Here is a 56,743-nt window from a genome sequence, read left to right as displayed (position 1 = left end):
ACCTTAACGCCCGGGGGCCGCGTCTCAGGAAGCCATTTCCCTGGCGCCCTTGCTGGGCAGGCGGGGCAGCCGGCATCCCTTGGCTCGCCCGTGCTGGGCAGGCGGGGAACCTTGCGTCCCTCGGCCCGCCCATGCCGGGCACGCAAGGCACCGGCATTCCCTGGCCGGCCCGCATGGCAACGTGTGGAGCTTGGCTCGCCGACTGGGCAATGTGGGGCAGCCTGGCTCGCACCGATAGACACCCCCATCCCCTGGCTTGCCCGTGGGGGCCGGGTCGGTGTCGGCCGGCTCTTGCCGCTGCGCGGACCTCGCGGCAGGGGGCCGGTTTCCGGGGCATACGGTGGCGGTATGGACGACAGCAGTGGGCTCGCCCGGCTCGACCGGCGCGTCGCCGACTGCCGGGCCTGCCCCCGGCTGGTCGACTGGCGTGAGGAGGTGGCCCGTACGAAACGGGCCGCGTTCGCCGACTGGACGTACTGGGGGCGGCCGGTGCCCGGCTTCGGGCCGGCCGACGCCCGGCTGGTGATCATCGGGCTGGCCCCGGCCGCGCACGGCGGCAACCGCACCGGCCGCATGTTCACCGGCGACCGTTCGGGAGACGTGCTGTACCAGGCGCTGTACGACGTGGGGCTCGCCTCGCAGCCCACCTCCGTCAGCGCCGATGACGGACTTCAGCTGTACGGCGTGCGGGTCACCGCGCCCGTGCACTGTGCCCCGCCCGCGAACAAGCCGACCCCGGGTGAGCGGGACACCTGCCGGCCCTGGCTGGTCCAGGAGCTGACGCTGCTCCGGCCGACGCTGCGGGCCGCGGTCGTGCTCGGCGCCTTCGGCTGGCAGGCCGCGCTGCCCGCGTTCGCGGAGGCGGGCTGGACCGTGCCCCGCCCCCGCCCGGCCTTCGCCCACGGCGCCCGGGTCGCGCTCGACGGCCTGGATCTCTTCGGCTGCTTCCACGTCAGCCAGCGCAACACCTTCACCGGCCGGCTCACCACCGACATGCTCCGCGAGGTGCTGCGCAGGGCGGCGGACGCGGCCGGGCTGCCGTAGAGCCTGCGAGCACAGGCGTTCCTCAACAGGTGTCCGTCCCGGTTCACGAGGTGTCCGTCCCGGTTCACCGTCACCGGGCGGATCGGGTTCGCCGTCACCGGGCAGGTCGGGTTCGCCGTCAGCGGGCCGACCGGCCCACCTTCACCTGCCCGACGGCCCGGCGGAATTTCAGGAGCGGGCCTCGGTGGGACTGAGCCAGGGTGGACGCATGCCTTCCTCCTCCGACGCCGGCTTCCTCGCCGGTACCGCCGACCGGCTGGCCGCCCTTCCCGCCGTCCGGGCCGTCGCCCTCGGCGGCTCCCGTGCCGAGGGCACCCACCGCCCGGACAGCGACTGGGACCTGGCCGTCTACTACCGCGGCCCGTTCGATCCGGACGACCTGCGCGCCCTCGGCTGGCCCGGTGAGGTCTCCGATCTCGGCGGCTGGGGCGGCGGTGTCTTCAACGGCGGTGCCTGGCTGACGATCGAGGGGCGCCGGGTCGACGTGCACTACCGGGACCTGGACGTCGTCGAGCACGAGCTGGCCGAGGCGGAGGAGGGCCGCTTCCGGGTGGAGCCGCTGCTGTTCCACCTGGCCGGGATCCCCACCTACCTGGTCGTCGCCGAGCTGGCACTGAACCGGGTGCTGCGCGGTGATCTCCCGCGCCCCGCCGCCTACCCGCCGAAGCTGCGCCGCACCGCTTTCGACCGCTGGTCCGGCACCGCCCGCGCCACCCTCTCCTACGCCGAGGCCCACCACGCCCCGCACGGCCGCCTCACCGAGACCGCCGGTGCCCTCGCCACGGCCGCCGCGCAGGCCGCCCACGCCGTGCTCGCGGCCCGCGGCGAGTGGGTGACGAACGAGAAGCGGCTGCTGGAGCGGGCCGGGCTGCGGGAGGTCGACGCGGTCGTGGGCGCCCTGCGGGCCGAGCCGGCCGCCCTCACCACCGCGGTGACCGACGCCGGGAAGATCATCGCCGGGGCATTGCGTTCATAAAGAAATCGGCTGTCCCGGCACCTTTCACACGGGTGAAACGTGATCGGCCCGTTTGCCGGGGGAACGCGCTCTACCGTGGAAGCACTCCACCGGCCACCGTCGTCCGAAGGCCCACCCCCGCCCTCGTATGAACAGGAGCCCTGTGTCCCGGCCCGCCGTACCCCTCTGGCTCGCCCATGCCTTCCGTGCCCAGCGCGGACCCGTCCCCTGGAGCGCGGTGTGCCGGGGCGCTCTCGCCGCTGGGCCGTTGCTGGCGGCGGGGGTGCTCGCCGGGCAGACGGCCCTCGGTGTGATCGCCGCCATCGCCGCGATGCTGGCCGGCATCAACGACCGGCCCGGCAGCCGGCGGGCGTCGGTCAAGCGTCTCGGGGTGCCCGCGCTGGCCGGTGCGCTGGGGCTCCTCCTGGGGACGTACGCCGGGCAGGGGCTGGCCGCCGTACCGCTGACCCTGGCGCTCACCGTGCTCGGACTGGTCGCCGGCGGCGTCAGTGCCGCCGGGCCCGTCGCCTCCGCCGCCGGTACGCACCTGCTCGTCGCCGCGGCCATCGGCGCCGGGATGCCGGCCGCCGAGAGCGGCTGGCTGCGCGCCCTGGCCTTCCTGGCAGGCGCCTGCTGGCTGCTGGTGCTGCGGCTCGTCCTGCCCACCCCCGGTTCGCTCGCCGGAGACTTCCGCTTCGACGGCGAGCGGCAGGCGGTCGCCGACGTGTACGACGCGATCGCCGCGCTCGTCGCCGCCGTGGGCGATGAGCACGCCACCGCCCGGCGGGCCGCGCTCACCGCCGCGCTCGACCACGCCCAGGACGCCCTCGCCGGGCCCCGGCTGCGCCGGTACGCGAGCTCGGCCGCCGAGCGCCGGCTGCATGCGCAGTTCGCGGCGGCCCTGCCCCTCGCCGAGGCCGCCACCGCCCTGTACTGGGCGGGGGAGCCCGTGCCGGCGCGGGCGGCGGAGGGGCCCGGGCGGCTCGCCGCCGCCGTCCGCGGCAACACCGGCACCGGCCCGCTGCCCGCCCCGCACCGGTCGGCGCCCGCCCTGCGCGCCCTGGACGACGCCCTGCTGCGTGCCGCCGACACCTTCGACCGGGGCGAGGGCGCCCACCGCGGACTGCTGGGCCGGCGCCGGGGTGTCCGGCATGCGCTGCGGGCCGCGTTCGGGGCCGGTGGCCGCGAGTACGGGCTGCGCGTCGCCCTCTGCTTCGGCGCCAGCGCCGCCATCGCCCAGGCCCTGCACCACAGCCGCTGGTACGGGCCGCACACGCACTGGTACTGGCTGCCCGTCACCGCCGTCTTCCTCGTCAAGCCCGACCTCGGCCCGCTCGCCTCCCGGGTGCTGTGCCGGGCCGCCGGAACCGTGCTCGGTGCCGTGGTGTTCGCCGGCTTCGCCGCGCTGCTGCCGCGCCCGGTGGGGCTGATCGCGCTGGTGGCGGTCTGTGGTGCCGCTATACCGGTCGCCACCCGGAACTTCGCGGCGCTCACCGCCGTCATCACCGTCCTCGTCCTCGCCCTGGTCATGGCCGGCGGGGAGCCGCAGGCCTCGATCAGCCGGATCGGCGAGACCCTGCTGGCCTGCGTGCTCGTGCTGGTCGTGGGGCACCTGCCGATGCCGGGGGAGCGGGGCGGCGGGGTGCGGGCCCGGCTCGCGGCGGCCGGCGGCGCCGCGCACGCCTATCTCCTGCACGTCCTCGGCGAGTCCGGCGACCGCGCCGAGCGGTGGGCGCTGCGCCGGGAGGCCTACCGGACCCTCGCCGAGGCCCGGACCGCCATCGCGCTCGCCGCCGCCGAACTGCCCGCCCTGGCCCGGCACACCGAGGGCACGGATGCCGTCGCCGAGGTGCTGGAACGGCTCGTGGACACCACCACGGCCTGCGCCGTCCACCTCGACGACACCGGACGGCTGACCCCCCGCCACCTGCGCCAACTGCGCGAGGCACTGGGTGAGCTGGAGCAGCGGGGCGTGCGGGTACCGCTGCCCGCCGCCGCGTAGCCGTCTCCACCGGTCCCGGCGCGCCTGCCCACCAGGGCGTGCGATGGTCCGTGACCGGATGCGCGGTTCGGCTCACGTCAGCGGGCGGGAGGGCCGTACGTTGGGCTCATGAGTGCCGTGGGGCCTGCGAGCGCCTCTCCCGCCGACCTGGTCGTCACCGGCTGCCCAGGGAGACCGCCTTCGCGTGGAAGGTGCCGTCGGCTGATGCGGAGGGTCCGCTTCGTGTCACAAGGTGAACGGATCCTCACGGTCAGCGCCGACCCGGTGTCGCCATTGTCTCAGTCCCGTCACCGAGCGAGCCGATTCCCCTCTCCGGAGCGTTAACTCCTATACGTACGACGCTTTCTGGAGGTGCGAGATGGTGAACGGGCGAACGGTGCTCGAACGCTTTCCCGCCGGCGGTCCGAGGGGATCCCGGCCCGCCGAGGAGTTCGCGCACGCGCGGCGTCTCGAAGGCCTGCCCGCCGAGGTCGTGATGGACCTCGCGACGGACACGTTCCTGGTGATCGTCCGCGGGGCGGAGGCCGCCGACTGAGGTCGGCCCGGGCGGGTCAGCCCGGCCTCGGCGCCGGTACCCGCGCCGTGAACTGCTGCGCCTGGAGCGTGTACAGGTCGGCGTAGACCCCACCCCTGTTTAGCAGTTCCTGCGGAGTGCCGGACTCCACGAGGCGCCCGTGCTCCAGCACGTGCACCAGGTCGGCGTGCCGGACGGAGGCCAGCCGGTGGGTGATCAGGACGACGGTCTGCCCGCCCCGGGCCAGCGCCCGGATCTTTTCGAACACCTCCAGCTCGGCCCGCGCGTCCAGCGCCGCCGTCGGCTCGTCCACGATCAGGATGCTCCCGCGCCGGTAGGCCGCCCGGGCGATGCCGAGCCGCTGCCACTGACCGCCGGACAGCTCGTGCCCGCCGCTGAAGTTCCTGGCCAGCAGCGTGTCCAGGCCGCGCGGCAGATCCGCGACCAGGCCCTCGGCCCCCGCCTCGGCGATCGACGCGGCCAGCCGCTCGTCGGTCATCGGGGCGGCGGAGCGGCCGATCGCCACGTTGACCCGGGCGGTGAACGGCCAGCGCTTGAAGTCCTGGGCCACCATCGCGATACGGTCGGCGAGCAGCCGCCGGTCGGCCCGCGCGGCGTCGACGCCGTCCCACAGGATCCGGCCCCGGTCGGGCGTGTACAGCCCCGCGAGCAGCTTGACCAGCGTGGTCTTGCCCGAGCCGTTCTCCCCGACGAGCGCGATGATCCGGCCGAGGGGCAGGGTGAGACTGACGTCGTCGAGGGCGGGGCGGGGCGGGATGCCCGTGGACCCGTCGCCGGGGCCCGCGTCGTGGGGGTAAGTGAAGGTGACGTTCTCGAAGCGGACCTCCTTCGGGTCCTCCGGCAGCGGCTCCCCACCCGCCGGGATGGCCCGCTCGGCCGCCGCGACGTACATCCGCTGCAGGTCGCCCACGAACAGGGCCTCCTCGTGCAGCTGGTTGATCTCCAGCACCAGCGTGTCCAGGCTCGCCGCGCCCGTGCGGATCGCGATCACCGCCGTACCGGCCACCGACAGGGCCATCGCACCGGCCAGCAGCAGCGCACCCAGCGTCGCGTACGTGGCGAGGGTCGCGAGGCCCGTCCAGCCCGCGGCGATCAGACCGGTCCGCGCGGCCAGCCGGGACAGCCGGGCCTGCTCCGCCTCCGCGGTCTCCGACATGGACCGGAAGTGGCGCAGCAGGAACGGGCCCACCCCGTGCACCCGGATCTCGGGAGCGGCGGCCGGCTCGGTGAGCAGGCTGCCGATCAGCTGGCCGGCCCGGGCGTGCTGCACCCAGGTGTGGAAGGACTCGTAGCGGCGCCGGGCGTTGGTCAGCGCGCTCCAGGCGCTGGGCAGGGTCATGGTGACCAGGAGGGGCAGCAGCGCGGGATGCAGCACGGTGAGCACGCCCGCCGCGGCGATCAGCGAGATCATCGCGTTGATCACCCGGGCGCTGTAACTGATCATGTGCTGGGCGGACCGGACGCCGTACTGGGCCGTGTCCAGCAGCTTGTGGAAGGCGTGGTCCTCGATCGCGGCCAGTTCCACGTTCGCCGCCCGCTCCAGGTACAGCTCGGTCGCCACCCGCTCCACCTTGGGTTCGAGCCGTCCGGTGGCGTAGGTGGAGGCGGCCCGCAGCAGCGCGGCGACCAGCATCACGGCGGCCATCACCCCGAGGGCAGGGGCGGCCGAGCGCAGCCGCTGCCCGATGTCGGGACCGGTGAGCAGTTCGCCGAGCGCGCTGTTCACCGCCAGCAGGCTCACCGCCTGGGCCGCGCCCCGGCCCAGCTCGGCGGCCAGCACCACCCGGGCGGCCCGCGCGTCGGCCTGCCGGGCCAGCCGGAGACTGGACGCCAGCATGCCGGGCAGCCGGGTCAGCATCGCCCGGAAGCCGAGCGTCAGGAACGCGTCGGCGTGCTGGTTCCAGCCCATGTCGTAGCGCAGCGGCCCGCCGAACAGCAGCCGCTCCGACGCCGACACCACGGGCTCGGCCGCCTCCCGCCTCTTGCTCACCGTGACCTCCCGGACCCCGACGGAACGGCCACTATCCCGGCCGGAGCCGCCGCCCGGCAGGGCGCGAGGGGACGTACGCAGGGGCGCGGAAGGAGTGCAACGGGTGCGGGGCGCGCGACGTGGGGCGGGAAGGCCGGGAGGTGGGGGCGGGGCGTGACGGCGAGACGGTCCGGAACTCACGGCCGGTTCGGCGGGGTGTGCTGGGCTGTGCCCTGTGGGGTGCGGTGTGGTGACGCCGAGACGCTCCGGAACTCACGGCAGGTTCGGCGGGGTGCGCGGGGCCGTGCCCTGCGGGGCGCGGTGGGCGGGGGTGTCAGGCCGAGACGGCCTGGGACCAGTCCGGGGCCGTCCCCGTCACCCGGCACAGGGCCAGGTAGAGCGGGATCGGCGGGGTGTACGGGGCTGTGCCCTCTGGACGGTGGATCAGCCGGACGGTGCCGCTGACCAGGGCGCCGGTGACGTAGCGGGCAGGGGACGGCCAGGGCAGGGCGTAGTCGGAGTCCGACGGCACGATCCACCACCAGCGGGAGCCGTCGGCGTACACGCACCCCACCCGCGGCAGCCGGGGTACGACGAGCGGGCCGAGGCGATCGGGCACGGCCACCGCGTCGAAGCCGAGCGGGGCCGTCATACCGTCCGGCAGCGACAGCGGGCGGTCCGGTTCCGGGACCGCCCGCAGACGCTGCAGCCGCACCAGGGTGTTCAGGCCGATGACCTGCTCCTGACCGGCCCCGGCGCAACGGGCCCGACCGGCGCCGGTCACGGCCGCTCTCCGGGGCGAGGCTGCTCGGGGATGCGGTACGAGGGTGCGGTGGGCCGGGGCTGATCCGGGTGCGCGGTGGGCCGGTACCGGTCCGGATGCGCCGTGGGCCGGTGCTGTGCCGGATGTGTGGCGTGCTGGTCCACGGTCCCGTGCCGGGGCTGCTCGGGCGTCCGGCGCTGCCGGTGGGCGGCGGGGAGGTGCCGTTGGTGCTCCGCGTCGCCCTGCCCGTGCTGCGCCGATCCCCCGTGCTGTCCCGTCTCCACCCGTCCGCGCTCCTCCGGAGCCCGTCCGCTGGCCTGGGCCGGCCGGTCCTCGTCGGAGTCGTCCGGGCGGCCCGGCCTGGGCCGGGCTCCCCAGCCCAGGTCGGCGCGCGGTTCCGCGGTGTCCTGGGCGGCGTCGGCCCGGCGGGACAGCTCCGCCCAGACCAACAGCCCGGGGCCGTGCTCCTGGGCACCCCAGGCCCGGCACAGCGCGTCAACGAGAAGCAACCCCCTCCCGTGCTCCTCATCGGCTCGCTGCGGGGACGGGTGGGGTTCACCAGGAGCACAGCCCTGATCGTGTACGGCTATGCGCACCATGTCGTCGTGGTCGAGCAACTCGCACACGACCCGGCTGCTCGCGGTGTGCACGATCGCGTTCGTGACCAGCTCGGACATGACCAGAGCCGCGTTGTCGCACGTGTCCGCGCCGACCGACCAACCGGCCAGCCGGGCGTGCGTCAGGCGTCTGGCCTGGGCGACGGAACCCGGATGTGCGGCCAGCTCGAAGCGGAACCTGTGCTCGGCAGCGCCCCGCTGGGGGGTTGCTCCCGCCGCGGCACCCAGACCGGAAGGGTCTGCGGCCGCGTCTGTTCCTAAGGGCGCGGACGGAATCACGCCTGCCACTATCTCCCTGCCGCGGACACTTGGCAAGAGTCACTCTGAAAATTGCAGAGTGCAGTGTGACTCGGTCAGAGGCCGTGGCACACTGCTCGCAACAGCACCTTGCGCGGCGCCAATTGAAGTCGTCGGAGATCCGATCCGGTCTTCGAATGAATCTTCGAACGGCGCCGCAGGTCTGTCAGGAATCTTCAGGCAAGAGGCTTCGGAAGGGGCTTCGACGAGAGGCTCCGGCCGTACGGTTCGGCACAAAGCCTCGATGAGAGGCGTTCGGTGGAGGTGGGAGCGTGAGCGAACCGCGGTCCGCGCCGACGGTGGGCCAGGTGGTCCTCGGCCGGCGCCTGCTGGACCTGCGGGAACGCGCCGGACTCAAGCGCGAGGAGGCCGCCCGTGTGCTCCGCGTCGCCCCCGCCACCGTCCGCCGCATGGAGATGGCCGAGGTCGCCCTCAAAATCCCGTACCTGCAACTGCTGCTGAAGGCCTACGGCGTTCCCGACGACGAAGCCGAGGTCTTCGTCCAGCTGGCCGAGGAGGCGAACAGACCCGGCTGGTGGCAGCGGTTCCACGACATCCTGCCGGGCTGGTTCTCGATGTACGTCAGCCTGGAGGGTGCGGCCAGCCTCATCCGCTCCTACGAGCCGCACTTCGTCCCCGGCCTGCTGCAGACCGAGGACTACGCGCGCGGGGTGCTCAAGTCCGGCGCCATCGGCCAGACGAGCCCGGAGGACATCGAGCGGCACGTCGCGTTGCGCATGCAACGCCAGCAGTTGCTCGCCCGTCCCGACGCGCCCCGCTTCTGGGTGGTGATGGACGAGACCGCCCTGCGTCGCCCGGTCGGCGGACCGGAGGTGATGCGTGCGCAGATCGACAAGTTGCTCGAGGCCACGAAGCTGCCCCATGTGACGCTCCAGGTCGCTCCGTTCGCCAACGGGCCGCATCCCGGCACGTACGGGCCCTTCGTGCTGTTCCGATTTGCCATGTCAGAACTGCCGGACATGGTCTACAGCGAGTACCTGACCGGCGCCGTCTACCTGGACGCGCGCACCGAGGTGTCGACCCACCTGGAGGTCATGGACCGCATGGCGGCGCAGGCCGCTACGGCACAACGCACGAAGGAGATCCTCCGGGATCTCCGCAAGGAGCTGTGAATGGATGGCATCAAGCCGCGCGGACGCGTCTACAACGGCATGCCCGCGCGGGAGTTGGGCAGCGAGGGGTGGCACAAGCCCTGGAGCGGCGGCAACGGCGGAAACTGCCTGGAGGCGATGAAGCTGGCCGACGGCCGGATCGCGGTACGCCAGTCGACCGATCCGGACGGGCCGGCGCTGATCTACACCATGGACGAGATGACCGCGTTCATAGAGGGCGCCAAGGCGGGGGAGGCCGACTTCCTGCTGTCCTGACCTCGGCGTGTGTGGTTTCTACGCAACTTCCTTGTTGGTGCTGACGAGTTGATCACAGACGGTGGCCCGCGATCCGTAGCCGGGGAGGCCGGGCGGTAGTCCGGGAGGCGGGCGGTGGTAGGGGAGCCGGGCCGGAGTCCGGGAAGTCCCGCCGTAGTCCGGGAAGGCGCACCGGAGTTCCGGGTGCCGAACCGTGGTGCCGGGAGCCGGTGGGACGGACCGGGGAGCTGTGGTCCGGGGATTCCGCCGGCTCTCCGTACCGGCGGCCGGCACGTGTCACTCCGGCGGCAGCACCGCGCACAGCGCCTCCACTGCCGCCCCGTAGGCATGCTCGGCCGGGGCCGCGTACCCCACCACCAGGCCGTCGCCGGCCGCCGTCGGACTCTGCGGATGCCGGAACCCGGCCAGTCCGTCGAGGGCGATGCCCTGCCACGCGGCGGCCTTCACCGTCGACCGCTCCGTGCCGGGCGGCAGCCGCAGCACCGCGTGCAGCCCGGCCGCGATACCCGTCACCTCGATGTGCGGCGCCTGCGCGGCGAGCGCGGCGACGAGCCGGTCACGCCGGCGCCGGTACCGCTGCCGCATACGCCGCACATGCCGGTCGTACGACCCGCAGGTCACGAAGTCCGCGAGTGCGAGCTGGTCCAGCACACTCGCCCACCCCTCCCGGTCGCCCTTCACCGCCAGCACCGGCTCCACGAACCGCTCGGGCAGGACCATCCAGCCCAGCCGCAGCGCCGGTGACAGGCTCTTGCTGACCGAACCGATGTGGATCACGCGCTCGGGATCGAGACCCTGGAGCGCGCCGACGGGCCGCCGGTCGTACCGGAACTCGCCGTCGTAGTCGTCCTCCAGCACCACCGCATCCCGCACGCGGGCCCAGTCGATCACCGCCGCCCGGCGCTCCGGGTGCAGCGGGCCGCCGGTCGGGAACTGGTGCGCGGGCGTCAGCAGCACGGCCCGCTCGCGTCCCAGCGCGTCCACGCGAGCGCCGTGCTCGTCCAGCGGCAGCGGTACGGTGCGCACGCCGGCCGCGGCGAGCAGCTCCCGGTGGAAGCCGAGACCGTACGCCTCCACGCCCAGTGGGCCGCGCAGCACCCCGCCCGCCGTCGGACCCTCCCGGGTGCCCCTGCCGAAGAGGAGCCGCAGCGCGTGCGCGAAGCCCGAGCAGATCACGATCCGGTCCGGCTCGGTACGCACCCCACGCGCGCGTGCCAGGTACTCCGTCAGCGTCTCCCGCAGCTCACGGCGCCCACCGGGATCCCCGGGCCCGAACGCCTCGCTCGGCGCCGCCTGCACCGCCCGGCGGTACGCGGCCGTCCAGGCCGCGCGCGGAAAGGCCGACGCGTCCGGCGTGCCCTGTCGCAGATCGTGCCGGGGCCCACCCGTGCGCGGCGGCTTGACCGGCGTTCGTACGGCACGGCGCAGCGGCTCGGCCCGCTCGGCGACCCGGGTCCCGGACCCCTGCCGGGCGGTCAGCCAGCCCTCCGCGACCAGCTCCGCGTACGCGTCGGCCACCGTGTTGCGGGCCACGCCCAGGTCCGCGGCGAGCGACCGGTACGGCGGCAGCCGGGTACCCGGCGCCAGCCGGCCGCTGCGCACCGCCTCCCGCAGCGCCCGGGTCAGCGCCGCCCGCCGGCCGCCCGGCCCGGACAGTTCGAGATGCAGATCCGCGCCGATCCGCTCCGCGGAATTGACCCACGATTTCGTCATGGAAATGCACCCTACAGCCGGTCTTTCGGGCCCATAGGTTGAAGCACATGACGACGCACACGACTGCCACCCCCGCCACCGCCACCGCCACCGTGGACCTCACCACGGGGATCGCCGCGGCCGACGCCGCCCGCACCCGCCTGGACTTCGCGAAGGCCGCGCCGAAGGTCTTCCGCGCGATCGTCGGCTTCGACGCCGCCGCCCGTGAGGGCCTCGACCCCGCCCTGGTCGAACTGATCCAGATCCGCGCCTCCCATCTCAACCACTGCGCCTACTGCCTGCACATGCACACCAACGACGCCCGCAAGGCCGGCGAGAACGAGGACCGGCTCCACATGGTCGCCGTCTGGCGCGAGGCCCGGCACTTCTTCACCCCGAAGGAACAGGCCGCCCTCGCCCTGACGGAGGCGGTGACCCTGGTCGCCGACGGCGGCGTGCCCGACGCCGTCTACGCGGAGGCCGCCGCCCACTTCGACGACCGGGAACTGGCCCACGTCCTCTCGCTGATCCTCACGATCAACACGTGGAACCGCGTGGCCCTGGCCACGGGGAAGGTCGCGGGCACGGACGAACGCACCCGCTGACGCACCGCCCGTCCCGAGGCCGGCGAGAGCCGGGGGCCGGTGGTGCCGCCGCTCAGACCACCATCGGCCGGTCCGTCGGCGCTATCGGGGCCGGCAGGCGGGAACGCCCGGTCAGATAGCGGTCGACGGCCGCCGCGACCGCCCGCCCCTCCGCTATCGCCCACACGATGAGCGACTGCCCGCGCGCCGCGTCTCCCGCGGCGAACACCCCGGGGACGTTGGTCGCGAAACCGTCGTCCCGGGCGATCGTGCCGCGCGGCTGCAGTGCCAGCCCCAACTGCTCGATCATCCCGTCCTCCTGGTCGGGTCCGGAGAACCCGAGGGCGAGCAGCACCAGGTCGGCGGGGAGTTCCCGCTCCGTGTCCGGCACCGGAAGCCGCCGCGCGTCGACCTCCACCAGATGCAGTGACCGCACATTCCCCCTCTCGTCTCCGGTGAAGCGGAGCGTGGACGCCGCGAACAGCCGTGCGTCCGCGTCCGCCGCCGGCGCCGTACCCAGGTCCCGTGCCTCCTCGTGCGCGGCCGACAGCCGGTAGATCTTCGGGTACGTCGGCCACGGCTCGGTGTCCTCGTCCCGCTCGGCGCCCGGCTGTGCGTAGATGTCCAGCTGGGTCACGGAGGCGGCCCCCTCGCGCACCGCGGTGCCCAGACAGTCCGCCCCGGTGTCCCCGCCGCCGACGATCACGACGTGCCTGCCGGCGGCCGACAGCGGCGAAACCTCCAGATCCCCTTCACACACCCGGTTGGCCAGCGGCAGATACTCCATCGCCTGGTGTATCCCGTTCAACGCCCGGCCCGGCACCGGAAGTTCCCGCCACGCCGTCGCTCCCGTGGCGATCACCACCGCGTCGTACCGGGTGCGCAGCTCGTCCGCCGGGACGTCCCGGCCGACCGCCGTCGACGTACGGAACTTCGTCCCCTCGGCGCGCATCTGCTCGATCCGCCGCTCCAGATGCCGCTTCTCCATCTTGAACTCGGGGATGCCGTACCGCATCAGCCCGCCGATCCGGTCGTCCTTCTCGTACACCGCGACCGTGTGCCCGGCCCGGGTCAGCTGCTGTGCGGCGGCGAGCCCGGTGGGCCCCGAACCGATGACGGCGACCGTCTTCCCGGACAGCCGCTCGGGCGGCCGGGGCGGGGTGAACCCCTCCTCCCACGCCCGGTCGGCGATAGCGCACTCGACGTTCTTGATGGTGACCGCCGGCTGGTTGATCGCCAGCACGCACCCCGCCTCGCACGGCGCCGGACACAGCCGACCGGTGAACTCGGGGAAGTTGTTCGTGGCGTGCAGCCGGTCGCTCGCGGCCCGCCAGTCCTCCCGTGACACCAGGTCGTTCCACTCGGGGATGAGATTGCCCAGGGGGCAGGCCTGGTGGCAGAAGGGGACGCCGCAGTCCATGCAGCGGTCGGCCTGCTTGCTGATGATGGGCAGCAGCGCGCCCGGGACGTAGACCTCGTCCCAGTCCCGCACCCGCTGCTCGACGGGCCGCCGCGGCCACTCCTGGCGCGGCGTGGTCATGAACCCCTTGGGATCGGCCATGGGCGTCTTCCTCGCGTACGGGCACCGGAGGCACCGGGTGTACGAAGGGCCGTGCGTCATCGGGCGGCACTCTTTCGGCCACGATACGTCCCGTTCGACGGCCGCGCAGAGTGGCCGACAGCGCTTTCTCCCGCAGGGGTCAGGACAGCGGCGGGATCAGGTGAGGGCCGATATGTAGACCAGTGCGGCCGCGGCCGCGGCGACGGTCCGGACATGGTTCCAGAGGGTCCACTCGCGCACATACACCGGCCAGTACTCGGCGGCCGCCGGCGCGCCCGGGATGAGCCTGGCCAGCCGGTCGTTGCGGGGCACGTTCGCGACGATCGTCAGCCCGAACGAACCGGCCAGGTACAGCGCGCTGCCCAGCAGCAGTTCCACCCTCCCCTCGTCCGGCCACACCACGAACGTCACCACCGCTATCAGCGCGCTCAGCGCCGCGGACCCGGCGAACACGGCCATGAAGGCCGGCCGCACCGCGGCGACGTTGATCGCGTTCATCGCCGCGACACCCTGCGCGGGCGGCAGCGCCGCGAGCCCCCGCATCACGAAGGCCGAGAACCCGTAGAACACACCGGCCACCAGCCCGGTCCCGAGGATCCCCGCCACGACCAGCACGAAGAACGGCCCGTCGATCATCTCCACGCCCCCTTGTTCGCTCCACCCGGCCCTCTGCCCGGCATCAGCTCACCCTCGCCCCGGTGAAAGCCCGGCACCGGAATCCCGCCCCGGCCGAGCGAGCCCCGCGGCTCCCCGGCTCCGAAACCTCAGCCCTCACTTAGGCACCGGCAACACCTCCTTACTTCCCGCAGTCCTCAGCCCGCGTCCACTGCCCCGGCCTCCTGCCACGCCCGCAGCACCCGCTCCACCGCCGGGGCGATCCGACGTCGGGCCTCAGGCCACGGCACCCCGCGCATCAGCAGTTGGTCGTACGGCGTGTCCACATGCCGTACGCCCGCCACGACCGCCGAGATCACCGCCCCCTCGGTCAGCGCCCGCCCGGCCGCGCTGCGCCCGACACGGCCGCTGCCCCGCACCGACGCGTGGGCCGCGATCGCCCGGGCCCGCTCGGCCGGACAACCGGGGAACAGCCGCAGGATCTCGGCCGCGAACGCCGCCACGAACCGCTCGTCCTCCGCGGCCCTGCGCCGCGCATCCCGCGCCCGCCGCCGGCGCCGCGCCTCCGCGTCCGCCAGACACCGGGCCTCCGCCCGGGCCAGCGCGGCCTCCTCCACGAGCACGCCCTGGCGTTCGTAGCGGCTCTTGCGCCGGTTGAACCGCACCACCACCGCCGACAGCGTGCTCTCCTCCCGCGACCTGCGGGTCAGGGCCGTGTCGCCGCGCGGCAGGAACACCAGGTGCCCGAGATCGGCACAGACCAGGCACCACGGTGCCCCGTCCGTCAGCACCAGCAGCGACAGCGGACCCCGGCGGCAGCGGGCACACCGCTTGCGCTTCAGCGCCTGGACGACGACAAGCCGACCGGGGAAGCGGGGAGTTGCGGAAAGCGCCATACGCGGTACTTTCCCCGCCACCGCCTCCGGCTCCCACCCCCGCCCGGGCACGTCCTCGTCCGCTCGAACCAACCCTTCTCCTCTCGCAGTCCGGCGCCACCACGGACGACCGACGCGACGGACCGCGACCGGCCCCGCTCTCGACCCCGACGCATTCGCCCTCGATCCGTCCTCCGCCGCTCTCTCCGGCCACCCGGCATGATGGTCCGTGTGCAACTCGAAGCGATCACCTGGGACCGGCTGGCCGAGCGGCTCGCCGACCGGCTGGCCGGTGCGGTGCCGGCCGATGGAGGGACCTGGCCGCGCGTCGGCTTCGACGGTGCCCCGGCCGCCCAGCCCGGAGACCTCGCCGAGCGTGTCGGAGAGGCGCTGCGGGTGCGCGGCCGGCCCTCCCTCGTGGTCGGTACCGAGGGCTTTCTGCGCCCGGCCTCCCTCCGCCTGGAGCACGGGCGGCGGGACGCGGAGTCGTACTACAGCGGTTGGTACGACACGGGCGCCCTGTGGCGCGAGGTCTTCGGCCCGCTCGATCCCGGAGGCAGCGGGAGGGTCCTGCCCGACCTGTGGGATCCGGCCACCGACCGGGCCACCCGCAGCCCCTACGTCCAACTCCCGCCGGGCGGGATCCTGTTGCTCCACGGCCCCCTCCTGCTGCGCCACTGGTTCCCCTTCGACCTGACCGTCCACCTCCTTCTCTCACCGGGCGCCCTGCGCCGCCGCACCCCCGAGACCGACCACTGGACCCTGCCGGCCTTCGAGCGCTACGAGGCCGAGACAGACCCGGCCGGCACGGCGGACGTCCTGGTGCGTGCCGACGACCCGCGCCACCCCGCCTGGAGCGGATGATCCGCATCGGACCCGTCCGGACGTCCGGACGGCGATTCAGCCGAACCCTTTTATATGCGCGTGCATGCAACTAGGGTGGGCGCCATGACGACCTCACCGGCCACTCCTGTCACGTTCGACGACTCCCTCAGTGCCCTGCTGGACGGCAAGAACTTCGCCAGCGTCGCCACGCTCGGTCCCGACGGCGCTCCGCAGAACTCCGTGGTGTGGATCAAACGCGAGGGCGACAGCGTGCTCTTCTCGTCCGTCGACCACCGCCAGAAGGTGCGCAACCTCCGCCGCGACCCGCGTATCAGCCTCTCCGTGTTCGACCTGACGAATCCCTACCACTCGGCCGAGATCCGGGGCGTCGCCGAGATACTGCCGGACGAGGGCAAGCGACTCCCGTACGAGCTGTCGCACAAGTACCTCGGCATCGACCCGCCGGCCGAGAACGACGACGAGGTCCGCGTGATCGTCAGGATCGTCCCGCAGAAGGTCGTGTCCTTCTCGGCCTGACCAGGCCTATTGCCGACTCGGCCTGACCGGGCGTACCGCCGAGCCAGCGTGGCTGCCGGGAACCGGCGCCCTTGCGGCCCGGCGGCCCGCGGCTTCGCCGCCCTTTCGCTCAGAGCCAGCCGTTGCGCCGGAAGCCCCGGTACAACACCAGACACGCCGTTGCCATCACCGTCATGACCAGCGGATACCCGAACGACCAGTGCAACTCCGGCATGTGGTCGAAGTTCATGCCATACACCCCGCACACCATCGTCGGCACGGCGATCACCGCGGCCCAGGCCGTGATCTTCCGCATGTCCTCGTTCTGCGCGACGGTCACCTGCGCGAGATGTGCCTGCAGGATGGAGTTGAGCAGTTCGTCGAACGCGGCGATCTGTTCCTTGGCCCGGATCAGATGGTCGAGCACATCCCGGAAGTAGGCCTGTATCTCCGGGGCGACGACCCGTATGGGCCGGGTGGCCAGGTCCTCCACCGGGCGGCCCAGCGGCACCACCGCCCGCTTCAGCTCCAGCAGTTCACGCTTCATCTGGTAGATACGGCCCGGGTCGAGACGTGCCCCGTTCTCCGAGAACACGTCCGTCTCCACCTGGTCGATGTCGGCCTGCACCGCGTCCGTGACGTTCAGGTATTCGTCGACCACATGGTCCGCGATCGCGTGGAGCACCGCGGCCGGCCCCTTGGCGAGCTGCTGCGGGTCCGCCTCCAGCTCCTCGCGCAGCGGGCCCAGCGAGCCGTGCCGGCCGTGCCGCACCGTGATCACGAAGTCCGGGCCGAGGAACACCATGATCTCGCCGGTGTCCACCACCTCGCTGGTCGCCGTCAACTGCTCGTGCTCCACATAGCAGACGGTCTTGAACACCGCGAAGAGCGTGTCCCCGTAGTGCTCCAGCTTCGGCCGCTGATGCGCCTCGACCGCGTCCTCCACCGCCAGCGGATGCAGGTCGAACAACTCGGCGATGCCGGCGAACTCACGGTCCGTCGGCTCGTGCAACCCCAGCCAGACGAAGCCCTCGCCGGTCTTGCGTACCAGCCGCACGGCCTCCACCAGGTCGGCGCACCCGGGCACCCGCACGCCGTCCTGGTACGTCACGCAGTTCACCACCGACGAGCCCAGCGGTGACCTGGCGGGATGGCTCAGGTCCACGCGCGGCCGCCGCCGGGCCAACCGCGCCACCCTGCGCAGGCCGCCGACCCTGCCCAGCCCGGTGACCTTCCGCAGATTCCCTGCCATGGACATCTGGATCTCCTCGCGTGGATCTCCTCGCTCAACGCTTTCGCGCCTTGCCCGGCAAGTCTGCCAGTCGCGGGCAAAGCTCGGGCAAGCCTGTGTGAACAGGGAGTTCCGCTTGGTTCCCGCCTGTGGACGACGGGGCGATCGGGCCACAGCAGCCGGCTGAGCGGGATGATCGGGGCATGACGCGATCGCACGGGTACCTCCTGGACAACCGGCAGAACGAGGCGGGTGAACGCTTCGACGCCTTCACCGCGCTCTTCGACCCCACGACTTTCCGGCACCTCGAAGGAACCGGCGTCGGACCCGGTTGGCGCTGCTGGGAGGTCGGGGCCGGCGGGACCTCCGTCGTGTCGTGGCTCGCGGACAAGGTGGGGCTCTCCGGGCAGGTCGTCGCCACCGACATCGACACCTCCCGGCTCACCGTCGCGGCCCACCCGCCCGTGGAGGTCCGCATCCACGACGTGGGCGCAGAGGAGCCGCCGGGCGAAGGCTTCGACCTGGTCCACGCCCGGCTGGTCCTCGTCCACGTGCCCGACCGGGAACGGGCGCTGCGGTCCATGATCAAGGCCCTGCGCCCCGGCGGCCGACTGCTGATCGAGGACGCCGACCCCGCCCTCCAGCCCCTGACCTGCCCCGACGAGTACGGCCCCGACCAGCGGCTCGCCAACCGACTGCGCCAGGGCTTCCGCAAGCTGCTCGCCGACCGCGGCGCCGACCTCTCCTTCGGCCGTAAACTCCCCAGACTGCTGCGCGAGGCCGGACTGCACGACGTCGAGGCGGACGCGTACTTCCCCGTGGCCTCGCCCGCCTGTGCCGCTCTGGAGGTCGCGACGGTCCGTCAGATCCGTGACCGGCTCGTCGCCGCCGGCCTGGCCACCGACGCGGACATCGACCGGCACCTGGCCAATGTGGAGGCCGGCATGACGGACCTGGCCACCGCCCCGATGATCTCGGCGTGGGGCCACAAGGGATAGCCGGCGGTGCCGGGACCTTCAGGGGAGCCGGATCGTTTCGCTGACTGCTGACTGCTGACTGCTGACTGCTGACTGCTGACTGCTGACTGCTGACTGCTGACTGCTGACTGGTTACCGGCGGCTCAATGGCTGCCGACTGGTAACTGGTGACCGGCGATTCGGCGGCCGGCGAGCGCCACCGGCGGCTGACTGCTGACGGGATCACACGAGCCGCCGTCAGCCGGGCGCTCCAGCGAAAGGGGGCGGCACCCGACTCGCGGCGTTCCCTCATCCGCTCGCTCTCTCAACCCTCACGCCCTGATCCTGCCCTCATCGCCTAACTCCCGGTTCCCGGATCCGAACTCCCGCTCCCCGGGCACGGCGGTCTGCCGCCCACCCGTCGTACCGCCTCCGCGCCCGCCCGGCAGCCCCGTGCCGCCGCCTCCTCCGGGCCCGCACCCGCGAGCAGGGCGGCGAGGAAGGCGCCGGTGAAGGCGTCGCCCGCGCCCGTGGTGTCCCGGGGCGTCGCCGGTACCGCCGGGACCCGGGCCACCACGGCCCCGGAACGGGCCATCAGCGCCCCGTCCGCACCCGCCTTGGCCACCACCAGCGGCACGAGCCGGCTCAACTTGGCCGCCGCGTCCGCAGGGTCCGGCAGCCCGGTCAGCAGACAGGCCTCGTCCCTGCTGGGCAGCAGCAGGTCCAGCCCCTCCGCGAACGCCAGGAAACGGTCCACCCCCAGTTCCACCAGGAAGCCGGCCGACGCCGGGTCCAGGCTGACCGGCACACCCCGCGCGCGTGCCGCCGTCAGCGCCGTCTCGGCGAGCGCCCGGCTCGCCTCCGTGAACAGCAGATAGCCCGACAGATGCAGCCGGGCCACCCCGTCGAGCAGCGCGTCCGACCAGTCGGCGGGGCCCAGCCGCAGGGACGCCCCGCTGTCCGTCAGAAACGTCCGCTCGGCCGCCGCACCCGCGTCGACGAGGCAGATCACCGTCCCGGTCGCCGCCTCCGCGTCCACCACGAGCAACGGCCGTACCCCGGCCGCGATCAACTCCTGCTCGTGCCACACGGCGGCGTCCGCCCCCACCCGCCCCAGCAGCCGTACGTCGGTGCAGCCCGCGTGGGCGGCCCAGCAGGCCACGTTGGCGCCCGCGCCACCCGGAAGCGTCCGGATCACGGCGGCCGTGTCGGTGCCGGCCGCGAGCGGCCCGCGGTGCCGGGCGACCACGTCCGTGACCACGTCCCCGACGACCAGCAGCGCTCCGTTCCGGCCCGTGGTCACCCTCTGGTCCAGGCCGTGGCGATCCGCGCCGCCAGCCGCACGTTGCCGCGCACCGCCGCCAGGTTGGCGTTCAGCGAGGCACCGTCGGTGTGCCGGACGAGGTGGTCCAGCAGGAACGGAGTCACCGCCTGCCCCGTGACTCCCCGCTCCTCGCAGGCGCGCAGCGCGTCGGCGAGCACGCGTGCGTGCAGTTCGGGATCGAGTTGTTCCGCCTCCGGGACGGGGTTGGCGACGATCAGTGCCGATTCCGGCGTGTCCAGCGCGTCCTGGGCGCGCATGACGGCGGCGACCTGCTCCGGGGTGTCCAGCCGCCAGTCGACCGGATGCCCCGAGTCCGACAGATAGAAGCCGGGGAACCGGTCCGTGCCGTATCCGGCGACGGCCACACCCAGCGTCTCCAGCCGCTGCAGCGTCGCCGGGACGTCCAGGATCGACTTCACGCCGGCGCACACCACCGTGATCCGGGTGCGCGCCAGCAGCCCCAGGTCGGCCGACTCGTCCTGGGTCACCGTCCACTGCCGGTGCACGCCTCCCAGGCCGCCGGTGGCGAACACCCGGACTCGGGCCAGCGCCGCCAGCTGTGCCGTCGCCGACACGGTGGTCGCCCCGCTCGCCCCCGCCGCCACCGCGAGCGGCAGATCACGATGGCCCAGCTTGCGGATGCCGTCCTCGTTCGCGACCCGCTCCAGCTGCTGTTTGTCCAGACCGACCCGGGGCCGCCCGTCGAGCACGGCGATGGTCGCCGGCACGGCACCCTCCCGCCGGACCGCCTCCTCAAGCTCCAGCGCCACCTGCAGGTTGCGCGGGCGGGGCAGGCCGTGCGCGATGATCGTGGACTCCAGGGCCACCACCGGCCGCCGCGCGTCGATCGCCTCGCGGACTTCTTCCGACACCACCAGCACCACGTGCCCGCCTCCTGTCCGTCGGTCCTTCCTCATCTCTGGCGGGCGCCGGCCATGGCTAAACGCTTGTGGGCTGTGGGCGAGGACACCAGCCTGGGTCGCATGACGAACAACACCACGCGCCTCGACCACGTCGTCCTGTGGGTGGCCGACCCGGTCGCCGCGGCCGCCTTCTACGAGACGGCCGTCGGACTGGAGCCGATCAGGGTCGCCGACTTCGTGCAGGGGACGGTGTCCTTCCCCTCCGTGCGCGTCAACGAGGAGACCATCCTGGACCTCGCCCCACACACCCTCGCCGAACGGATGAGGATGCTGCCCGGCTCCGCCGACAGCGCGGGCCACCCGGTCAACCACGTCTGCCTGTCCCTGCCGGCCGACGCCTTCGACGCCCTGCGCGCCCGCCTGGAGGAGCACGGCGTCCCGGTCTCGGACATCGACCACGGCCTGTCCGGCGCCCGCGGCGACGCCACGCGCAGCTTCTACTTCCGCGACCCCGACGGCAACGTCTTCGAGGCCCGGCACTACGACGACTAGCCGCGTCCCGGGCCGGTCAGAACAGCGGCTCGGGCAGCACACCCTCCAGGGCGAGCAGCTTCCGCTTGGTCTCCAGCCCGCCCCCGAAACCGCCGATGCCGCCGCCGCTCTCCACCACCCGGTGGCACGGCACGACCACGGGCAGCGGATTCGCCCCCATCGCCGCCCCGACCGCCTGAGCCCCGCCGGGCTGCCCGACTCGCCCCGCCAGATCGCCGTACCCCACCACGGTGCCGTACGGCACACCCGACGCCAGCTCGCGCAGGACCTGCCGGTTGAACCCGGAGATCAGCGACCAGTCCAGCGGCAGGTCGAAGTCGTGCCGCTCGCCCGCGAAGTAGGCCCGCAGCTGACGTATCGGCTCCGCCAGCAACGGCGAGCCCGGATCCTCCACGGGCCGGCCGCCCAGCCGGGCGGCCAGCCGCTCCAGCGCCCGGTCGCGCACCGCGTCCGAGGCGTGGAAGACGACGTTGACCAGGCCGTCGCGGGTCGCCGCGAGCATCAGCGGGCCGATGTCCGTCCCCACCACGGCCCACACGACCTGCTGCTCATCCTGCCCATGGCTGTCCATGCGCCCACGGTACGACCCGCCACTGACAACGCCCGCCGGGCTCAGTGCGAACCCAGTGCCGCCCGCACCACGTCGGGCTTGTTGGTGATGATCCCGTCGACCCCGTAGCCGGCCGTTGTACGGGCGGTGTCCGCGTCGTTCACCGTCCAGGCGAACAGCCTGAGCGGCCTGCCGTGCGGCCCTGTGAAGGCGTGCACGGCCGCGACGTAGCCCCGGGACAGCGACCCGTACGAGGGGTTGACCAGATCGGTGAACCGAGCGAACCGGTGCAGCTGCGCCAGGTTGGGGTTGCCGAGGTAGCCGGTGATCACCGCGGGTTTCAGCTCGTGCACGGTCCGCACGCTGTCGGCGCTGAAACTCTGCACGATCAGCCGGCCCAGGTGCCGGCGGTCCAGCCAGCCCTCGTTGCCGAGAAGCTTGAGCGTCTGCTGCTCGATGCCCGGGTACAGCTCCGGGTTCTTGATCTCCAGGAGCAGCTTCTCGTGGTTGTGCTCGACCCGGCGCATGTACTGCTCCAGCGTCGGCACGCGCGCGCCCGCGTAGGCGGGGGAGAACCAGCTTCCCGCGTCCAGCCGGGCGATCTCGGCGGCGGTGAAGTCCCGCACCTTCCAGGGCGCCCGGCCGGGGAAGACCTCCTCCACGTTCGTGGTGCGCTGCAGGCTGTCGTCGTGCAGGACGACCAGCTCACCGTCCTTGGTGCGCTGGACGTCGTTCTCGACCCAGGAGAAGCCCAGCTCGGCGGCCTTGTCGATGGCGGCCAGCGTGTTCTCCGGTGCGTAGGCGGAGGCGCCCCGGTGGGCGATCACCGTAGGCACGCGGACCTCGCGCGCCCGGGCGTCGAAAGTGGGGGTCAGCAGGGCCGCCACAGTCCCCAGGGCCGTGGCGACGGTGCCGGCGACTACGCGCGCGTACATGCGTCCTCCTCGCATCGAGCGAATACCCACAGCACCAGACTGACAGCAGCCGGTCAACAGCACCCGGGCGCACGATGACCACAGATCGCATGGTGCTGTCCGAGTTCGCTCACCGGTGCCGCACAACTGCGGCAAGGGCGTGTTTCTTTGCCGGAAAATCGTTCGACCATTCCGGTGGGGGTCATACTCTCTGCGACAACCCTGACCGCCGGCGCGGTCCTGGGACGGGGGCGTATTCAGGTATTCCGGGACGCAAGAAGGCGGAAGGGCAGCCGCGGATGCAAGGCACGGTCGACGGATTCAGCTACGGGGCCGTCACCCCATTGGTGGCCTACCTGATGGCCTGCCTCGGCGGCGCCCTGGGCCTGCGCTGCACCACACGGTCTCTGCTGGTCACGCACTCCTGGCGACCCGCCTGGCTGGCCCTCGGCTCGGCGGCGATCGGCTCCGGCATCTGGACCATGCACTTCGTCGCCATGATGGGCTTCACCATCAGGGAGACGCCGATCCACTACGACAAGCCGATCACCTACGCGAGCCTCGGCCTTGCCATCGTCATGGTCGGCATCGGGATCTTCATCGTCGGCTACCGGGGCGCCACCGGCACCCCCCTGTTCACCGGCGGCACGATCACCGGTCTGGGCGTCGCCTCCATGCACTACCTCGGGATGGCCGGCGTCCGCTTCCACGGACGGTTCACCTACAGCACGCTCACCGTCGCGGCCTCCGTCGGCATAGCAGTCGTGGCCGCCACCACCGCCCTGTGGGCCGCGGGACAGGTGCGGGGCTTCCTGTGGAGCGTGGGGGCGAGCCTCGTCATGGGGCTCGCGGTCAGCGGCATGCACTACACCGGCATGGCCGCCCTCAGCGTCCACCTGGACGGGGCCGCCCACAGCAGCGGAGGCGCGCCCTCGGCGTCCGTGCTCGCACCCATGCTGATCGGCCCGCTCGCCTTCCTGCTCCTCGCCGGCGTCGTCGTGATCTTCGACCCGTTCATGATCATGGGTCGGCCCCGGAGGACGCCCGTCGAGCACAAACCGGGCGTCCCGGCCGCCGCCGTCGCCTCGCATGCCGACCGCCGCCCCGACCTCCCCGAGGGCCGCGGCCCGGCCCGCCGGCCCGAGCACCACCCGTCCCGCACCCCGCAGAACCGCTGATCGGAGCCCGTTGTCAGTGGGGGGTCGTACGGTTGATGTCATGCGGCCCGTTTCCCACATCGAACGCACGGTGGCGCCCTTCGAGGTCGTCAGCCCCTACCAGCCCAGCGGCGACCAGCCGGCGGCCATCGCCGAGCTGGCCAAGCGCATCGAGGCCGGCGAGAAGGACGTCGTCCTCCTCGGCGCGACCGGCACCGGCAAGTCCGCCACCACCGCGTGGATGATCGAGAAGCTCCAGCGTCCCACCCTCGTGATGGCGCCGAACAAGACGCTGGCCGCGCAGCTGGCCAACGAGTTCCGCGAGCTGCTGCCGAACAACGCGGTCGAGTACTTCGTCTCGTACTACGACTACTACCAGCCCGAGGCGTACGTCCCGCAGTCGGACACCTACATCGAGAAGGACTCCTCGATCAACGAGGAGGTCGAGCGCCTGCGCCACTCGGCGACGAACTCGCTGCTCACCCGCCGCGACGTCATCGTGGTGGCCTCGGTGTCCTGCATCTACGGCCTCGGTACTCCGCAGGAGTACGTGGACCGGATGGTGCCCCTGAGAGTCGGCGACGAGATCGACCGGGACGAGTTGCTGCGCCGCTTCGTCGACATCCAGTACACGCGCAACGACATGGCCTTCAGCCGTGGCACCTTCCGGGTCCGCGGCGACACCATCGAGATCTTCCCGGTCTACGAGGAGCTGGCCGTCCGCATCGAGATGTTCGGCGACGAGATCGAGGCGCTCTCCACGCTCCACCCGATCACCGGCGAGATCATCAGCGACGACCAGCAGCTCTACGTCTTCCCGGCCTCCCACTACGTCGCCGGTCCCGAGCGCATGGAGCGGGCCGTCAACGACATCGAGAAGGAACTGGGGGAGCGGCTGGCCGAGCTGGAGAAGCAGGGCAAGCTCCTGGAGGCCCAGCGGCTGCGGATGCGCACCACGTACGACATCGAGATGCTCCGCCAGATCGGCACCTGCTCCGGTGTCGAGAACTACTCGATGCACTTCGACGGCCGCCTGCCCGGCTCCCCGCCCAACACCCTGCTGGACTACTTCCCGGACGACTTCCTGCTCGTCATCGACGAGTCGCACGTCACCGTCCCGCAGATCGGCGCGATGTACGAGGGGGACGCCTCCCGCAAGCGCACCCTCGTGGACCACGGCTTCCGCCTGCCCTCCGCCCTGGACAACCGCCCCCTGAAGTGGGAGGAGTTCCAGGAGCGCATCGGGCAGACCGTCTACCTGTCGGCCACCCCCGGCGCCTACGAGCTGTCCCGCTCGGACGGTGTCGTCGAGCAGATCATCCGCCCGACCGGCCTGGTCGACCCGGAGGTCGTGGTCAAGCCGACCGAGGGTCAGATCGACGACCTGGTGCACGAGATCCGCAAGCGCACCGAGAAGGACGAGCGGGTCCTCGTCACCACGCTGACCAAGAAGATGGCCGAGGACCTCACCGACTACTTCCTGGAACTCGGCATCCAGGTGCGCTATCTCCACAGCGACGTCGACACCCTGCGCCGCGTCGAGCTGCTGCGCGAGCTGCGATCCGGTGAGTACGACGTCCTGGTGGGTATCAACCTCCTCCGTGAGGGCCTCGACCTGCCCGAGGTGTCCCTCGTGGCGATCCTCGACGCCGACAAGGAGGGCTTCCTCCGCTCGGGCACCTCGCTGATCCAGACCATCGGCCGCGCGGCGCGCAACGTCTCCGGCCAGGTCCACATGTACGCCGACAAGATCACCCCGGCGATGGAGAAGGCCATCGAGGAGACCAACCGACGCCGGGAGAAGCAGGTCGCCTACAACAAGGCCAACGGCATCGACCCCCAGCCCCTGCGCAAGAAGATCAACGACATCGTCGCGCAGATCGCCCGCGAGGAGGTCGACACCGAACAGCTTCTCGGCTCCGGTTACCGCAAGACGAAGGACGGCAAGGCCGCGAAGGCCCCCGTCCCGTCGCTCGGCGACAAGGCGGCCAAGGGCGCGAAGGCCGGGAAGGCCGCCAAGGGCAAGGCGGTGCCCACGGACCGGCCGGCGGCCGAACTGGCCGAGCAGATCGAGGAGATGACCGAACGCATGCGCGCCGCCGCCGCGGAGCTGCAGTTCGAGATCGCGGCCCGGCTGCGGGACGAGGTCGCCGAGATGAAGAAGGAGCTGCGCCAGATGCGGGAGGCAGGCCTGGCCTGATTCGGCGTGACGGTTCCGGCGGGTGCGATGACTGGTCTCGCGCTCGCCGTGGCCCGACCCAACGGACCTGGTACAGCTTGGTTTCAGTCCGCTTCCTGGCTAGCCTTCTCTCTCCTGAGTTCCGTTGGGCAGGTGGGGGGCTTGATGATCCGAATCAGCGCAGAGGGTGAGGACGCGGAAGAGGAACTGCGTTCTCTGCGGTCCTGGCTCCTGGATGAGCCGGAAATCCGTCAGCATGCCGTGATCTCCTGGGGAGCGCAGGCCCTCACCAAGGAGGAGATGGGCACAGGCATCGATGTGCTGCAGCTCGTCACCGACAACGGCTGGAGCGCCGTCGCCTTCGCCATGGCTTACCGAGACTGGCGTCGCACCCGGCGAAGCGCGGCCGTGGTGACTATTGAGCACAACGGCGTCACGGTGTCCGTGAACGGGGCAGACGACCAAGCGGTGGCCCGTATCACGCGTGCGCTGAGCCAGGAGTAGCCCCGCCGTGGGATTTCCTGACCCATCCCGCTCCCGAGCTGTGCTGATCGGCGTAAGCGGTTATCGGCATCTTGAGTCACTGCCTGCCGTGCGTAACAACTTGCTCGGGCTGAGAAGGGTCCTCAGTGAGGGTTGGTCGTGGGGGCTGCCTCAGGACCGTTGTCAGGTCCTTTCCGATCCTCATAGTGTCGTTGATGTCGTCAACGCGGTCACTGAATCCGCGAATGACACGACCGACACGCTCATGGTCTATTTCGCCGGGCATGGAGTGGCGGATCCCGACAATTCCTACGCTCTCAATCTTGCTCTACTGGAATCCACGGACGCTGTCCATACGACGCTCCCCTACGACTGGATCCGAAGGCCGATCCGTGATTGCCGTGCCTTACGGCGCATCGTCATTCTTGACTGTTGCTTCGGCGCCCGCGCCTTCGGTGGCGCAATGGGTCCTACGGCTACTGCTGTGGCAACTCAGGCTGAGGTTGAGGGTACCTACCTGCTGGCTGCGGCCGGTGAGACGAAGAGCGCTCTGGCCAAAGAGGGAGAGGTATACACGGCCTTCACTGGCGAGCTGCTGAGCCTTCTTCGCAGTGGGGTTGCCGGTGGGCCGGAATTGCTGGACCTGGACACGGTTTACCGACATCTGTACCACCAGCTTCGCGTCAAGTCCCGACCGTTGCCTCAAAAGCGGGACCGTAACTCTGCAGGGCGTCTGGTGCTTGCGAGTAACAGGGCTCTGACGGTGGGCCCAGGGCGCCGGAAGGAACCGGAGATCTTCAACGGTTCTCACAGCCCTGCGGTCACGGCTTCTCCTCCTGAAGCGCGCGGAGTCCGTGATCCGGATCTTGGCGAGATCCGGTCCGAAGAGGGTCCGATCCTGGCCCGGGATCGGAAGGTTTCCGAGGCGGAGGCCGGAGTTCATCGGACAGTGTCGGCTGATCCGCCTGCACAGTCGGTAATTCCGCCTAGGCCGACGCCTGACTTCTCGCCGGTCGGCGGCGGGAAGCCGACCCTTCTGAGCAAGGGGCAAGCCATTGAACTGCCTGAATCGCTCGTGGCGGTCAGAGTGGGATTCCGATGGCTGGCCACACCTCGACGCGGTTTGTTCGGTTCACGCGTGCGGGAAATCGACCTCGATGCCTCGGCCGTGCTCTTCGCGGACAGGCAGCCAGTCGACGTCGTCTTCTTCAGCCACCTGGTGAGTGACGACGGTTCTCTGCGCCACACCGGTGACAGTCTCGTCGGCGGTGTGGGCCAGGATGGCGACGACGAGGCCATTCTCGTCGACCTGCAGCGAGTCCCGGCCCATATCGACCAGATCGTCTTCTCCGTGAATTCCTTCGTGGGGCAGACCTTCCAGGAGGTGCGGAGCACGCTCTGCCGACTCGTTGACGAGGCCAGCGGCCAGGAACTCGCCCGCTTCACGATGGTGGGCGGCGCCGCGTGTAATGCTCGGATCATGGCGAAGGTGCACCGTGCGGGCGTCGGCTGGAGGATGACCGCCCTGGGCGCATCGGCCAGCGGTCGCACCTTCCAGGACCTGGTCCCGGCGATGCTCCCCCAGCTGTAGGGCTCCGGGCTTGCGGCCGATACTTCTCGTCCCGCATCGAGATCCTCCAGCAGGTGCTCACTCAAGTGTCAACAGCCAGCACCAAGCGTAGGTAAAGAGGGTGTGACCTGGGAAGTTGGTAGATTCTTTACTAACTGCTTTACCTTTCCTTGGTGATTGGGGTAGTCTTCTTCGTACGGAGGGGAGTACTCCCTGACTGCGGCGCACCCGTCAGTACGGACCGGTTCCGGTCCCGGGGCGCCGGCCCATCGCGGGTGGAAGAGACCTCCGGCAGCGACAACGCTGATGTGTTTGCCGTCTCGTTATGCCGGAGGAGCAGTGGAAGTCTCCATGGGCCTGTGGGTCCTCACCATCGTGGGCCTCGCCGCCCTGATCGCGGTCGACTTCTTCATCGGCCGCAGGCCGCATGAGGTGTCGATCAAGGAAGCGGGTATCTGGACGGTCGTCTGGATCACCTTCGCCGGCATCTTCGGCCTCGGCCTCCTCGTCTTCGGCGGTGGACAGCCGGCCGGTGAGTTCTTCGCTGGCTTCATCACCGAGAAGTCACTGAGCGTCGACAACCTCTTCGTCTTCGTCCTGATCATGGCGAAGTTCGCGGTGCCCACCCGGTACCAGCAGCGCGTCCTGCTCGTCGGCGTCCTCATAGCCCTGGTCCTGCGGGCTGTCTTCATCGCCGCCGGGGCCGCCATCATCGCCAGCTTCTCCTGGGTGTTCTACCTCTTCGGTGCCTTCCTGATCTGGACTGCCTGGAAGCTCATCCAGGAGGCCCGCGCAGACGAGGAGGACGAGGAGTACGAGGAGAACAAGCTGCTGAAGGCCGCGGAGCGCAAGTTCGGCGTGGCCGACCGGTACCACGACACCAAGCTGTGGATCCGGCAGAACGGCAAGCGCGTCATGACCCCGATGCTGGTCGTGATGCTCGCCATCGGCACCACGGACGTGCTGTTCGCCCTGGACTCCATCCCCGCGATCTTCGGACTGACCCAGGACCCGTACATCGTCTTCACCGCCAACGCCTTCGCCCTGATGGGTCTGCGACAGCTGTACTTCCTCATCGGTGGGCTGCTCAGGAAGCTGGTCCACCTCTCGTACGGGCTGTCGATCATCCTGGGCTTCATCGGTGTGAAGCTGGTGCTGCACGCCCTGCACGAGTCCGGTGTCCACGTGCCCGAGATCAGCATCCCGGTCTCGCTCGGTGTGATCTGCGCGGTCCTCGCCATCACCACGGTCACCAGCCTGCTGGCCTCCAGGAAGCAGGCCGCCGCCGAGGCCCGGCATGCCGATGGTGAGGGCGCCCGGAAGGACAGCGTCGATGCCTGACGGCGGCACCGCGGGAGTCCGCGCTCTCACATAGCCCCTGAGACGGGTGCTCGTCACGACGCGGGGTCCGGTCCCACCGGCACCGGACCCCGCACCGGAAAGGATGAGAGGTATCCGGAAAGAACGGAATGCGAACCCTGTAGCTCTCTGCGACCATCGCCGCATGATCGCTCGGCTCCGGTCGCTCCCCCGTTCATGGACGATCCTCGTGCCGGTGCTCGCGGTCGTCCTGCTGGCCCTCACCTGGGGCCGGGACCTGCCCGGCGTGATCGTCGGCCTGGTGACCGTCGTACTCGCCGGGTCCGTCCTGGCGGCGGTACACCACGCGGAGGTGGTCGCCCACCGGGTCGGCGAGCCCTTCGGGTCCCTGGTGCTCGCCATCGCCGTCACGATCATCGAAGTGGCCCTCGTCGTCACCCTCATGGCCGACGGCGGCGACAAGAGCTCCACCCTGGCCCGGGACACCGTCTTCGCCGCCGTGATGATCACCTGCAACGGTGTCGTCGGCATCAGCCTGCTGGTCGCCTCCCTGCGGCACGGCACAGCGGTCTTCAACCCCGAGGGCACCGGCGCGGCGCTGGCGACCGTGGCGACGCTGGCCACGCTCAGCCTGGTGCTGCCGACGTTCACCACGAGCAAGCCCGGACCGGAGTTCTCCACCGTCCAGCTGACCTTCGCCGCCCTGTCCTCACTGGTCCTGTACGCGCTGTTCGTGGCCACGCAGACGGTGCGCCACCGCGACTACTTCCTGCCCCTCACCCGGCAGGGCGAGGTCATCACCGCCGAAGACCACGCCCAGCCCCCGTCCGCGCGCACCGCCTGGACCAGCCTCGGTCTGCTCGGTCTGGCCCTGATCGGTGTGGTCGGCCTCGCCAAGGGTGTGTCACCCACCATCGAGTCGGGCGTGGCCGCGGCAGGCCTGCACCAAGCCGTCGTCGGTGTGATCATCGCCCTGCTGGTCCTGCTGCCCGAGACCATCGCCGCGCTGCGCGCCGCCCGCCGCGACCGGGTGCAGACCAGCCTCAACCTCGCGCTCGGCTCCGCGATGGCCAGCATCGGCCTGACCATCCCGGCCGTGGCGCTCGCCTCCGTGTGGCTGTCCGGCCCGCTCGTCCTCGGCCTCGGCTCCACCCACATGCTGCTGCTCGCGCTGACCGTGGTGGTCGGGTCCCTGACCGTAGTGCCAGGCCGGGCCACACCGCTGCAGGGTGGCGTCCACCTGGTGCTGTTCGCGGCCTACCTGGAACTGGCGATCAACCCGTAGTCGGTGGTCATGCCCGGTCAGCTCCTGACCGGCTCCACCGCCGGCACGGGTACCGGCCGTGTCTCCGGCAGCAGCGCGAAACACACCAGGCTGACGACCGCGACAGCCGTCAGATACACGCCGACGCCCCACGGGACCCGTCCGCCCTGCTGGGCGAGCGCCGTGGCCACGACGGGGGTGAGCGCGCCGCCGAGAACACCGCCGAGGTTGTAGCCCACGGCGGCGCCCGTGCAGCGCACCCGGGGCTCGTACAGCTCGGGCAGATAGGCGGCGATCACCGCGAACATGATGACGAAGGCGAGCAGGGCGCCCAGGATGGCGAGGAACATCAGCAGTGGCTCGCCGGTCGCCAGCAGCGCCACCATCGGGAGCATCCACAGGACACAGGCCGCGCACCCCGTCAGACACATCGGCCGGCGCCCGTACCGGTCGCCGAACAGCGCGGCGACGGGCGTGAGCGCGCCCTGCACGACCACCGCGCCCATGACGCACACCAGCATGACCGTACGGCTCACGCCGAGCCGTTCCGTCGCGTACGCCAGCGACCAGGTCGTCACCGCGTAGAACACCGCGTAGCCGACCGCCAGCGCCCCGGCCGTCAGCAGCACCAGCCGCCCGTGGTGCCGTACGACCTCGACGAGCGGCACACGCGCGTGGTCGTCGATCTCCAGGAACCGGGGGCTCTCCGCGAGGGACGAACGCAGCCACAGACCGGCCAGCGCCAGCGCGCCGGCCGCCCAGAACGGCACGCGCCAGCCCCAGCGCGCGAACTCCGCGTCGGACAGGGCCGTCGACAGCGCGAGCACCACCCCGTTGGCCAGGACGAACCCGAGCGCCGGACCCATCTGGGGGAAGCTCGCCCACAGGGCACGCCGCTGGGCGGGAGCGTGTTCGGCGGTCAGCAGGACCGCCCCGCCCCACTCCCCGCCGAGCCCCAGCCCCTGCAGGAAACGCAGCACGAGCAGCAGCACCGGCGCGGCCACGCCGATGGTGCCGTAGGACGGCACACAGCCGACCGCTACCGTCGAGGCGCCCGTGAGCAGCAGCGAGACGACGAGCACCGGCCGCCGCCCGCGCCGGTCCCCGAGGTGCCCGAACAGCATCGAGCCCAGCGGCCGGGCCAAGAACCCCACCCCGAACGTCCCGAACGCCGCCAGGGTGCCCGCGACCGGCGAGAACGTCGGGAAGAACAGCTGCCCCAGAACCAGAGCCGCCGCGGTCCCGTAGACGAAGAAGTCGTAGAACTCGATCGCTGTGCCGGCCAGGGAGGCGGCGGCGAGCCGCGGCATGGACGGGGTGTTCACGGCGCGTACACGGTGCATGTCGCGTCAACTACCCATGGTGATCGCGGGTTACGCGGGGCGTGCGGGGTTGATCACAGGACCTGAGTGCGCGACCGGCACGCACGGCCCGCTGTCCGCCCCGGCCGGCGTGATAGACCGGGTGCGAGCAGCGGTCGTAGACGCACCGCCCCGAACCGACCGGAGGAACCGTGCCCCGCACTCTGGCCAACGCCCCGATCATGATCCTCAACGGGCCCAACCTGAATCTGCTCGGCCAGCGCCAGCCCGAGATCTACGGCAGGGACACGCTGGCCGACGTGGAGGCGCTGTGCGCCAAGGCGGCGGCCGCGCACGGCGGCACGGTGGACTTCCGGCAGTCCAACCACGAGGGCGAACTGGTCGACTGGATCCACGAGGCGCGGCTGAACCACTGCGGGATCGTCATCAACCCCGGCGCCTACTCGCACACCTCCGTCGCCATCCTGGACGCGCTCAACACCTGTGACGGCATGCCCGTGCTGGAGGTCCACATCTCCAACATCCATCAGCGCGAGTCGTTCCGGCACCACTCCTACGTCTCGTTGCGCGCCGACGGCGTGATCGCCGGGTGCGGTGTGCAGGGCTACGTGTTCGGCGTGGAGCGGGTCGCGGCGCTGGCCGGGGCGGCGCAGACGGAAGCCTGACCCCGCGCGCGGGACTACAGCCGGCCCGCCTCCACGATCCGCCGCAGGAAGCGCCGGGTGCGTTCCTGCCGCGGCTCGCCGAAGACCTGCTCGGCGCTGCCGCGCTCCAGAACGACCCCGCCGTCCAGGAAACACACCTGGTCGGCGACGTCCCGCGCGAAGCCCATCTCGTGCGTCGCCAGCACCATGGTCATGCCCTCGTCCTTCAGGCCGCGGACCACGTCCAGCACCTCGCCCACGAGTTCCGGGTCGAGCGCGGCCGTGATCTCGTCCAGCAGCAACAGCCGGGGCCGCACCGCGAGGGCCCGTACGATCGCCACACGCTGCTGCTGACCGCCGCTGAGCCGGTCGGGGTAGGCATCCGCCTTGCCGGCCAGTCCGAGGCGCTCCAGCAGCTCCCTGGCCCGTGCCTCGGCCTCCGCGCGGGAGACGCCGTGCACCCGGCGCGGCGCGAGCGTGATGTTCTCGAGCACGGTCATGTGCGGGAAGAGGTTGTACGCCTGGAAGACGACGCCGATCCGGCGCCGTACCGCGTCCTGGTCGGCACGCGGGTCGGTGATCTCCTCGCCGTCCAGCCAGATCGCACCGTCGTCGATCTCCTCCAGGAGGTTGGCACAGCGCAGCAGCGTCGACTTGCCCGACCCGGAGGCTCCGATCAGTGCGGTCACCGTGTGCGGGGCGACCTCCAGATCGACGTCCCGCAGGACGACCGAGCCGCCGAAGGTCTTGCGGACCGACTCCATCCGCAGGACGGGCGCGTTGCTCACGGGCGTGCTCTCGGTCGTGCTCACAGGGCTCCTCCCCGGGCGCTCACAGGGACCCTCCCTGGGCCCGCCGCCGGTCCGTCCGGGCCGTCACCCAGTCGGTGAACCGGGTCATCGGGATGGTCAGCGCGACGAAGACCAGCCCCGCGACGATGTACGGCGTGTAGTTCAGACTGCGGCCCACGATGATGTCGGCCGCCCGTACGGCGTCCACCGCACCCCCGATGGACACCAGACCGGTGTCCTTCTGCAGCGACACCAGGTCGTTGAGCAACGGCGGCACCTGACGGCGTACCGCCTGCGGCAGGACGACGTGGCGCAGGGCCTGCCGGTTGGTCAGGCCCAGCGAGCGGGCCGCCGCGCGCTGCGAGGGATGGACGGACTCGATGCCGGCCCGGAACACCTCCGCCACGTACGCCGAGTACGTCAGCGTCAGCGCCGTACCGCCGAGCAGCACCGGATCGACCGTGACGCCCTGCAGCCGCAGCGCCGGCACACCGAGGACCACGATCATCAGGTTGATGATCAGCGGCAGACCGCGGAAGAAGTCGGTGTACGCCGCCGCCAGCACCCGGAGCGGGAAGAAGACCGGGCCGCGCAGGGTCCGCGCGACGGCGATCAGCATGCCGAGGACCAGGACGGCGGCACCGCAGATCAGCAACAGACGGACGTTCAGCCACAGCCCTTCGAGGACCTTCGGGAACGCCTCGCGCGCGTAGTGCGCGCTGAAGAAGGTCTCCTTGGTGCGTGGCCAGCCCGGTGCGTTGACGACGACGAGGTACAGCACGGCGGCCGTGACGAGGGTCGACAGGGCCGCGATCGCCGTGGCGCGGCGGGCACGCGCGCGTCGGTAGCGCTCGCGTGCGAGCCGCCGTTGGGACGGTACGTAGCCGTCGCCGGACTGGCCGGCGCCCCCGGTCATGTCGCCCTTGTCGTCCGCCCCCTCCCGGGCCGATTCGCCTTTGGTGACCGTCACTTGAGCACCGGGGCGTCGACGGCGTCGGAGAGCCACTGCTTCTCGATGGCGGCCAGTGTGCCGTCCTTGCGCAGGGCGTCGACGGCGGCGGTCACGCACGGGGTCAGCCCGCTGCCCTTGTCCAGCACCAGTCCGAACTGCTCGGCCGTGCCACCCCGGTTCTCGAACTGGCCGACGATCTTCGCGTTCGTCACCTCGGCCGCGGTGATGTAGAAGGCGGTCGGCAGGTCGGTGACGACGGCGTCGACCTGACCGTTCTTCAGGGCGGACTTGGCCTGGTCGTTCTTGGCATAGACGGCCGCCTGCCGGGCCGGCTTCACGACGTCGGTGATGTAGTCGAGGCTGGTGGTGCCGACTTGGGCGCCCAGCTTCAGCTTCTTCAGGTCCGCGACGCTCGTCGCCTCGGCGGCCTTGCTGCCCTTCAGCGCGATGACGGCCTGGCGCACGTCGTAATAGCCGGAGGAGAAGTCCACGGCCTTCCTGCGCTCGGCGCTGATCGACACCTGGTTGATGTCGAAGTCGAAGCTCTTCACGCCCGGCGCGAACGCCTTGTTGAACGGCACGCTCTGCCAGACGACCGCGCCCTTGCCGTATCCCAGCTGCCTGGCCACGGCGTAGGCGACCGCCGACTCGAAACCCTTGCCGTTCGCGGGCTTGTCGTCCTTGAACCAGGGCTCGTACGCCGGTTCGTCCGTCGCGATCGTCAGTCTTCCGGAGGTCTTGGTGGCGAGCTTGCCCTTGGTGCAGCTCTTCGCGGCCGAACCGGACGGGGCTGCCGTCGTCTTCTCCTCGGGCTGCGGAGCACAGCCGACGGCGGTGGCGAGCAGGGCTACGGTGACCGCGGCGAGGGCGCGGCGCAGGGCGCGCGGGGCAGGATGCATGGCGGGAGAGTGGCAGTGAACTCCGCGTCTGTCCAGGTCACAGCGGTAGTTGTCCGCATACTGGGAGCGGGTGTTGCGGCCGTGTGAACGCGGCTGCACGCAGCCCACGCGCGCGTGTGACCGGGCCTGGGCCGCCGGCCGAGGGCGGGGTTGGAGACCGGCGGCCACTACCGCTCAGGAGCCGTCGTCCTGTGCGGGGCTGCTACCAGTTGACTGCGGACGACGGCTCTCCGGGAGTGCGCACGGGGGCCCGGTGCGTGCGAAAGGTTCACACGGGGCGCGCGCAGGGGTGGTGAACGCCGGGCGTGCGGCCGGGGAGTGCGCCTGGCGCGTGTCCAACTTCCCTGCGCACGGCGCGCGTACGACCTGTGCGCCGGAGCGCGAGGCGCTCCCTGGTCACGGGCGCTCGCTCCGGGGCGCCGCGGGCGTGGCGCGCTGCGCAGCGCGGGAGGCCGCACGGCCACCTGTGACACGCTCGCGCGCCCACGGACGCCTCCGGGCGGCCGATGCCCGCCCACCAGCCGCGCGCCCCACGGACGCCTCCGGGCGCGCAGACGCCCGCTCACCACCCGCGCGCGTGCCACTCCGGCAGATGCGGCCGTTCCGCGCCCAGCGTCGTGTCGTTGCCGTGTCCCGGGTAGACCCACGTCTCGTCCGGCAGCACGTCGAAGATCTTCGTCTCCACGTCGTGGATCAGGCTGGCGAACGCCTTCGGGTCCTTGCGCGTGTTGCCGACACCACCAGGGAACAGGCAGTCGCCGGTGAAGACGTGCGGGTGGCCGTGCGGGTCGTCGTAGACCAGCGCGATCGAGCCGGGCGTGTGCCCGACCAGATGCCGGGCGGTGAGCTCCACGCGGCCCACCCGGATGACGTCGCCGTCGTCGACGAGGACGTCGGTCGGCACCGGGATACCGGGGGCGTCGTCGCGGCCGGCGTACGTACGCGCGCGCGTGGCCGCGACCACCTCGGCGAGCGCCTGCCAGTGGTCGCCGTGCTGATGCGTGGTGACGACGGAGGCGATGCCGTCGCCACCGATCATGCCGAGGAGCGTCTCCGCCTCGTTGGCGGCGTCGATCAGGAGCTGCTCGTCGGTGGCCCGGCAGCGCAGCAGATAGGCGTTGTTGTCCATCGGGCCGACCGCGATCTTGGTGATCATCAGGTCTTTCAGCTCGTGCACATCCGCCGGTCCGCCGACCTTGACCTCTCCGGAGTACGTCATGACCGCCAGCCTATAGCGGAGATGCCCCGGTGGGCGGCCGTCCGCCCGGACCGCGGACGGCCCTCGCCTGCCCGGGAGGCGGCAGCGGAGGCGGCTTCGGCGATCTACAGGGGAGGCAGCTTCGGCAGGGCCCCGCCCCGCACCTCCAGCGCCGCCCCGTCGCGGCGCCCGGCGAGCCAGCCCACCAGGTCCGCCGGCCGGCCGGTGACCGTGATCTCAGGCACGTCCGCCGCGCGTCCGGTGCTCCACGCGCGCGTGCCGTCCGTGAGGCGGGTCGCCGGGACGTCGGAGTGCCCGGCGAACCGGTCCGCGAGGAAGCCGGTCTCCCGCTCCAGGAACTCGGCCGGAAGATCCTCGAGCTCGTAGCCGATCCCGAGGTCGACGTGGTGCAGCTCCACTTCCACCCACCGGCGGAACGGCACCCGGGACGCGGAGTCGGTGACCCCGTTGCGCAGCTCCACCGTCCGCGTCCAGTCCGCGGGCTCGTCCCCGGCCGCCTGGAAGCGGGCCGCGCTCTCCCGGAGGTCGGCGACCTGGGCCTGCACAGGCCGCGGCGCGTCCCGCTGGATGTCGGCGTCCCGCGCCTCGGCGCTGACGTACATGGGACGGCCCTGGAGGACGTTCACGAGCGCGTCCGCGTTGCGGGCGAGATGGGCGAGGACGTGCCCCCGGCTCCAGCCCGGGAGGCGTGACGGCTCGGCGAGCGAGGCGTTGTCCATGGTGGCGACCCCGCTGAGCAGCCGTTCGGTCGCTTTCCGTACACAGGCCAGGTCATGAGCGTGATCCATCATGCTGCCGACCCTAGCCGGGTCACACCTTCGGGTGAAGGAGGTGGACCTCGACCGCAAATCGAATGCACGTGCTATATGGTCGAGAGCGGCGTCGGGCATGCTGGATGGCCGGGGGTTGTTATGCAACCGGGCAATCCGACCGGCGTTGTCAGTGGCTCCCCCTAGTCTGAAGAAGCACGGGGGCCCCGCCCCTGTCACTTCTCTCAAGAAAGGTGCGGACCGGCGTGGCCGACCGTCTCATCGTCCGTGGCGCGCGCGAGCACAACCTGAAGAATGTCTCGCTCGACCTGCCTCGTGACTCGCTCATCGTCTTCACGGGCCTGTCCGGGTCGGGTAAGTCCTCCCTGGCCTTCGACACGATCTTCGCGGAGGGCCAGCGCCGCTACGTGGAGTCGCTCTCCTCGTACGCACGGCAGTTCCTCGGTCAGATGGACAAGCCCGACGTCGACTTCATCGAGGGCCTCTCCCCGGCGGTCTCCATCGACCAGAAGTCGACCTCGCGCAACCCGCGCTCGACGGTCGGCACGATCACCGAGGTCTACGACTACCTGCGTCTGCTCTTCGCGCGCATCGGCAAGCCGCACTGCCCGCAGTGCGGCCGTCCGATCTCGCGCCAGTCGCCGCAGGCCATCGTCGACAAGGTCCTGGAGCTCCCGGAGGGGAGCCGCTTCCAGGTGCTGTCCCCGCTGGTGCGCGAGCGCAAGGGCGAATTCGTCGACCTGTTCGCCGACCTCCAGACCAAGGGCTACTCCCGCGCGCGCGTGGACGGCCAGACCGTCCAGCTGTCCGAACCGCCGGTGCTGAAGAAGCAGGAGAAGCACACCATCGAGGTGGTCGTGGACCGCCTCACCGTGAAGGACTCCGCCAAGCGCCGTCTCACCGACTCCGTGGAGACCGCCCTCGGCCTCTCCGGCGGCATGGTCGTGCTCGACTTCGTCGACCTCCCCGAGGACGACCCCGAGCGCGAGCGCATGTTCTCGGAGCACCTGTACTGCCCGTACGACGACCTGTCCTTCGAGGAGCTGGAGCCGCGCTCCTTCTCCTTCAACTCGCCCTTCGGTGCCTGCCCCGAGTGCACCGGCATCGGCACGCGCATGGAGGTCGACCCGGAGCTGATCGTCCCGGACGAGGACAAGTCGCTGGACGAGGGCGCCATCCACCCCTGGTCGCACGGGCACACCAAGGACTACTTCGGCCGCCTGATCGGCGCGCTCGCCGACGCCCTCGGCTTCCGCACGGACATCCCCTTCGCGGGTCTGCCGCAGCGCGCCAAGAAGGCCCTGCTCTACGGCCACAAGACCCAGATCGAGGTGCGCTACCGCAACCGGTACGGCCGGGAGCGTGTCTACACCACCCCCTTCGAGGGCGCGGTGCCCTTCGTCAAGCGCCGGCACAGCGAGGCTGAGAGCGACGCCAGCCGCGAACGCTTCGAGGGCTATATGCGCGAGGTGCCCTGCCCCTCCTGCCAGGGCACGCGCCTGAAGCCGATCGTCCTCGCGGTGACGATCATGGACAAGTCGATCGCCGAGGTCGCCGCCATGTCGATCAGCGACTGCGCGGACTTCCTGGGCGAGCTGAAGCTGAACGCCCGCGACAAGAAGATCGCCGAGCGGGTCCTGAAGGAGGTCAACGAGCGGCTGCGCTTCCTGGTCGACGTCGGTCTGGACTACCTGTCGCTGAACCGCGCGGCCGGCACCCTCTCCGGCGGCGAGGCCCAGCGCATCCGACTGGCCACCCAGATCGGCTCCGGCCTCGTCGGCGTCCTGTACGTCCTGGACGAGCCGTCCATCGGTCTGCACCAGCGGGACAACCACCGTCTGATCGAGACCCTGGTCCGGCTGCGCGACATGGGCAACACGCTCATCGTCGTGGAGCACGACGAGGACACCATCAAGGTCGCCGACTGGATCGTGGACATCGGCCCCGGTGCCGGCGAGCACGGCGGCAAGGTCGTGCACAGCGGCTCCCTGAAGGAACTGCTGGCCAACACCGAGTCGCAGACCGGCGCCTACCTCGCGGGTCGCAAGTCGATCCCGCTCCCCGACGTGCGCCGCCCCCGTGACCCGTCCCGGCAGCTCACCGTGCACGGCGCCCGGGAGAACAACCTGCAGGACATCGACGTGTCCTTCCCGCTGGGTGTGTTCACGGCGGTCACCGGTGTCTCCGGCTCCGGCAAGTCGACCCTGGTCAACGACATCCTGTACACGCACCTGGCCCGCGAGCTGAACGGCGCCCGTACCGTCCCCGGACGGCACACGCGCGTGGACGGCGACGACCTGGTCGACAAGGTCGTGCACGTCGACCAGTCGCCGATCGGTCGCACCCCGCGGTCCAACCCGGCCACGTACACCGGCGTCTTCGACCACATCCGCAAGCTGTTCGCCGAGACCACCGAGGCGAAGGTCCGGGGCTACCTGCCCGGCCGCTTCTCCTTCAACGTCAAGGGCGGTCGCTGCGAGAACTGTGCGGGCGACGGCACGATCAAGATCGAGATGAACTTCCTTCCGGACGTCTACGTCCCGTGCGAGGTCTGCCACGGCGCCCGGTACAACCGGGAGACCCTGGAGGTCCACTACAAGGGCAAGTCCATCGCCGAGGTCCTGAACATGCCGATCGAGGAGGCCATGCACTTCTTCGAGGCGGTGCCGGCGATCTCCCGTCACCTGAGGACGCTGCACGACGTCGGTCTCGGCTACGTCCGCCTGGGCCAGTCCGCCACCACGCTCTCCGGCGGCGAGGCACAGCGCGTCAAGCTCGCCAGCGAACTGCAGAAGCGGTCCACCGGACGCACGGTCTACGTCCTGGACGAGCCGACCACCGGTCTCCACTTCGAGGACATCAGCAAGCTGCTCAAGGTCCTCGGCGGGCTCGTCGACAAGGGCAACACGGTCATCGTCATCGAGCACAACCTCGACGTGATCAAGACCGCCGACTGGGTCGTGGACATGGGCCCAGAGGGTGGCGCCGGCGGTGGTCTGGTGGTCGCCGAGGGCACGCCGGAAGAGGTCGCCGGGGTTCCGGCGAGCCACACGGGCAAGTTCCTGCGCGAGATCCTCGGCGCCGACCGCATCAGCGACGCCGAGACGGTCCCGGCACAGCGTGGTGGCACGGCCCGGAAGACGGCCGCGGCCAAGTCGCCGGCGAGGAAGACGGTGACGGCCAAGGCCAACAGCACGCCGACCAAGAAGGCCGCCACGGCCACGAAGAAGGCGACGCCCGCGAAGAAGACGACGCGGTCCCGCAAGGCCTGACACCGCTTCGCAAAACACTCTGACGACACATCAAATATCCGGCGCCCCGCGGGAACTCCCCGCGGGGCGCCGCTCGTTCCACCATCAGCCGGCCCGGTCCAGCGGCCCGACAGGTCCCCGCACACGGCAGGTCCGGCCGTACCTTGTCAACAGCACAGGGAAATCAGCCGCTCACAGCGCGGTCGGCTCACCCAGCTCCGCCGCGTACGGCGGCTCGGCCCCCGCCCGCGAGCAGGTGATCGCCGCCGCCCGTGCCGCGAAGCGCAGCAGCCGTGTCCAGCCCTCCGTCCCGAGGGTGGCGAGCGCTTCCGGGGACAGCGCGTCCCGGACGGCCAGCCCGTGAAGCAAGGCCGCGTTCACCGTGTCACCGGCGCCGATGGTGTCCACGACATCGACCTTCTCACCCGGCACGGAGAGCTCCCCACCGTCCCGGGTGAACACGGTCAGACCGTCGCCGCCCCGCGTGACCACCACGGCCGCCGGTCCCGCGGCCAGCCACTCGCGCGGGCTGCCGCCGAGCCACGCCGCATCCTCCGCGGACAGCTTCAGCAGCGTCACCGAGGGCAGCCAGCTCTTGAACCGCGCCCGGTAGGCGTCCGCGTCCGGGATCAACCCCGCCCGGATGTTGGGGTCCAGCGCGGTGAACAGCCCCTGTCCGGCAGCGCCGCGCATCAGCTCCTCGTAGGCGCTCGCCCCCGGTTCCAGGACGAGCGAGCAGGTACCGAAGGACACCGCGCGCGTACCGGCGGGGAGTGTGTCCGGGGCGGTGAACAGACGGTCGGCGGTGCCGTCGACGTAGAAGGAGTAGGCGGCCGAGCCGGCGGCGTCGATCGTGGCGACGGCGAGGGTCGTCGGCTCCGGCCCCCGCTGCACGCCGGAGACGTCGACGCCGGCCCGCCGCAGCCCGTCGAGCAGGGCCTCGCCGAAGGCGTCGTCCGACGTCCGGGAGCAGAAGGCGGTGGGGGAGCCGAGCCGGCCGAGGGCCACGGCGGTGTTGTACGGGCCGCCGCCGAGCGCCGGCTTCAGGTCCGCGAGGGCACCGGGGCCCTGCGGTACCAGGTCGATCAGTGCCTCACCGGCGACGACGATCACGTGGCGGTTCCCTTCTCGGGCAGGGTGGATGACGCGGTGTGCCCGGCTGCCCCGGCGGGGCCCGGTTCCTCCGGGCAGCCGCAGGACGTGCGGTGGACGAACGTGCACGGCAGCCGGAGCGTCCGGGCCGGACGGTCCGGCCCGGCCAGCCGGTCCAGGAGCACCCGGACGGCTAGGGCGCCCAGCTCCCGGCTGGGCTGGGCGATGGCGGTCAGCCGGGGCGAGAACAGGTCGGCCCAGGCGAAGTCGTCGAAGCAGCACAGGGCGATGTCGTCCGGCACGGACCTGCCGTGCCGGCGCAACGCGCGCAGGGCACCGATGGTCATCGCGTTGTTGGCGGTGACGAGGGCCGTCGGCGGATCGGGCAGGCCGAGCAGGGCGGCCGTGGCCCGCTCGGCACCGGCGGACTCGGAGTTGCCGGAGACGAGGAGGCGTTCCTCGTACGCCAGACCGGCGGTGGCGAGGCCCTCCCGGTAGCCGGTGACGCGCTCACCGGTGGTACTGAGCCCCGGCAGGCCGGCGACCAGAGCGATCCGGCGGTGCCCCAGTCCGGCGAGGTGGGTGACGAGCAGGGCCGTCGGCGCGGCGCTCTCGGCACAGACCTGGTCGAAACCCGGTGCGCCGAGGGCGGAGGCGGCGCCCGCACCATCGCCCGGCGGTTCCTCCGGCACGCTCGCGTCGACCAGCCGGTCCAGGAACACCGTCGGTACCGCGTGGCGGCGTAGATAGCCGACGAGGTCACCGGGGTCCGCGGAGGGGGCGACGATCATTCCGTCCACCCGGCGCTCATGGAGAAGCTGGACGACCTTGAGCTCGTGCCGGGGGTCGTCGTGCGGATCGGCGATGAGCAGGCTGTAGCCCGCCTCCAGGGCGGCGGACTCGACACCTTGCAGGATCTCGGTGAAGTACGGGTTGCTGATGGCGGACACCGCGAGGCCGATGGACCGGGTGCGCGAGGTCACCAGGGAGCGGGCCAAGGTGTTGGGGGTGTAGCCCAGGGCGTTGACGGCGTCCAGCACGGCCTGGCGGGTATGGGGGAGCACCGGGCGGGTGCCGTTCAGGACGTGGGAGACGGTCGCCACGGAGACCCCGGCGCTCCGGGCGACATCCGCCATGGTGGCCATCTCGCTGCCTCTCTGAGTCGACAAGGTGACAAGTCGATAATCGCGGCGGGTGGGCACCCGCCCTGGACGTCGGTCCGACCGGGCCGCCGCCCTGAGTCGTCCACCGACCTTGCGGTGCTGCCGGCTGCCAGCTGCTGGCTTACGGCTTACGGCTTCCGGCTGCGCGGCGTGCGGCTTCCGGCTTCCGGCGTGCGGCTTCCGGCTTCCGGCCGGGACGCTATCCCATGTCACGGCCCCGCGTAAACGCTTACGCAAACGTTTACGCCGCACCGGGTCCTCGGCCCCCTCTGTTGCGCCCGACTCCCATCAGTCCCGTCGGCGGCGGTAGAGGCACCACCCAGCCAGCCCCGACCCACCCGGCCCGGCCCGCCCAGCCCGGCCAGCCGAGGCCCACCTGCCCGCCCCCGCCCGGCCGACCCCGCCCCCACCCGGCGCGCCCCGGTCTGCCCGCCCCCCGGCCCCCGCCCCAGCCAACCCCTCTGTCCGGGTATCGTCGCCCTGCACACCCCTTGACCAGTGGAGTACCAGATGCCCGCCCGCTCCTCCGCGAGCCGCCGTACCGTCCTTCGAGGGGCCGCCGTCGCCCCGGTCGCCGGGCTCGGCCTGGCCGGGTGCTCGGGCCCGGGTGGGAGCGGTTCGGCCGCGGCCACCCCGACCGCGCCGGTCGACCTCGGTGTCGAGAGTGAGGTCGCCAAGGGCGGGGCCAAGCTCTACCGGGACCACAACGTGGTCGTCGGCCGCGACGAGGACGGCACGCTGAAGGCGTACAGCACGATCTGCACGCACGCGGGGTGTCCCATCAACAAGCTGCAGGGGACGACGCTGGTCTGCCCCTGCCACGGCAGCGAGTTCGATGCCCTGACGGGCAAAGTCGTCCGGGCCCCGGCCACCGTGCCCCTGAACGAGCTCTCGGTGAAGGCCGCCAACGGCAGGATCGTCGCCGGTCCGGCGGACTGACCGGAGAGCCGCGGAGCCAGGGGCGCGGCCTCAGCGCCAGGGGCTGCGACCCAGCGGGCGGGGGCGCGAGGGACCGCTCACTCCCAGTCCCAGGCGATCCCCACGATGCCCGGACGGATCCGTGGCTCGACCACGTGGGCTGAGTGGTGCGGGCCGGTCACGGGCAGCACCTGCCGGCCGCTGCGCGGGGCCGCCGCCGAGTGCTGGGTGAAGCGGTGGCAGCGCACCGGCAGGGCCGCCGTGTCGAAGCGCACCTGGAGCGCGTACTGGCCACCGGGGCAGCCGAACCGCTGGAGATACTCGCGCGAGGGCCCGGCCGTGCCGTCCTCGATGGCGTAGCGGAACAGGAAGGTGTCGCCGGAGGCCAGCCGGGTGCCGAAGAGCAGTTCGGCCACCAGGACTCCGGTGTCCCGGTCCCAGTGGAGGCGACCGGTGCGGCAGTTCTCCAGGGCGTGCACGGTGACGCGGCGCGGGTCGCAGCCCGGGTCGCCGTGGTGGACGGCGACGAAGCGGTCGACGCCGTCGCGGTGGGCGCGCACGATGTGGTGTGCCTCGCGGCTCGCCAGCTCGCGCCGGGCGCCGATCCGGACGCACTCGTGGTGGCCCAGGGTGTGCAGTCCGCCGTCCAGGGACCAGCCGAGGTCGGCGGTGAGCCGGTCCACGACATCGGAGGCCTCGACCAGGGAGCGGTAGGAGCGGCCCGCCGCACGGCCTGGCGTCGCGCGCTCGTCGGACTCGGCGAGCAGGCGGATCAGGGACTCGTCCGGCAGCCGGAGGATCTCCTCCAGTGCCCGTACGGCACGCAGCGACTCGGGGCGCTGCGGGCGGCGGGCGCCCTGTTGCCAGTAACTCAGGCTGGTGACGCCCACCTTGACCCCGTGGCGCGACAGATGGTGCTGGACACGCTGGAGCGGCAGTCCGCGTGCGGCGATCGCGGCGCGCAGCGCCACGTGGAAGGGGCCGCCGCGCAGGGCGGTGTCCAGTTCCGCGGTGGGGACGTCCGCGTGCTCTGTGGCATGCCGCATGCCGAGAGGCCTTTCTGTGAGGTGGTGCTACGGCTGGTCAGACCGCCTGTGCGGGTGTGCGGGGCCACCCCCGTGGGCACTGCGGACGCCCGTGACCGGGCACGCCGTGCCCGTACGCATGTGTGCGCGGGCCCCGAGTTCCCCCGCATTGAAGCGTGTTGACCAGAACCCGACAACACCTCGGACCCGGCCGTTCCGGGCGACTGGCCGGACCCTGCCGTTCCGGCGGGCGGGGGAGGGACCCTGCGCGGGCCGCCGCGGGCCTGATCAAGGTCCCCACCGGCGCGACGGTGGCATGCGGCGCGTCCCCGGCATGGCCGGAACCCGAGCGCCGGAGGCGCCGGTGCGCGGCTCGGTCGGCCGAGGGGCCATGCCGCCCGTCCTGGGGACGCCTGCCTGCCGGAGAATGCCCGGGAACACCGGGGGATTCCAGGGATGCGCGGGGAATCCGGGGGATTCCAGGGATGCTCCGGGGTTCGGGAGATGCCCGAGGCAGAGGGACACCTCCCGCCCGGTGACGGAGGCGCCGTCCGCCCGGAACGGGGCGGCGGCACGCGGGCCGGGAGTCCACCGGTGCTCCGCGGCGCGGGGCCGTGCGGGTGCGGGCGTTGTCCACAGGCCCGACGCGGTGTCGGTGCTCGTTAGTAGGGTGTGAGACATGGCCGACCCCTCCAGCTACCGCCCCAGGCCGGGAGACATCCCGGACTCTCCCGGGGTGTACAGGTTCCGTGACGAGCACCGCCGGGTGATCTACGTCGGAAAGGCGAAAAGCCTGCGCCAGCGCCTGGCGAACTACTTCCAGGACCTGGCGAACCTGCACCCGCGCACCCGGACCATGGTGACCACCGCAGCGTCCGTGGAATGGACCGTGGTGTCCACCGAGGTGGAGGCGCTCCAGCTGGAGTACTCCTGGATCAAGGAGTACGACCCCCGGTTCAACGTCAAGTACCGCGACGACAAGAGCTACCCGTACCTCGCGGTCACCATGAGCGAGCAGTTCCCGCGCGTGCAGGTGATGCGGGGTCACAAGAAGAAGGGCGTGCGCTATTTCGGGCCGTATGCGCACGCGTGGGCCATCCGGGACACCGTCGACCTGCTGCTGCGGGTGTTCCCGGTGCGCACCTGCTCGGCGGGCGTCTTCAAGAACGCCACCCGCACCGGCCGCCCCTGCCTGCTCGGCTACATCGGCAAGTGCTCCGCCCCCTGCGTCGGCCGGATCACTCCTGAGGACCACCAGGAGCTGGCCGAGGAGTTCTGTGACTTCATGGCCGGCCGCACGGGGACCTACCTCCGCCGCCTGGAGAAGCAGATGATGGAGGCGGCCGAAGAGATGGAGTACGAGCGGGCGGCCCGTCTGCGGGATGACATCGAGGCCCTGAAGAAGGCCATGGAGAAGAACGCGGTCGTGCTCGCCGACGCGACCGACGCCGACCTCATCGCCGTCGCCGAGGACGAGCTGGAGGCGGCCGTGCAGATCTTCCATGTGCGCGGCGGCCGGGTCCGCGGTCAGCGCGGCTGGGTGACCGACAAGGTCGAGGAGGTCACCACCGGCGCCCTGGTCGAGCACGCGCTGCAGCAGCTGTACGGCGAGGAGAGCGGCGACGCGGTCCCCAAGGAGGTGCTGGTCCCGGCGCTGCCCGAGCCGGTCGAGCCGGTCCAGGAGTGGCTGACCGGCCGCCGCGGCGCGAACGTGTCGCTGCGCATCCCGCAGCGCGGCGACAAGAAGGCGCTCATGGAGACGGTGCAGCGCAACGCCCAGCAGGCCCTCGCGCTGCACAAGACCAAGCGCGCCTCCGACCTGACCACACGCTCGCGGGCCCTGGAGGAGATCGCCGAGGCCCTCGACCTGGACAGCGCCCCGCTGCGCATCGAGTGCTACGACATCTCGCACCTCCAGGGCGACGACGTGGTGGCCTCCATGGTCGTCTTCGAGGACGGCCTCCAGCGTAAGAGCGAGTACCGCCGCTTCCAGATCAAGGGCTTCGCCGGCCAGGACGACGTCCGCTCCATGCACGAGGTGATCACCCGCCGCTTCAGGCGCTACCTCGCCGAGAAGGAGCGGACCGGGGAGTGGGCCGACGGCACCTCCGCCGACGTCTCCATCCCCTCCGCCGACACCTCCGGCACCGACCGCACCTCCGGCATCTCCGCCGGTGTCTCCGCCACCGGTGGCACCGCACCCCACGGCTCCGACGCGGCAGGCTCCCCCGCCGACGGCCCTGGTATCCCGGGCCCCCTCGCCGACGGCTCAGGTGCCCCGGTCCTCCTCGCCGAGGGTGACGCCGCGCTCACCGGCGCGGAGGCGATCACCGACTCCCTCAAGGACGACGACGGCCGCCCCAGGAAGTTCGCCTACCCGCCCCAGCTGGTGGTGGTCGACGGCGGTCAGCCGCAGGTCGCGGCGGCCCGGCGCGCCCTGGACGAGCTGGGCATCGACGACATCGCCGTCTGCGGGCTGGCCAAGCGCCTGGAGGAGGTGTGGGTGCCCGGCGAGGACGACCCGGTGGTCCTGCCCCGCACCAGCGAGGGCCTCTACCTGCTCCAGCGCGTCCGCGACGAGGCGCACCGGTTCGCGATCACCTACCAGCGCACCAAGCGCGCCAAGCGCTTCCGCGCGGGCCCGCTGGACGACGTCCCCGGCCTCGGCGAGACCCGCAAACAGGCGCTCATCAAGCATTTCGGCTCGGTGAAGAAGCTGCGGTCGGCCACAATCGAGCAGATCCAGGAAGTGCCCGGGATAGGCCGGAAGACGGCCGAGACCATCGCCGTGGCCCTCGCCCAGGCGGCCCCGGCCGCACCCGCCGTGAACACGGCGACCGGAGAGATCATTGAGGACGAGGAACCCGATACGACGGGGGGTTCCTCGGGGGAGCCCGTGACCGCGGGCGCCCCGGACGAACGACGGGGGCAGGAGACATGACCGAGCACGACGCACAGCCCACAGGACGACGAGATCAGGCGCACAGCGCCACGGGCGACGAGGTCGTCCGGCACGACACCGGTCAGGACACCGGCCGGCAGGACACCCGGCACACGGGCCAGGACAACGGAGCACAGGTGAGTACGGGCAACGAGACAGCCGGGGCCCCCGAGGCGGCCATCCCAGAGCTGGTGATCATCTCCGGCATGTCCGGGGCCGGCCGGTCCACGGCCGCGAAGTGTCTGGAGGACCTCGGCTGGTTCGTCGTGGACAACCTGCCGCCCGCCCTCATCCCCACCATGGTGGAGCTGGGTGCCCGCTCGCAGGGCAACGTGGCGCGGATCGCGGTCGTCGTCGACGTGCGCGGCCGGCGCTTCTTCGACAACCTGCGCGAGTCCCTCGCCGACCTGGACACCCGGGGCGTCACCCGGCGGATCGTCTTCCTGGAGTCCTCCGACGATGCCCTGGTCCGCCGCTTCGAGTCGGTGCGCCGCCCGCACCCCCTGCAGGGCGACGGGCGCATCGTGGACGGCATCGCCGCCGAGCGGGAGCTGCTGCGCGAGCTGCGCGGCGACGCCGACCTGGTGATCGACACCTCCAGCCTCAACGTGCACGAGCTGCGCGCCAAGATGGACGCCCAGTTCGCCGGCGAGGAGGAGCCCGAGCTGCGGGCCACCGTGATGTCCTTCGGCTTCAAGTACGGCCTGCCGGTCGACGCCGACCTGGTCGCGGACATGCGGTTCCTGCCCAACCCGCACTGGGTGCCGGAGCTGCGCCCCTACACCGGGCTCAACGAGGAGGTCGCCGCCTACGTCTTCAACCAGCCCGGCGCGAAGGAGTTCCTCGACCGGTACGCCGAACTGCTGCGGCTCATCGCGGCCGGCTACCGGCGCGAGGGCAAGCGCTACGTGACCATCGCCATCGGCTGTACGGGCGGCAAGCACCGCTCGGTCGCGATGTCGGAGAAGCTCGCCGCGCGCCTCGCGGCCGAGGGCGTGGAGACGGTGGTCGTGCACCGGGACATGGGACGGGAATGACGGGACGTACACCGCGGCTGGGCAGGCTGCGCCGGATGGTCCCCGAGGCGCGCGCCGGCCGCCCGGCCGAGGTCCGCGGGGGCCGGCCCCGCCGGCGCGGTGCCCAGCCCAAGGTGGTCGCGCTCGGCGGCGGCATGGGGCTGTCCGCGTCGCTCGCCGCGCTGCGCCGGATCACCGGCGATCTCACCGCCGTCGTCACCGTCGCCGACGACGGCGGCTCCAGCGGGCGCCTGCGCGACGAGCTGGGCGTGCTGCCGCCCGGCGACCTGCGCAAGGCGCTGGCCGCGCTGTGCGGCGACGACGACTGGGGCCAGACCTGGGCGAGGGTCATCCAGCACCGCTTCCACTCCCAGGGCGATCTGCACGACCACGCGGTCGGCAACCTGCTGATCGTCGCCCTGTGGGAGCAGCTCGGCGACCATGTGCAGGCCCTGGACCTGGTGGGCAGGCTGCTCGGCGCGCACGGGCGGGTGCTGCCCATGTCGGCCGTACCGCTGGAACTGCAGGCCCTGGTCAAGGGGCACGACCCGGAACGTCCGGAGGACGTGGACACGGTGCGCGGGCAGGCGACCGTGGCCCTGACGCCCGGTGAGGTGCAGTCGGTGCATCTCGTGCCCCACGACCCGCCCGCGGTGCCCGAGGCGGTGGCCGCGGTCCTGGACGCGGACTGGGTGGTGCTCGGTCCGGGCTCCTGGTTCTCCTCGGTCATCCCGCACCTGCTCGTCCCGGAGCTGCTGGACGCGCTCACCGAGACCAAGGCACGCCGTGTGCTCTCCCTGAACCTGGCGCCGCAGCCCGGAGAAACCGAAGGCTTCTCCCCGCAGCGTCATTTGGAGGTTTTGGGGCGACACGCCCCTAAACTCGCCCTGGACGTGGTGCTGGCCGACGAGGCCGCCGTGCCCGACCGCGACTCGCTCACCGAGGCCGCCAAGCGGCTGGGAGCCGCGGTGGAGCTGGCGCCGGTGGCCAGGCCCGACGGTTCCCCCCGGCACGACCCGGAGCTGTTGGCCGCCGCGTACGACCGTATTTTTCGGATGCATGGAAGGATCGGCCCATGGCGATGACGGCAGCGGTGAAGGACGAGATCTCCCGGCTCCCCGTCACCCGGACCTGCTGCAGGAAGGCGGAGGTCTCCGCCATTCTGCGGTTCGCCGGCGGCCTCCACCTGGTGAGCGGGCGCATCGTGATCGAGGCGGAGCTGGACACCGCGATGGCGGCGCGCCGGCTCAAGCGGGACATCCTGGAGATCTTCGGGCACAGCTCCGAGCTGATCGTGATGGCGCCCGGCGGACTGCGCCGCGGCTCGCGGTACGTCGTACGGGTCGTCGCGGGCGGCGACCAGCTGGCCCGGCAGACGGGTCTCGTGGACGGCAGAGGCCGTCCGATCCGCGGTCTGCCGCCGCAGGTGGTCTCGGGGGCCACCTGCGACGCGGAGGCGGCCTGGCGCGGGGCCTTCCTGGCGCACGGCTCGCTGACCGAGCCCGGCCGCTCCTCCTCCCTGGAGGTGACCTGCCCGGGCCCGGAGGCGGCGCTCGCGCTGGTCGGGGCCGCCCGCAGACTGTCGATCGCCGCGAAGGCCCGCGAGGTGCGCGGGGTGGACCGGGTGGTCGTCCGGGACGGTGACGCGATCGGTGCCCTGCTCACCCGGCTGGGCGCCCACGAGTCGGTGCTGGCCTGGGAGGAGCGCCGGATGCGCCGTGAGGTGCGGGCCACGGCCAACCGGCTCGCCAACTTCGACGACGCCAACCTGCGCCGCTCGGCCCGTGCCGCCGTGGCGGCCGGGGCCCGGGTCCAGCGCGCCCTGGAGATCCTGGGCGACGAGGTGCCCGAGCACCTCGCCGCCGCCGGGCGGCTGCGCATGGAGCACAAGCAGGCCTCCCTGGAGGAGCTGGGCGCGCTCGCCGACCCGCCGCTGACCAAGGACGCGGTCGCGGGCCGTATCCGCCGGCTGCTGGCGATGGCCGACAAGCGCGCCGCCGACCTGGGCATCCCGGGCACGGAGGCGAACCTCAGCGAGGAGCTCGCGGACAACCTGGCCGGCTGACCGGACGGGGCGTCAACTCGCCGGTGCCGTCCTCCGATCGGGTGGTCGGCACCGGCGTTTGCGTGTCCGTGAGGCGCTCTTGACTCGATCATGAAGTGACATGAGCCTGGCAGCCTGTTCGCCGCTGCGGCGGACCACCGCTAGGGGGGTTCATGAGACACAGAGCGAGATCGATCCTCGCTGTCGGCGCGCTTCTCATCGGCGGAGCGAGCCTCGCACCCACAGCCCAGGCACAGGACGCGGACCCGGCACCCTCCGGGCCGGACGAGGTCAAGGTCTTCCGCGCCGAGGTCACCAAGAAGCAGGTACCCCTGCTGCTCAAGGCCGGCCAGGACGGACACGAACTCGGTGAGCAGGCCGCCGCGGGCGGCAGGACCCGGGTCGAGGTCTACCTCACCGACAAACAGGCCGCACAACTGCGCAAGCAGGGCGTCACCCTCACCGAGCACACCCTGTCGGCCCGGGCGGAGGCCCGGGTCGAGGACGCCGCGCAGGGCGTGTTCCGCCCGTACAGCGGCAGCGGCGGGCTCAAGGAGGAGATCCTCCGGACCGCCCGGGCCCACCCCGGCCTCACCAAGGTCGAGTCCATCGGCAGGACCGTCAAGGGCCAGGACATCCTCGCGCTCAAACTGACCAGGAACGCGAAGAAGTCCGAGGACGGCTCCAAGCCCTCCGTGCTGTACATGTCCAACCAGCACGCGCGCGAGTGGATCACGCCGGAGATGACCCGGCGGCTGATGCACTACTACCTGGACCACTACAAGACCGACAAGCGCGTCAAGAAGATCGTCGACTCGACGGAGCTGTGGTTCGTCCTGTCGGCCAACCCCGACGGCTACGACTACACCTTCAAGGACTCCGGCACCCGCCTGTGGCGCAAGAACCTGCGGGACGTCAACGGCGACGGCGTCATCAGCACGGGTGACGGCGTCGACCTGAACCGCAACTTCCCCTACAAGTGGGGCTATGACGACGAGGGTTCGTCCCCCAACCCCACCAGCCAGACCTACCGCGGCGCGAGCCCGGGGTCCGAACCCGAGACGAAGGCGCTGGACGGCTTCGAGAAGCGCATCGGCTTCCGGTACGGCATCAACTACCACTCCGCGGCCGAACTCCTGCTGTACGGCGTCGGGTGGCAGGTGGCCACGCCCACCCCCGACGACGTCCTCTACAAGGCGCTGGCCGGCACCCCCGGCAACTCCGCCGTCCCGGGTTACCACCCGCAGGTCTCCTCGGAGCTGTACACCACCAACGGCGAGGCGGACGGCCACGCGTCGAACGTCAACGGGATGGCGATGTTCACCCCGGAGATGTCGACCTGTCAGACGGCGTCGGACCTCGATCCGGACGACGCCTGGAAGAGCCAGGACTGCCAGTCGGTCTTCAACTTCCCCGACGACGAGAAGCTGATCCGGCAGGAGTTCGCCAAGAACGTCCCGTTCGCGCTCTCCGTCGCCGAGACCGCCGTGCACCCCGACAAGCCGGCCTCCTCGGTCGGTCTGAGCGCCGCCGACTTCACCCCGGCCGCGTTCCCGGCGTCGTACTCCCGGGGCGCCGGCCAGGAGGTCTCGGTCGTCGTCCGCAAGGCGATCCGGGACAAGGAGCTCAAGTACCGCGTGAACGGCGGCCGTACGCTCGGCCGGGCGCTGAAGGCCTGGAAGGGCGGGCAGACCTACGGCGGGGACGACGACCTCTACTTCGACGAGTACCGCGCCCGGGTGCGGGACGGCAGGCCGGGCGACAAGGTCGAGGTGTGGTTCACCGGCGTCGCCGGGAAGGGGAAGAAGGTCTCCAGCACCCACTTCACGTACACCGTCGCCAAGCGGCCGCAGGCGGACACCCTCGTGGTCGCCGAGGAGGGCACGGCCGCCACGCAGGCGCAGACGTACGTGGACGCGCTGAAGGCCGCGGGGCACCGGGCCCTCGTCTGGGACGTGGCCACGCAGGGCGCCCCGGACGCGCTCGGCGTACTGAAGCACTTCCGGACGGTCGTGCACTACTCCGGCGCGAACGGCCCCGCCAACGCCACCCAGCTCCAGCTGCGCGCCTACCTCAACGAGGGCGGCAGGCTGATCGAGGCCGGCGAGCTGGCCGGCGGCAGTGTCGACCTGGGCGACGGCACCCTGTCGGACGACTTCAGCCAGTACTACCTGGGCGCCTACAGCCGTACGTCGACCAAGGGCGCCACAGGCTTCACGGGAACCGGTGCGCTCGGCGGCTTCAGCGGCGCCCTCGGCGACGCACCCGGCAACCCGCTGGACAAGGCCGGCACCTACGGCGTCACCTCCGACGAACTGCCGGCCACCACGTACCCGCAGTTCAAGAGCGCGGGCGCGGGCACCTTCGCCGGGACCGTGAACCCGTACGGACCGTACGCGGGCTCCGCGATGGCCGCCGCCGTGCACACCGACGACGCCTACAAGCGCCTCACCCGCACCATCGACCTCACCGGTGTGAGCGCGGCCGGCAAGCCGGCCCTGAGCACCCGCCTGCTGTGGGACACCGAGCCCGGCTACGACCACGCGGTGGTCGAGGCCCACACGGTGGGCACCGACGACTGGACGACTCTGCCGGAGGCGGGAGGGGCCACCGGGACGGCGGTGCCGGACGACTGCGGGGGCGGGTTCCTGATCGGCGAGCACCCGTGGCTGAAGCACTATCTGACGCTCACGGGCAACGCCTGCACCGCGACCGGCACCACCGGTTCCTGGCACAGCCTCACCGGCAGCTCCGCCGGCTGGCAGCAGGTGAGCTTCGACCTGAGCGCGTACGCCGGCAAGTCCGTCGAGGTCTCCATCAGCTACATCACCGACCCCGGCAGCGGCGGGCACGGTGTCCTCGCCGACGACGCCTCGCTGGTCGTGGGAGGCGCGGCCCGGGAGACCGAGGGCTTCGAGTCGTCCCTCGGCGCCTGGAAGGCGGCCGGCCCGCCCGCCGGCAGTCCGGCGGTGCTGAAGGACTGGACGCGCACCGGAACCCTGTTCCAGACCCATGGAGCGGTCACCACGGACGACACCGTGCTGCTCGGTTTCGGCCTGGAACAGGTGCCGTCGGCGGCCGATCGCGCGGCTCTGCTGCGCAAGGCGTACGACTCGCTCGACAGGTGAGCGGAACCCCCTCTCAACGGTGCGCGAACGGGGTACTCATCAACTGAGCCGACCCGCTCACGAACGAGTGAAAGAAGCGTCAAAAGCGCCTCGTATTCCGTAATGAATACGGACGAATCCGCTGCCGATCCGAGGCGGTCCGTACCCCTACTGGCGGGTACGGACCGCCTGCCCGTGTATGGGACATCTCGATGTCACCTCGGGGCCCTCAGAGAGGTAGGGTCGGTGGTGGTCGGGGACATCCCAAACAGAGCTCGCCGGCACCGCATGGCCGGCGTACCAACGAGGAGATCGGTTCGTGACGATCCGCGTAGGCATCAACGGCTTCGGCCGCATCGGGCGTAACTACTTCCGCGCGCTGCTGGAGCAGGGGGCGGACATCGAGGTTGTGGCTGTCAACGACCTGGGTGACACCGCGACCACCGCTCACCTGCTCAAGTACGACACGATCCTGGGCCGCCTCAAGCAGGAGGTCTCCCACACCGCCGACACCATCACCGTCGACGGTCACACCATCAAGGTGCTGTCCGAGCGCAACCCGGCCGACATCCCCTGGGGCGAGCTGGGCGTCGACATCGTCATCGAGTCCACCGGCATCTTCACCAAGAAGGAAGACGCCGCGAAGCACATCGCCGGCGGCGCCAAGAAGGTCCTCATCTCGGCTCCGGCCAAGGACGAGGACATCACCATCGTGATGGGCGTCAACCAGGACAAGTACGACCCGGCGAACCACCACGTCATCTCCAACGCCTCCTGCACCACCAACTGTGTGGCGCCGATGGCGAAGGTCCTCGACGAGAACTTCGGCATCGTCAAGGGCCTGATGACGACGGTGCACGCGTACACGAACGACCAGCGCATCCTGGACTTCCCGCACAAGGACCTGCGCCGCGCCCGTGCCGCCGCCGAGAACATCATCCCGACCACCACCGGTGCCGCCAAGGCCACCGCCCTGGTCCTGCCGCAGCTCAAGGGCAAGCTGGACGGCATCGCCATGCGCGTCCCGGTCCCGACCGGCTCGGTCACCGACCTGGTCGTGGAGCTCGGCCGCGAGGTCACCAAGGAAGAGGTCAACGCCGCCTTCCAGAAGGCCGCCGAGGGCGAGCTGAAGGGCCTCCTCGACTACACCGAGGACGCGATCGTCTCCTCCGACATCGTCAACGCCCCGGCCTCCTGCACCTTCGACTCCTCCCTGACCATGGTCCAGGAGGGCAAGAACGTGAAGGTCATCGGCTGGTACGACAACGAGTGGGGCTACTCCAACCGCCTCGTCGACCTCACGGTCTTCGTCGGCAACCAGCTCTGATCGCCAGCAGGACCCCGAAGTGAGAGCAGGGCCCGTGCAGCGCAATGCCGCGCTGTCCGGGCCCTGTCCCACGTACTGACCACGTCCTTTTACGATCAGGTGCACCACGAGCCCTCCTGTAGGAGTCCACTCAATGAAGACGATCGACGAACTTCTCGCCGACGGCGTGAGCGGCAAGCGGGTCTTCGTCCGCGCCGACCTCAACGTGCCGCTGGCCGACGGCGCGATCACCGACGACGGCCGCATCCGCGCCGTCCTGCCGACCATCAAGGCGCTCGCCGAGGCCGGCGCCAAGGTGGTCGTCGCCTCGCACCTGGGCCGCCCCAAGGGCGCCCCGGACCCCGCTTTCTCGCTGCTGCCCGCCGCCGAGCGCCTCGGTGAACTCCTCGGTGCCCCGGTCGCCTTCGCCCAGGACACCGTCGGCCCGGCCGCCCACGACGCCGTCGACGGCCTCCAGTCCGGCCAGGTCGCGGTCATCGAGAACCTGCGCTTCAACCCCGGCGAGACCGCCAAGGACGACACCGAGCGCGGCGAGTTCGCCGACCGGCTCGCCGCCCTCGCCGACGTCTACGTCGGCGACGGCTTCGGCGCCGTGCACCGCAAGCACGCCTCCGTCTACGACCTCCCGGCCCGGCTGCCGCACTACGCCGGCTACCTGATCGCCACCGAGGTCGGCGTCCTGAAGAAGCTCACCGAGGACGTCAAGCGCCCCTACGTCGTCGCGCTCGGCGGCGCCAAGGTCTCCGACAAGCTCGCCGTCATCGACCAGCTGCTCGGCAAGGCCGACCGGCTGCTCATCGGCGGCGGCATGGCCTACACCTTCCTCAAGGCCAAGGGCTACGAGGTCGGCATCTCCCTCCTGCAGGAGGACCAGATCCCGGCCGTCACCGAGTACCTGGAGCGCGCCGAGAAGCAGGGCGTGGAGCTGGTGCTCCCCGTCGACGTCGTGGTCGCCCGGGAGTTCCCGGACCTGAAGACCAAGGCGCCCACCGACAACACCGTGGTCGACGCGGACAAGATCCCCGCCGACCAGGAGGGCCTGGACATCGGCCCGAAGACCCGAGAGCTCTACGCCTCGAAGCTCGCCGACGCCGCGACCGTGTTCTGGAACGGTCCGATGGGCGTCTTCGAGCACCCCGACTACGCCGAGGGCACCAAGGCGGTCGCCCAGGCACTCGTCGACTCGCCCGGCTTCAGCGTCGTCGGCGGCGGTGACTCCGCCGCGGCCGTGCGTACGCTCGGCTTCGACGAGAACGCGTTCGGCCACATCTCGACCGGTGGCGGCGCCTCCCTCGAATACCTCGAGGGCAAGACGCTCCCCGGCCTCGCCGCACTGGAGGACTGACCCCGCATGACGACCCGCACGCCGCTGATGGCGGGCAACTGGAAGATGAACCTCAACCACCTCGAGGCCATCGCACACGTCCAGAAGCTCGCCTTCGCCCTGGCCGACAAGGACTACGAGGCCGTCGAGGTCGCCGTCCTGCCCCCCTTCACCGACCTGCGCTCGGTGCAGACCCTGGTCGACGGCGACAAGCTCAAGATCAAGTACGGTGCCCAGGACATCTCGCAGCACGACTCCGGTGCCTACACCGGCGAGATCTCCGGCCCGATGCTGGCCAAGCTCAAGTGCACCTACGTGGTCATCGGCCACTCCGAGC

Annotated in this window: 48 protein-coding genes and 2 pseudogenes (1 of these 50 cut by a window edge); 29 read left to right on the top strand and 21 right to left on the bottom strand. The window is 71.4% G+C overall.

All coding sequences use genetic code 11. The annotated features are described in order from the left end of the window. Positions 1-348 precede the first annotated feature (348 nt). The 4 genes from S1361_RS10935 (at position 349) to S1361_RS10920 (ending at position 4,536) form a co-directional block, all read left to right on the top strand. Positions 349-1,044, top strand: coding sequence for a uracil-DNA glycosylase (locus tag S1361_RS10935; RefSeq protein ID WP_208031654.1), 696 nt, complete (start codon positions 349-351; stop codon positions 1,042-1,044). A 208-nt stretch (positions 1,045-1,252) separates the two neighbouring features. After that, a complete protein-coding gene (locus tag S1361_RS10930; protein WP_208031653.1) occupies positions 1,253-2,020 on the top strand; it encodes a nucleotidyltransferase domain-containing protein in 768 nt (255 codons plus the stop codon). A gap of 127 nt (positions 2,021-2,147) precedes the next feature. Continuing rightward, entirely contained in the window at positions 2,148-4,001 is a 1,854-nt protein-coding gene (locus S1361_RS10925) for an FUSC family protein (protein WP_208031652.1), read from the top strand. Positions 4,002-4,359: 358 nt separating this feature from the next. After that, on the top strand, positions 4,360-4,536 hold the full coding sequence (locus tag S1361_RS10920; RefSeq protein WP_208031651.1) for a hypothetical protein: 177 nt from the start codon (positions 4,360-4,362) through the stop codon (positions 4,534-4,536). Between the two features lie 16 nt (positions 4,537-4,552). Here S1361_RS10920 and S1361_RS10915 read toward each other — a convergent pair whose 3' ends face one another. From S1361_RS10915 to S1361_RS10905, 3 genes and pseudogenes are all read right to left on the bottom strand, one after another. Then, positions 4,553-6,526 (bottom strand): ABC transporter ATP-binding protein, encoded by a 1,974-nt coding sequence (locus tag S1361_RS10915; RefSeq protein WP_243769138.1) that lies wholly within the window; start codon positions 6,524-6,526, stop codon positions 4,553-4,555. Between the two features lie 313 nt (positions 6,527-6,839). After that, the gene (locus tag S1361_RS10910) at positions 6,840-7,289 is read right to left on the bottom strand and encodes a hypothetical protein (RefSeq protein WP_208031650.1); all 450 of its coding nucleotides are present in this window, start codon (positions 7,287-7,289) and stop codon (positions 6,840-6,842) included. A 275-nt stretch (positions 7,290-7,564) separates the two neighbouring features. Then, a pseudogene (locus S1361_RS10905) lies at positions 7,565-8,200 on the bottom strand (ATP-binding protein); the annotation flags it as partial. A gap of 254 nt (positions 8,201-8,454) precedes the next feature. On the opposite strand from S1361_RS10905, the gene S1361_RS10900 reads away from it, so the two are divergent. Both S1361_RS10900 and S1361_RS10895 read left to right on the top strand, forming a co-directional pair. Continuing rightward, positions 8,455-9,315 carry a helix-turn-helix domain-containing protein gene (locus S1361_RS10900; protein ID WP_208031649.1) on the top strand — a complete coding sequence of 287 codons (861 nt, stop codon included), beginning with the start codon at positions 8,455-8,457 and terminating at the stop codon, positions 9,313-9,315. After that, complete coding sequence (locus S1361_RS10895) at positions 9,316-9,570, top strand: DUF397 domain-containing protein (RefSeq protein ID WP_208031648.1); 255 nt, start codon at positions 9,316-9,318, stop codon at positions 9,568-9,570. Positions 9,571-9,846: 276 nt separating this feature from the next. Here S1361_RS10895 and pdxR read toward each other — a convergent pair whose 3' ends face one another. Then, positions 9,847-11,283, bottom strand: a complete 1,437-nt coding sequence (pdxR, locus tag S1361_RS10890; RefSeq protein ID WP_208031647.1) for a MocR-like pyridoxine biosynthesis transcription factor PdxR — start codon at positions 11,281-11,283, stop codon at positions 9,847-9,849. 47 nt (positions 11,284-11,330) lie between these two features. On the opposite strand from pdxR, the gene S1361_RS10885 reads away from it, so the two are divergent. Further along, the gene (locus S1361_RS10885; protein WP_208031646.1) at positions 11,331-11,867 is read left to right on the top strand and encodes a carboxymuconolactone decarboxylase family protein; all 537 of its coding nucleotides are present in this window, start codon (positions 11,331-11,333) and stop codon (positions 11,865-11,867) included. Positions 11,868-11,919: 52 nt separating this feature from the next. Here S1361_RS10885 and S1361_RS10880 read toward each other — a convergent pair whose 3' ends face one another. The 3 genes from S1361_RS10880 to S1361_RS10870 form a co-directional block, all read right to left on the bottom strand. Continuing rightward, the gene (locus S1361_RS10880; RefSeq protein WP_208031645.1) at positions 11,920-13,407 is read right to left on the bottom strand and encodes a glutamate synthase subunit beta; all 1,488 of its coding nucleotides are present in this window, start codon (positions 13,405-13,407) and stop codon (positions 11,920-11,922) included. A gap of 156 nt (positions 13,408-13,563) precedes the next feature. Then, positions 13,564-14,043, bottom strand: a complete 480-nt coding sequence (locus tag S1361_RS10875) for an anthrone oxygenase family protein (protein ID WP_208031644.1) — start codon at positions 14,041-14,043, stop codon at positions 13,564-13,566. A 176-nt stretch (positions 14,044-14,219) separates the two neighbouring features. Then, positions 14,220-14,918: a DUF2293 domain-containing protein gene (locus tag S1361_RS10870; protein ID WP_208031643.1), complete on the bottom strand. Its 699-nt coding sequence runs from the start codon at positions 14,916-14,918 to the stop codon at positions 14,220-14,222. Between the two features lie 210 nt (positions 14,919-15,128). Here S1361_RS10870 and S1361_RS10865 point away from each other — a divergent pair, with 210 nt between their 5' ends. Together S1361_RS10865 and S1361_RS10860 are read left to right on the top strand one after the other, a co-directional pair. Then, positions 15,129-15,761 carry a nucleoside/nucleotide kinase family protein gene (locus S1361_RS10865; protein ID WP_208031642.1) on the top strand — a complete coding sequence of 211 codons (633 nt, stop codon included), beginning with the start codon at positions 15,129-15,131 and terminating at the stop codon, positions 15,759-15,761. Between the two features lie 84 nt (positions 15,762-15,845). After that, positions 15,846-16,259, top strand: a complete 414-nt coding sequence (locus S1361_RS10860; RefSeq protein ID WP_208031641.1) for a PPOX class F420-dependent oxidoreductase — start codon at positions 15,846-15,848, stop codon at positions 16,257-16,259. A gap of 109 nt (positions 16,260-16,368) precedes the next feature. Here S1361_RS10860 and corA read toward each other — a convergent pair whose 3' ends face one another. Next, positions 16,369-17,496: a magnesium/cobalt transporter CorA gene (gene corA / locus S1361_RS10855; RefSeq protein ID WP_208031640.1), complete on the bottom strand. Its 1,128-nt coding sequence runs from the start codon at positions 17,494-17,496 to the stop codon at positions 16,369-16,371. A gap of 176 nt (positions 17,497-17,672) precedes the next feature. Here corA and S1361_RS10850 point away from each other — a divergent pair, with 176 nt between their 5' ends. After that, positions 17,673-18,467 carry a methyltransferase domain-containing protein gene (locus S1361_RS10850; RefSeq protein WP_208031639.1) on the top strand — a complete coding sequence of 265 codons (795 nt, stop codon included), beginning with the start codon at positions 17,673-17,675 and terminating at the stop codon, positions 18,465-18,467. A 316-nt stretch (positions 18,468-18,783) separates the two neighbouring features. Here S1361_RS10850 and S1361_RS10845 read toward each other — a convergent pair whose 3' ends face one another. Together S1361_RS10845 and S1361_RS10840 are read right to left on the bottom strand one after the other, a co-directional pair. Continuing rightward, positions 18,784-19,728: a carbohydrate kinase family protein gene (locus tag S1361_RS10845; protein ID WP_208031638.1), complete on the bottom strand. Its 945-nt coding sequence runs from the start codon at positions 19,726-19,728 to the stop codon at positions 18,784-18,786. Further along, positions 19,725-20,633 (bottom strand): pseudouridine-5'-phosphate glycosidase, encoded by a 909-nt coding sequence (locus S1361_RS10840; RefSeq protein WP_208031637.1) that lies wholly within the window; start codon positions 20,631-20,633, stop codon positions 19,725-19,727. The genes S1361_RS10845 and S1361_RS10840 overlap by 4 nt, the downstream gene beginning before the upstream one ends. Before the next feature lie 99 nt (positions 20,634-20,732). Between S1361_RS10840 and S1361_RS10835 the strand changes: the two genes are divergently transcribed. Further along, entirely contained in the window at positions 20,733-21,164 is a 432-nt protein-coding gene (locus S1361_RS10835) for a VOC family protein (RefSeq protein ID WP_208031636.1), read from the top strand. Positions 21,165-21,180: 16 nt separating this feature from the next. Here the strand turns inward: S1361_RS10835 and S1361_RS10830 are convergent, their stop codons facing one another. Together S1361_RS10830 and S1361_RS10825 are read right to left on the bottom strand one after the other, a co-directional pair. After that, the gene (locus S1361_RS10830; protein ID WP_208031635.1) at positions 21,181-21,735 is read right to left on the bottom strand and encodes a methylated-DNA--[protein]-cysteine S-methyltransferase; all 555 of its coding nucleotides are present in this window, start codon (positions 21,733-21,735) and stop codon (positions 21,181-21,183) included. 41 nt (positions 21,736-21,776) lie between these two features. Further along, entirely contained in the window at positions 21,777-22,649 is an 873-nt protein-coding gene (locus S1361_RS10825) for a glycerophosphodiester phosphodiesterase (RefSeq protein ID WP_208031634.1), read from the bottom strand. A 278-nt stretch (positions 22,650-22,927) separates the two neighbouring features. Here S1361_RS10825 and S1361_RS10820 point away from each other — a divergent pair, with 278 nt between their 5' ends. The 7 genes and pseudogenes from S1361_RS10820 (at position 22,928) to S1361_RS10795 (ending at position 30,622) form a co-directional block, all read left to right on the top strand. Next, positions 22,928-23,806 (top strand): MHYT domain-containing protein, encoded by an 879-nt coding sequence (locus tag S1361_RS10820; protein WP_208031633.1) that lies wholly within the window; start codon positions 22,928-22,930, stop codon positions 23,804-23,806. Positions 23,807-23,846: 40 nt separating this feature from the next. After that, entirely contained in the window at positions 23,847-25,985 is a 2,139-nt protein-coding gene (gene uvrB, locus S1361_RS10815) for an excinuclease ABC subunit UvrB (protein WP_208031632.1), read from the top strand. Between the two features lie 144 nt (positions 25,986-26,129). Further along, positions 26,130-26,468, top strand: a complete 339-nt coding sequence (locus tag S1361_RS10810; protein ID WP_208031631.1) for an effector-associated constant component EACC1 — start codon at positions 26,130-26,132, stop codon at positions 26,466-26,468. A gap of 7 nt (positions 26,469-26,475) precedes the next feature. Further along, a pseudogene (locus S1361_RS39120) lies at positions 26,476-27,117 on the top strand (caspase family protein); the annotation flags it as partial. Positions 27,118-27,483: 366 nt separating this feature from the next. Continuing rightward, positions 27,484-28,038 (top strand): TerD family protein, encoded by a 555-nt coding sequence (locus tag S1361_RS39115; RefSeq protein ID WP_243769508.1) that lies wholly within the window; start codon positions 27,484-27,486, stop codon positions 28,036-28,038. Positions 28,039-28,356: 318 nt separating this feature from the next. Continuing rightward, complete coding sequence (locus S1361_RS10800) at positions 28,357-29,358, top strand: TerC/Alx family metal homeostasis membrane protein (RefSeq protein ID WP_208031629.1); 1,002 nt, start codon at positions 28,357-28,359, stop codon at positions 29,356-29,358. A 163-nt stretch (positions 29,359-29,521) separates the two neighbouring features. Then, positions 29,522-30,622, top strand: a complete 1,101-nt coding sequence (locus S1361_RS10795; RefSeq protein ID WP_208031628.1) for a calcium:cation antiporter — start codon at positions 29,522-29,524, stop codon at positions 30,620-30,622. A 17-nt stretch (positions 30,623-30,639) separates the two neighbouring features. On the opposite strand, the gene S1361_RS10790 is transcribed toward S1361_RS10795, so the two are convergent. Further along, entirely contained in the window at positions 30,640-31,944 is a 1,305-nt protein-coding gene (locus S1361_RS10790) for an MFS transporter (protein WP_425086599.1), read from the bottom strand. Between the two features lie 170 nt (positions 31,945-32,114). On the opposite strand from S1361_RS10790, the gene aroQ reads away from it, so the two are divergent. After that, complete coding sequence (aroQ, locus tag S1361_RS10785; RefSeq protein ID WP_208031627.1) at positions 32,115-32,588, top strand: type II 3-dehydroquinate dehydratase; 474 nt, start codon at positions 32,115-32,117, stop codon at positions 32,586-32,588. A gap of 14 nt (positions 32,589-32,602) precedes the next feature. On the opposite strand, the gene S1361_RS10780 is transcribed toward aroQ, so the two are convergent. The 5 genes from S1361_RS10780 to S1361_RS10760 form a co-directional block, all read right to left on the bottom strand. Next, positions 32,603-33,331, bottom strand: a complete 729-nt coding sequence (locus S1361_RS10780) for an amino acid ABC transporter ATP-binding protein (RefSeq protein WP_208036548.1) — start codon at positions 33,329-33,331, stop codon at positions 32,603-32,605. A 67-nt stretch (positions 33,332-33,398) separates the two neighbouring features. After that, complete coding sequence (locus tag S1361_RS10775; protein ID WP_208031626.1) at positions 33,399-34,328, bottom strand: amino acid ABC transporter permease; 930 nt, start codon at positions 34,326-34,328, stop codon at positions 33,399-33,401. Then, positions 34,325-35,209 carry an ABC transporter substrate-binding protein gene (locus S1361_RS10770; protein WP_208031625.1) on the bottom strand — a complete coding sequence of 295 codons (885 nt, stop codon included), beginning with the start codon at positions 35,207-35,209 and terminating at the stop codon, positions 34,325-34,327. Before S1361_RS10770 ends, S1361_RS10775 begins: the two co-directional genes overlap by 4 nt. Positions 35,210-35,771: 562 nt before the next feature. Beyond that, positions 35,772-36,428, bottom strand: a complete 657-nt coding sequence (locus S1361_RS10765) for an MBL fold metallo-hydrolase (protein WP_208031624.1) — start codon at positions 36,426-36,428, stop codon at positions 35,772-35,774. 104 nt (positions 36,429-36,532) lie between these two features. Beyond that, positions 36,533-37,219, bottom strand: a complete 687-nt coding sequence (locus tag S1361_RS10760) for a maleylpyruvate isomerase family mycothiol-dependent enzyme (RefSeq protein ID WP_208031623.1) — start codon at positions 37,217-37,219, stop codon at positions 36,533-36,535. A 224-nt stretch (positions 37,220-37,443) separates the two neighbouring features. Between S1361_RS10760 and uvrA the strand changes: the two genes are divergently transcribed. After that, the gene (gene uvrA, locus S1361_RS10755) at positions 37,444-40,470 is read left to right on the top strand and encodes an excinuclease ABC subunit UvrA (protein ID WP_208031622.1); all 3,027 of its coding nucleotides are present in this window, start codon (positions 37,444-37,446) and stop codon (positions 40,468-40,470) included. A gap of 171 nt (positions 40,471-40,641) precedes the next feature. Here uvrA and S1361_RS10750 read toward each other — a convergent pair whose 3' ends face one another. Both S1361_RS10750 and S1361_RS10745 read right to left on the bottom strand, forming a co-directional pair. Then, on the bottom strand, positions 40,642-41,562 hold the full coding sequence (locus S1361_RS10750; RefSeq protein ID WP_208031621.1) for a carbohydrate kinase family protein: 921 nt from the start codon (positions 41,560-41,562) through the stop codon (positions 40,642-40,644). Further along, positions 41,559-42,686 carry a LacI family DNA-binding transcriptional regulator gene (locus S1361_RS10745; RefSeq protein ID WP_208036547.1) on the bottom strand — a complete coding sequence of 376 codons (1,128 nt, stop codon included), beginning with the start codon at positions 42,684-42,686 and terminating at the stop codon, positions 41,559-41,561. Before S1361_RS10745 ends, S1361_RS10750 begins: the two co-directional genes overlap by 4 nt. A gap of 528 nt (positions 42,687-43,214) precedes the next feature. Between S1361_RS10745 and S1361_RS10740 the strand changes: the two genes are divergently transcribed. Continuing rightward, positions 43,215-43,643: a Rieske (2Fe-2S) protein gene (locus S1361_RS10740; RefSeq protein ID WP_208031620.1), complete on the top strand. Its 429-nt coding sequence runs from the start codon at positions 43,215-43,217 to the stop codon at positions 43,641-43,643. Between the two features lie 77 nt (positions 43,644-43,720). On the opposite strand, the gene S1361_RS10735 is transcribed toward S1361_RS10740, so the two are convergent. Further along, positions 43,721-44,668 (bottom strand): hypothetical protein, encoded by a 948-nt coding sequence (locus S1361_RS10735; protein ID WP_208031619.1) that lies wholly within the window; start codon positions 44,666-44,668, stop codon positions 43,721-43,723. 658 nt (positions 44,669-45,326) lie between these two features. On the opposite strand from S1361_RS10735, the gene uvrC reads away from it, so the two are divergent. From uvrC to tpiA, 8 genes are all read left to right on the top strand, one after another. Beyond that, positions 45,327-47,588 carry an excinuclease ABC subunit UvrC gene (gene uvrC, locus S1361_RS10730; protein ID WP_208031618.1) on the top strand — a complete coding sequence of 754 codons (2,262 nt, stop codon included), beginning with the start codon at positions 45,327-45,329 and terminating at the stop codon, positions 47,586-47,588. After that, a complete protein-coding gene (gene rapZ / locus S1361_RS10725; RefSeq protein WP_208031617.1) occupies positions 47,585-48,625 on the top strand; it encodes an RNase adapter RapZ in 1,041 nt (346 codons plus the stop codon). The genes uvrC and rapZ overlap by 4 nt, the downstream gene beginning before the upstream one ends. Next, a complete protein-coding gene (locus S1361_RS10720) occupies positions 48,622-49,689 on the top strand; it encodes a gluconeogenesis factor YvcK family protein (protein ID WP_208031616.1) in 1,068 nt (355 codons plus the stop codon). Before rapZ ends, S1361_RS10720 begins: the two co-directional genes overlap by 4 nt. After that, complete coding sequence (gene whiA, locus S1361_RS10715; RefSeq protein WP_030583311.1) at positions 49,680-50,669, top strand: DNA-binding protein WhiA; 990 nt, start codon at positions 49,680-49,682, stop codon at positions 50,667-50,669. Before S1361_RS10720 ends, whiA begins: the two co-directional genes overlap by 10 nt. A 152-nt stretch (positions 50,670-50,821) precedes the next feature. Further along, on the top strand, positions 50,822-53,776 hold the full coding sequence (locus S1361_RS10710; RefSeq protein ID WP_208031615.1) for a M14 family metallopeptidase: 2,955 nt from the start codon (positions 50,822-50,824) through the stop codon (positions 53,774-53,776). A 298-nt stretch (positions 53,777-54,074) separates the two neighbouring features. Continuing rightward, complete coding sequence (gene gap / locus S1361_RS10705; RefSeq protein ID WP_208031614.1) at positions 54,075-55,082, top strand: type I glyceraldehyde-3-phosphate dehydrogenase; 1,008 nt, start codon at positions 54,075-54,077, stop codon at positions 55,080-55,082. Positions 55,083-55,215: 133 nt separating this feature from the next. Beyond that, positions 55,216-56,427: a phosphoglycerate kinase gene (locus S1361_RS10700; protein ID WP_208031613.1), complete on the top strand. Its 1,212-nt coding sequence runs from the start codon at positions 55,216-55,218 to the stop codon at positions 56,425-56,427. A gap of 6 nt (positions 56,428-56,433) precedes the next feature. Then, positions 56,434-56,743, top strand: partial view of a triose-phosphate isomerase gene (gene tpiA / locus S1361_RS10695; RefSeq protein WP_208031612.1) — the start only. Its footprint extends 467 nt past the window's final position; the window shows 310 of its 777 coding nt (coding positions 1-310); it begins with the start codon at positions 56,434-56,436; its stop codon lies off the right edge, out of view.

The sequence above is a fragment of the Streptomyces cyanogenus genome (assembly GCF_017526105.1).
Classification (GTDB): Bacteria; Actinomycetota; Actinomycetes; order Streptomycetales; family Streptomycetaceae; genus Streptomyces; species Streptomyces cyanogenus.
This window is presented reverse-complemented; position numbering and strand designations above follow the sequence as displayed.

What these genes read in the sequence shown, in the direction of transcription:
- S1361_RS10935 (WP_208031654.1), top strand. Translation starts at nt 349, where the DNA reads ATGGACGACAGCAGTGGGCTCGCCCGGCTCGACCGGCGCGTCGCCGAC.
- S1361_RS10930 (WP_208031653.1), top strand. Translation starts at nt 1,253, where the DNA reads ATGCCTTCCTCCTCCGACGCCGGCTTCCTCGCCGGTACCGCCGACCGG.
- S1361_RS10925 (WP_208031652.1), top strand. Translation starts at nt 2,148, where the DNA reads ATGAACAGGAGCCCTGTGTCCCGGCCCGCCGTACCCCTCTGGCTCGCC.
- S1361_RS10920 (WP_208031651.1), top strand. Translation starts at nt 4,360, where the DNA reads ATGGTGAACGGGCGAACGGTGCTCGAACGCTTTCCCGCCGGCGGTCCG.
- S1361_RS10895 (WP_208031648.1), top strand. Translation starts at nt 9,316, where the DNA reads ATGGATGGCATCAAGCCGCGCGGACGCGTCTACAACGGCATGCCCGCG.
- pdxR (WP_208031647.1), bottom strand. Translation starts at nt 11,283, where the DNA reads ATGACGAAATCGTGGGTCAATTCCGCGGAGCGGATCGGCGCGGATCTG.
- S1361_RS10885 (WP_208031646.1), top strand. Translation starts at nt 11,331, where the DNA reads ATGACGACGCACACGACTGCCACCCCCGCCACCGCCACCGCCACCGTG.
- S1361_RS10880 (WP_208031645.1), bottom strand. Translation starts at nt 13,407, where the DNA reads ATGGCCGATCCCAAGGGGTTCATGACCACGCCGCGCCAGGAGTGGCCG.
- S1361_RS10875 (WP_208031644.1), bottom strand. Translation starts at nt 14,043, where the DNA reads ATGATCGACGGGCCGTTCTTCGTGCTGGTCGTGGCGGGGATCCTCGGG.
- S1361_RS10870 (WP_208031643.1), bottom strand. Translation starts at nt 14,918, where the DNA reads ATGGCGCTTTCCGCAACTCCCCGCTTCCCCGGTCGGCTTGTCGTCGTC.
- S1361_RS10860 (WP_208031641.1), top strand. Translation starts at nt 15,846, where the DNA reads ATGACGACCTCACCGGCCACTCCTGTCACGTTCGACGACTCCCTCAGT.
- corA (WP_208031640.1), bottom strand. Translation starts at nt 17,496, where the DNA reads ATGTCCATGGCAGGGAATCTGCGGAAGGTCACCGGGCTGGGCAGGGTC.
- S1361_RS10850 (WP_208031639.1), top strand. Translation starts at nt 17,673, where the DNA reads ATGACGCGATCGCACGGGTACCTCCTGGACAACCGGCAGAACGAGGCG.
- S1361_RS10835 (WP_208031636.1), top strand. Translation starts at nt 20,733, where the DNA reads ATGACGAACAACACCACGCGCCTCGACCACGTCGTCCTGTGGGTGGCC.
- S1361_RS10830 (WP_208031635.1), bottom strand. Translation starts at nt 21,735, where the DNA reads ATGGACAGCCATGGGCAGGATGAGCAGCAGGTCGTGTGGGCCGTGGTG.
- S1361_RS10825 (WP_208031634.1), bottom strand. Translation starts at nt 22,649, where the DNA reads ATGTACGCGCGCGTAGTCGCCGGCACCGTCGCCACGGCCCTGGGGACT.
- S1361_RS10820 (WP_208031633.1), top strand. Translation starts at nt 22,928, where the DNA reads ATGCAAGGCACGGTCGACGGATTCAGCTACGGGGCCGTCACCCCATTG.
- uvrB (WP_208031632.1), top strand. Translation starts at nt 23,847, where the DNA reads ATGCGGCCCGTTTCCCACATCGAACGCACGGTGGCGCCCTTCGAGGTC.
- S1361_RS10810 (WP_208031631.1), top strand. Translation starts at nt 26,130, where the DNA reads ATGATCCGAATCAGCGCAGAGGGTGAGGACGCGGAAGAGGAACTGCGT.
- S1361_RS10795 (WP_208031628.1), top strand. Translation starts at nt 29,522, where the DNA reads ATGATCGCTCGGCTCCGGTCGCTCCCCCGTTCATGGACGATCCTCGTG.
- S1361_RS10790 (WP_425086599.1), bottom strand. Translation starts at nt 31,944, where the DNA reads ATGCACCGTGTACGCGCCGTGAACACCCCGTCCATGCCGCGGCTCGCC.
- S1361_RS10780 (WP_208036548.1), bottom strand. Translation starts at nt 33,331, where the DNA reads ATGGAGTCGGTCCGCAAGACCTTCGGCGGCTCGGTCGTCCTGCGGGAC.
- S1361_RS10770 (WP_208031625.1), bottom strand. Translation starts at nt 35,209, where the DNA reads ATGCATCCTGCCCCGCGCGCCCTGCGCCGCGCCCTCGCCGCGGTCACC.
- S1361_RS10765 (WP_208031624.1), bottom strand. Translation starts at nt 36,428, where the DNA reads ATGACGTACTCCGGAGAGGTCAAGGTCGGCGGACCGGCGGATGTGCAC.
- S1361_RS10760 (WP_208031623.1), bottom strand. Translation starts at nt 37,219, where the DNA reads ATGATGGATCACGCTCATGACCTGGCCTGTGTACGGAAAGCGACCGAA.
- S1361_RS10745 (WP_208036547.1), bottom strand. Translation starts at nt 42,686, where the DNA reads ATGGCCACCATGGCGGATGTCGCCCGGAGCGCCGGGGTCTCCGTGGCG.
- S1361_RS10740 (WP_208031620.1), top strand. Translation starts at nt 43,215, where the DNA reads ATGCCCGCCCGCTCCTCCGCGAGCCGCCGTACCGTCCTTCGAGGGGCC.
- S1361_RS10735 (WP_208031619.1), bottom strand. Translation starts at nt 44,668, where the DNA reads ATGCGGCATGCCACAGAGCACGCGGACGTCCCCACCGCGGAACTGGAC.
- uvrC (WP_208031618.1), top strand. Translation starts at nt 45,327, where the DNA reads ATGGCCGACCCCTCCAGCTACCGCCCCAGGCCGGGAGACATCCCGGAC.
- rapZ (WP_208031617.1), top strand. Translation starts at nt 47,585, where the DNA reads ATGACCGAGCACGACGCACAGCCCACAGGACGACGAGATCAGGCGCAC.
- S1361_RS10720 (WP_208031616.1), top strand. Translation starts at nt 48,622, where the DNA reads ATGACGGGACGTACACCGCGGCTGGGCAGGCTGCGCCGGATGGTCCCC.
- whiA (WP_030583311.1), top strand. Translation starts at nt 49,680, where the DNA reads ATGGCGATGACGGCAGCGGTGAAGGACGAGATCTCCCGGCTCCCCGTC.
- S1361_RS10710 (WP_208031615.1), top strand. Translation starts at nt 50,822, where the DNA reads ATGAGACACAGAGCGAGATCGATCCTCGCTGTCGGCGCGCTTCTCATC.
- S1361_RS10700 (WP_208031613.1), top strand. Translation starts at nt 55,216, where the DNA reads ATGAAGACGATCGACGAACTTCTCGCCGACGGCGTGAGCGGCAAGCGG.